Here is a 57,671-nt window from a genome sequence, read left to right on the forward strand (position 1 = left end):
CAGGCACGAAGAACGGCTACGGGAATGTAGTCATTATTGATCATAAGAATGGATATGAAACGCTGTACGGGCATCTTGACTCGATTAGCGTCAGCGTAGGCGATATATTAGAAAAAGGCGATACACTAGGTATTATGGGCAACACGGGACGTTCTTACGGTGTCCACCTTCATTTTGAAATTCATAAAGACGGAGAGCTTCAAAACCCGTTGAAATATTTATAATCGGACTTATACCATCAGAGGGAGTGCAGCCGAAGCGAAAGCTTGCGGCGGCGCTCCCTTTATTATTTTAAAAATATAAGCATGTATAAGCTTCACATCTATAAATAGGCTTATATTTCCGGAATGAAACGCGCTGCGCCGCCAAAGGACGGCGATAGCCGTGTCACCTTGAATTCTAAGAAAGTAAAAGTTTCATTCTGATATCCGCTTAGAATTCTAGGGCAAAGCTCTTCGCTCGTGCCAGAAAGATGACGAAGTCGTTTTTGCTTGGCCCAGGAGCATGAAGGAACTTTAATTGGGAACTGGGTATGGCAGTATGGTAAGATAGTATTGCTATGCGTATAAAGTTATACCCTAAAGTATGGGAAGATTAAACAGATAAGAATTAGGAAGCGACAGGCGGTGTGACGATGCACGGTAAAATTTTAGTGGTCGACGACGAACAGCCGATTGCAGATATATTGAAGTTCAACTTGGAGAAAGAAGGCTACGAGGTCATTTGTGCTTTTGACGGCGGACAGGCAGTGGAGCTTGCCTTCGCAGAGAAGCCGGATTTAATGCTGCTCGACTTGATGCTTCCGGTGAAGGATGGCATGGATGTGTGCCGCGAGGTTCGCGCAAAGCTGCATATGCCGATCATTATGCTGACGGCAAAGGATACGGAAATCGATAAGGTGCTGGGCCTGGAGCTTGGCGCCGATGATTATGTGACGAAGCCGTTCAGCACTCGCGAGCTGCTGGCCCGAGTGAAGGCCCATCTAAGACGGCAGCAGAAGTCGGCGGAGGCTACGGTAAGTGCGGCAGGCGTGCACGGTTCGGATGGCGGACAGGAAGCTGAACAGGAGAAGCAGGGCCTGCGTCTGTTTAATTTGTTCATTGATACCGACATGTATGTCGTCTACAAGGACAATCAGCCGCTTGATTTGACGCACCGGGAATACGAGCTTGTGTATTATATGGCGCGCAACAGCGGCAAGGTCATGACGCGCGAGCATTTGCTGCAGGCAGTATGGGGCTTTGAGTATTTTGGCGATGTGCGAACGGTGGATGTGACGATCCGCAGGCTGCGCGAGAAGATCGAGGATGATCCGAGCAGGCCGGAATTCATTATGACACGGCGCGGGCTTGGCTATATGATGCGAAGCACGAAGCCAGGAGGTTACGGTTACGTATGATGGGGCGGCGATTTTTTCGCACGATCCAAGTGAAGCTGGTCATTATTTATTTGCTGCTGATTTTGGTAGCGATGCAGTTGATTGGGGTTTATTTCATCAGCACGGTTAAGACGTCGCTGACGGACAGCTTCACGAATAACCTCAAGGAGCAGGCCGATATATTGTCCAAGCTGGCGGCGCGCCACTTGTCGATCAAGCCCGGCGGGGATTTGGATACGAACGTGGAAAGCGCGGAAGGGCTTAGCCTCGTCGTTCGCAACTTGTTCAGCATTAGCGGCACAGAGGTGCAGGTGCTCGACGCAAACGGCAAAATCGTTGCGACGTCCGTTCAGGTGTCGGAATCGTATGTAGGCAAGAAAAACCCGTCGCTCGCCGTGAGCCGGGCGTTGGTGGGCATTCCAGAGAACGAGGAAGAGATCATTGACGAAAATAATGTCCGGAAAAAGATCATTGCGCTGCCGGTAACGGACAACGACAATGACAATGTGCTCGGCGCGGTCTACATGGTCGCGTCGATGGACAGCCTGTATGACACGGTGAACCGGGTCAATCAGATTTTTTTCTCGGGAACGCTTATCGCCTTGGGGCTGACGGGGGTGCTGGGCATTTTGCTTGCTCACACGATCACGAGCCCGATTCAAGGACTGACCCGGCAGGCGGCAGCGGTCGCTGAAGGCAAGTTCGATCTCAAGGTTCCCGTGCTTGGCGATGATGAAATTGGGCGGCTCAGCATGGCGTTTAATGATATGACGATCCGGCTCAAGGAGGCGCTGTCGGTCAATGAGGAGGAGAATGAGAAGCTGAATTCCATTCTATCCAATATGAGCGATGGCGTTATTGCAGCGGATGAGCATGGGAAGGTCATCGTCTGGAATCGGCGGTCTCTGGAAATGCTTGATCGCAAAAGCTGCGAAAATTGCAGCCTGACCGAGCTGCTTGCGCTGCCTCAGCAGCGGCTGGACGAGCTGCGGCAGGGCAAGGAGCAGACGCTCATTCTGGACCGGGGCGAGGAAGCGGAAATGGATGAGGCGGAAGGGATTATGCGCGTCACCTTTACGCCCATTCACCGCCGGGATAAGGGGACGACCGGCACCATTGTCGTCCTGCAGGATGTCACCGAGCAGGAGAAGCTGGAGCAGTCGCGTAGGCAATTCGTTGCGAATGTCTCCCATGAGCTGCGCACGCCGCTGACGACGATCAAGAGTTATGCAGAGGCGCTGAACGACGGAGCGCTAGCAGAGCGGGAGCTGTCGGAGCGATTCGTTGGCGTCATCAGCAATGAGACGGAGCGGATGATTCGTCTCGTAACCGATCTGCTGCATTTATCGCGGCTGGATTCCAATCAGGCGCCCATGCGGCGCAGGCAGACGAACATCCACGATATGCTCGATGAGGTGGCAGACCGGTTCTCGTTCCAGCTGCGCCAGAAGTCGATTCGGGCTTCTATCCAGGTCGATAGCGAGCTGACGGAGGCTTGGCTGGACCGGGATCAAATTGATCAGGTGCTGGACAATCTTTTTTCCAATGCGATTAAATATACGCTGGACGGCGGCAAAATTCAGCTGAGCGCCCGCAAGCAGGAGCAATCGCTAATTGCAATCAGCGTCAAGGATACGGGGATTGGCATTCCGAAGCGGGATTTGCAAAAAATCTTTGACCGCTTCTACCGCGTAGACAAAGCGCGTTCGCGCAACATGGGCGGAACGGGGCTCGGCTTGTCCATTGCCCGGGAAATCGTCAAAGCACATGGCGGCACGATTTCGCTTGATTCGGAGCTGAATGTCGGGACGACGGTTACATTCACGCTGCCGATGCTGGAAGAGGACGGTGAGCGGAGCTAATGGAACGGGCGAAAACGATGATTTTAATTTTTTTGGTCGCCTTTAGCCTCATGCAGAGCTATTTTCTCGCTTATAGTATGCCAGGACTTGGCGCTACGGTACGCACAGAGCAGGACTACATCAATGCGGAGCCGCTTGGCGAGGAGACGACGGTGGAAAACGTTATTTTTCCCGATGAGCTGATTATCCACTTTGGCGGGGACAAGCACACGGTGCTGTATCCAGGCATGACCTTCTACAACATGATTCTCAAGGATCGCATACAGGGCCGCGAGTTTAAAGGATTTCAGCGGAGCCCGATCGATGTAATGGATTGGGAGCAGGTGCGGAAAAAGGATGCTGGCGTTGAGCTGCGCTTCCAGAACGGCGTGCCTGTTGATCTGCTGCGCAAGCTGCTTAAGGTACAGGGCGACATTATGTTTCTAAATGAGACGATTGACCGCATCTGGATTTTCAAAACGAGCAATACGGAAGAGGTGCGGACCTTCTTCTTTAGCGCTGATGGCGATATCGTCTATGAATCGGTTCAGGCCGACTTGACGGTTCGTGACGTGCAGGATTACGTCGGGTTCGGGGAATATCAGACGAATTACCAGTATGCGGACAGCGATCTGTATATCCCGGATAAGCCGCTGCAGTCGGTGGAAATGGTGTATCCGTATACGGTTTATTCCGCGGATGTGGTGCAGCGCAATCTGTTCTTCGATCCAGGAACGACGAAGGCGCTCAAGGATCGCAGCGGCGCACAAATCTATACCGATGGCAAACGCGGGCTCCAAGTGGAGCAAAGCGGCAACTGGATGATTTATACCGATCCGGCAGCGTCGAAGAGCGCAGACAATATTTTGAGCGATAATATGTACGCCGCAGTAGAGTTTGTGAATCAGCATGGCGGCTGGGATGGCACGCATCGCTTCGTTAATCCTGTACTGGATGCGGACAGCAAGCTGGGCAGAACGGTGCTGTTCCAGCAGTATTTGGAGCAATATCCGGTTTTGGAGACGGCAAGCTTTCAGTACGGCTGGATTCGGCTGATTTTGCAGCAGGGCGTGGTAACCGAGTATAACCGTTCGCTGATTACGCTTGGCGATCAGGCAGAGTCGAGGGAGCCGCGTTATTTGCCGGGTGGCGATGATTTGCGCAATGCTTTGGAGCATTATGCAAGGCTATCGGAGGTCGTTAGTCTGTTTCCAGCACTGCAGGCGGTGCCGAAGGAAGGCAGCAAGCTGGATTTTGTCCCCGTATGGGGCGTGAAGCTTGCGGATGGGACGCAGGAAGTGCTGATGGAGGCTTATCCGACGGGCTACATTCCGCTGGAAGCAACGAACGGTGCTGAAGGAACGGCTGGAGCGGCGAAGTAGGAGGTGAGAGGCGTTTGGATTGGAGCAGAGCGAAAAGTGTGCTGATCGGCAGCTTCCTGCTGCTTAATATTTTGCTTGGCTATCAGGTATGGCTAGAGGTACGGGAGCAGCTGGACATCAACAATCACTCCGCGGAGCTTCCGCCGGATACCGTTGCGGTCATGAAGCAGAAGCGCATCGAGCTGAACGCCAACTTGCCGCTTGAAACGCCAAGCATGCGTGATTTAACGTACCAGCTCCAATCGCAAAGTCTGGAGGAGCAGAAAGTTGTGAAGCTGGAGACGCCAGTGGATAGACGAATTGTATTCTCGCAAGCGGATTTGCAGACCGCATTAGGCGATCAAATTCCGGACATTGAACAGTACGCTTTCGATCCATTGGGCAGCAAGGCAGGTGTATTCGTCTTGTACCGGATGGTCGATAACCGGCCGTTGTTCGAGGTCAAGCTGGAGCTGTATTACAGCAATCAGAAAATTACAGGTTTTAAGCAGTCGCGCATTGAAGTGCTGGAGAGCAATGATGCGAAGCAGCAGACGGTGCTGCCTGCAGCGAAAGCGGTAGCGCCGTTCATTGAGCGGAATTTGCCGGATGGCTCGGTCATAACCGATATCCAGCTTGGCTATCATGGACAAACGTTCGATACGGAGATGCAGGTATCCGCGCCCTATTGGCGTGTGCTGGTGGAGGATGCGGACCGCCCTTATTATATCCATGCGGTAAGCGGTGAGGTTGCCCAGGATAAGGAGCAGTAGGTACTTGCCATGCTCAAGTGGGAGAAAGGATAGGACGAGGCGGAAATGGGACTATGGTTTACAGTACTGGCAAGCGGTTCAACGGGGAACGGCACAATTATTAATAATGGCGACAAGATGGTACTCGTCGATGCGGGGCTTAGCGCCAAAAAAATGGAGGAGCTCATGAAGGAGCGCGGAGTGTTCGGCCATCAGCTGGACGCGCTGTTCGTCACGCATGAGCACTCCGATCATATTAAAGGGCTCGGTGCGTTTGCGCGCAAGCACGAGCTGCCTATTTATGCGAATGAAGCGACTTGGGGCGCGATGGAGCGGCATGTCGGCAAAATCGATGCCGATAAGCGCATTGTAATCGAGACGGGAGATACGCTTAACTTCGGTTCGCTGCAAATACAGTCCTTTCCGATTTCGCATGATGCTGCGGAGCCAGTGGGCTATACCTTCGTCGATCAGGGCGTTAAGCTGAGTTTGGCGACCGACCTTGGTTATATGAGCGATAAGGTGAAGCAGGCGATCATTGATTCGGATGTGCTGGTGCTGGAATCCAATCATGATACGGAGATGCTTCGGATGGGGCGTTATCCATGGAATACGAAACGGCGCATCTTAAGCGACGTCGGACATTTATCCAATGTAGCGGCTGGGGAAGCGCTCTGCGAGCTGCTGACTGACCGGACAAAACGGGTGTATTTGGCCCATCTTAGCCTTGATCATAATTTAATGGACTTAGCGATGCTAACCGTTAATAATATATTAGAAGACAACGGGATTTTCTTCAAAAAAGAGGACTTCCCCCTGCGGCACACGTATCACGACAAGCCTACTGAATGGGACGAAGTGAAGAAGAAATAAGCTTGTGCAGCTGTTCATCCATTTGCCCGTCAAGCTGGCTAGTCTTGGCTTGTAATTCCTCTACTGTAACAATGCCTTTCTCTAGCAGAAGCTCTAGCAATGCGCTTAAGGTCAGAACGGTGCGATAGTGCTCCTCTTTCAGATCTGCGAGCATCGCGCCGAGCTGCACATGCTCCCAAGCGGAGGGGATGGAAGTAGGTTTTTTCATTAAAAATCAAGCTCCTTTGGCCATGAAGTGGAAAGCAAATCATCTTTGAATAAAAAATTATTCTAGCTGCGGATTGTAATCTATTATTATTGTAGTCCAATCTTCCGAAATTATTCCTAGCAGCATTGATTTCGATCGAGAGATATACCAAATAGTCTTGATGTCGGCCGGACATCGAGAGGAGAGATAGATATGGGATTATTCGATGACGATTTCTATTCGACGAAAGTATCCAGACGCACACGCGCCTTCAGCAAGGAGCGGCGCATCTTGTCAAGCAAGCAGACGAGGCGGAATTGGTCCAGTGTGCGCATTGCCTTTATCTCTTCATCTACAAGTGCAATAGCAGCTGTGCTGCTGTTCGGGCTGTTCTTTAATGGCGGAGTTGGCGGCAGCGCCAAAGTGCAGGCGGTTTCTACGGCGAAGATGTCGGATGACAGCGAATCGCTGGAAATGAAGACGATTCAAGCTTCGGCGAAGGTCAGGCCGGCTGTTGTTAGCGTTATTAATGAGCAACGGCAGGTTTTCAGCATGGGCGTTCCGAATGATGAAGGCGATGGCAGCAAGAGTGAAAGCAAAGACAGTAAAGAGAACAACAGCTTGCAGCAGGCCGGCGTTGGTTCAGGATTTATTTTCAAAAAAGAAAATGGCAAAGCCTATATAATGACAAACTACCATGTTACCGTCGATGCGGATGCGCTTAAAGTGACGCTCATTAGCGGCGAAGAGCGCGCGGCGAAAATGATTGGCGAAGATCAAATTTCTGATCTGGCTGTATTGGAAATCGACGACAAGGGCATTGATACCGTTGCGGAAATTGGCGATTCCTCTGCCCTGCAGCCGGCTGAATTCGTCATTGCCATCGGCAATCCGCTCGGATTGGGCGATTCCTTATCGATGGGGATTGTTAGCAAAACGCGGCAAATCGTGCCTGTATCGTTGAACCAGGATGGCAACTATGATTGGGAGCAAGAGGTCATTCAAGTGGATGCGTCCATTAACCAAGGCAACAGCGGCGGACCGCTCATTAATCTGAACGGCCAGGTAGTCGGCATCAACAGTATGAAAATCGCAGATATCGGCGTGGAAGGCCTCGGCTTCGCCATTCCGACGAACAATGCGATGCCAATCGTAAACGATTTGCTGGAAAAAGGTTATGTGCCGCGTCCGTATTTGGGCGTGTACACGATGGATCTGGCGCAATATTTTGCGCAGCAGGGCGGCAGCGCTGGCGGGAAGGCCGGCAGTTCGAAAGATGGCAGCGACGATGAGGCTGAAGGCGCGGCGCAGCTTATTTTGCCGGAGGATGTCCGTGCGGGCGTCATTGTGTTAGAGGCGGTTGGTCCAGCGAAGGAGGCTGGTCTCCTCTTCAACGATGTGATCGTCAAGCTGGATAAGCAAGCGGTTGGCAGCACGATGGAGCTGCGGAAGTATCTGTACACCAAGAAGCAGATCGGCGACAAGGTGGAAGTGACCTTCTACCGGGACGGAAAGCTGACGACGGCGCAACTTTCGTTAACCGATAAGGTGGAAGAATAAAAATCGTCATCCTATTAGGGAGAGCGGTCGTGGACAGGAGGAAGTCTGTTGCGGCGGCTCTTTTTTTCTTTAAAATATAGGAGCGTATATGATGTTTCCATCCTTTCTCTCTATTTCTCGGACTGAAATGCGCCGCGCCACCAGAGGACGGCGAAAGCTGTTTCACCTTCGAACAAAAAGGTGCGGGCTTCACAATATGCAGGTTGTTTGTTATGCTAACGGAAGGCAAAGGGACAACACCCTGATTAAATCAAGCAGAAGAGGAAGCGAACCAACTATGTATTGTGTATGCAAAAAACACGTGGAGCTAGCGATCGATAAGTTCGTTGATGAGTATGAGGACGCGCCGGATATCGTGGATTTGAAGGAAACGGAATTTGCAGACTGGGACCCGCCGCGCAAATGCGATTTATGCGATGATGGGGCACTGTTTTTGGTCGTATAAGGGAAGAACCGATAAGAAGAATAGTGTTCATATATCGCTGGGCGTATCTATATGCCCAGCGATTTTTTGCTGATTTTAAAATGTGCTCCACTGCGTGCCAAGATGTCGGTCAATATTAACATTGACATGAACCTGACAGCCCGATATATTGAAGTTAACTTGTTGCAGGGGCGAAAAAAACTTGAAGTCCGCTTATGCGGATTCGTTAGCAGCGCACTCTTTTTCAAAAGGGAGTGTGCTTTTATTTGTCCGAATATGACACTTAGGAGAATGAACGTGGACAATGGAAGTAAGCAGCAGTTTAGGCGGAAAATGCAGACGCGGCATATCGTTATGCTCTCGCTGGGCGGTGTTATTGGGACGGGCTTGTTCTTAAGCTCCGGTTATACGATTCAGCAGGCAGGACCGTTTGGCGCGATTTTGTCCTATCTGGTTGGCGCTATTGCTGTGTATCTCGTGATGCTGTGCTTGGGCGAGCTGTCGGTACATATGCCGGAGACGGGAGCTTTCCACAGCTATGCGGCAAAATATCTCGGTCCTGCTACGGGCTACACCGTCGCTTGGCTGTACTGGCTCACCTGGACGGTAGCATTAGGCTCGGAATTTACGGCGGCGGGGCTGCTCATGCAGCGCTGGTTCCCTTCGATTAATGTATGGATATGGAGCGCGTTATTCGCTGCGTTAATCTTTGTCTTAAATGCACGATCGGTGCGGTTTTTCGCGGAATCGGAATTTTGGTTCTCATCTGTCAAGGTTTTGACGATTGTGCTGTTTATCGTTATCGGAGCGGGAGCAATCTTCGGCATTGTGCCAATGGCGGATGCGGCCCCAGCGCCCTTATTAACCAATATAACGAGCGCAGGCTGGTTTCCGAACGGGGCCTTTGCTATTTTACTGACGATGCTGGCGGTGAATTTCGCCTTCTCCGGCACGGAATTGATTGGGATTGCAGCGGGAGAATCGGTGAATCCGGAGCGGACAATTCCGAAAGCGATTCGCACGACGCTGTTTCGTCTCGTTATTTTTTTCATTGGAACGATTGTTGTGCTGTCGGCACTGCTGCCCATGTCGGAGGCGGGGGTAACGGAAAGTCCCTTCGTCACGGTAATGGAGCGGGTCGGCGTGCCGTATGCGGCGGATGTGATGAACTTTGTTATTTTGACAGCGATTTTGTCGGCGGCTAACTCCGGATTGTATGCGTCGTCACGAATGCTGTGGTCGCTGGCCGACAAGAAAACCATTTCGCCTTTGTTCGCCAAGCTGACGAAGCATGGTGTGCCGCTGAACGCTGTCATTCTTAGTATGATGGGCGGAGGGCTTGCGCTGCTCTCCAGCATTGTCGCGCCGGATACGGTGTACATTGCTCTAGTATCGATATCTGGGCTTGCAGTAGTGATTGTGTGGATGAGCATTAGCGCTTCGCAGTTTATGTTCCGCAGGCAGTATGTTCGCGAGGGGAACTCGGTGGACAAGCTGGCTTATCGGACGCCTTGGTATCCTTTCGTGCCGATTGCTTCGTTCGTGCTGTGCCTTGCGTCCTGCATCGGCATTGCGTTCGATCCGACACAGCGAATCGCGCTGTATTGCGGAGTTCCGTTTATTGCGCTGTGCTACATTAGCTATTATTCGTTTTATCGTGTGAAGAAGTAGCAAGCGAGGCAGGACGTGAAGTGACGGAAAATATAGAACTGAAAGAGAACGAAATAAAGAAAGAGAACGGAAAGGGAGGAGAAGTGTTATGGAAAAGATTAATGGTGCGACGCACAATGTAATAGAAGATATTTTGCAGAAGCATGAGATTATGGTGTTGGATGGCGCAATGGCGACGGAGTTGGAGCGGCATGGCTGCGATCTGAATGATTCGCTTTGGTCCGCACGCGTGCTGCTGTCACAGCCTGAGCTGATTTATCAGGTGCATCTGGATTATTACCGCGCAGGAGCGGACTGCGCAACGACGTCGAGCTATCAGGCGACGGTGGATGGTTTTCTTAAACGCGGGCTTAGTGAAGAGGAAGCTTTGAAGCTGATCAAAAGCACGGTAGAGCTGGCAAGGAAAGCGCGTGATGATTATTGGGAGCAAGAGGCTGCGGGTGCTGTTGGTGGTAACCGAGAGGGGGATGGTGCTAGTGAGCAGACGGCATCTTCGCGGGCCGCTAATTCCGCTAACAGGCCTAAACCGCTTGTTGCTGCATCCATCGGGCCATATGGCGCTTATTTGGCGGATGGCTCGGAGTATGTCGGCAACTATGGCGTGTCAGATGAGGTGCTGACGGAGTTCCATCGCCCAAGAATGGCGGCGGTTATTGAAGCTGGCGCAGACTTGCTGGCGTTTGAGACGGTTCCTTCCCTTCAGGAAGCCAGAGTGCTGGATGCCCTGCTGAAGGAATTTCCGGGCGTGTATGCGTGGCTGTCGTTTTCATTGAAAAATGAAACTTCGATCAGCGAAGGCACTCCGCTGGCGGAATGCGCGGCTGCCTTCGCGCAAAGCGAGCAGATTGCCGCGATCGGCATGAACTGCGCCCCCGGCGCTGTCGTGACGGAGGCGATTAAGGTGCTTCGCGCTCACTCGCAGAAGCCGGTTATTGTTTATCCGAATTCCGGGGAGAGCTATAACCCGGAGACGAAGACGTGGCATGGCGAGGGCAGCTGCCCGAGCTTCCTGGAGGAGGCGGAAGGCTGGTACGAAGCTGGCGCCCGTATCATTGGAGGCTGCTGCCGGACTTCGCCACAGCAGATTGAAGCGATCGCGAGGAAATGGCGAGCTTGAGAAGGGGATTTGAGAAGGACATTAGTTGGTGATGAAGCCTGATGGACATGCGAGGCTGGTGTCTGGGCTTTTGATTCACAAGGCCAGCCAGAGAGCTCTCTGGTTGGCCTTTTTTTCTAGGCCTAATAATGTGTTGTTGCTGCGGACGAATGGTATGATTGGTACTAATAGCACAGGCCGATATTTAGGCTGCGAATAAAGGAGACGTTGTCAGTGCAAATACAGATTATTTCAGTGGGCAAGCTGAAGGAGAAATATTTAACGCAAGGGATCGCGGAATACGCTAAGCGCTTGGCTCCGTATGCGAAGCTAACGCTGGTCGAGGTAGCGGATGAGAAAGCACCGGAGCAGCTTAGCGGGAGTGAGGAGCAGCAGGTAAAGGCGAAGGAGGGCGAGCGGATACTGAGCCATATCAAGCAGGATACGTACGTTGTCGCAATGGCAATTGAAGGCGAGATGTGGACGTCGGAGCAATTGGCGAAGCATGTCGAGGAGCTCGGTACGTATGGGAAGAGCCAAATCGCTTTTGTCATTGGCGGGAGCTTGGGGCTCGCTGATGAAGTAATGCGCCGCGCTAATATGAAGCTTTCTTTTGGGCGGATTACCTATCCGCATCAGCTGCTCCGTCTTGTGCTGACGGAGCAGGTTTATCGGGTGTTTAAAATTATGCGGGGGGAACCGTACCATAAGTAGGGGCAAGTTTTTTTGGAAAATCGCGCTGAGGGCTTGGAACGGAGCCTTGAAGGACATGGGTTGAAGAGCGGTCACGCGCAGCAGCGAAGATGGAGCAAACGGACTTTTGCGAGTTTTTTGGAATTACAAATTACAAAATAATGGAGGGTTATAAATGAAGTACTTTTACGGAGTATTATCTATTTTGGGACTCGTCTTGCCCTATTCGCAATTCATCCCTTGGGTTGTGAGCAACGGCCTCGATTTGCCTCTCCTATTTGAAGCCATAACCAGTACGCGTATCGGAGCTTTTGCATGGATGGATGTTTTAGTTACCGCGATCGTGCTTGTGGGATTCATTCTGGTAGAAGGCACTAGAAAGAGAATGAAATATTTATGGCTGCCGATTGCAGGCACGCTACTGGTAGGTCCTTCACTGGGTCTTCCCTTGTTTTTGTTTCTTCGACAATTACACTTGGAGAAAAACATTCTAAAATAGCATCAAAGGTGGGAACGGGAACATGGTTAAACGAGTCCGTTTAAAATGTTCGGCATTTCTTGAACGTCATGATGCCATCCACACAGCAAAGAATGTAAGCTCGGATGCAGAGGCATGGATCGTAAAATTCAAAACGTTCGCCAAACACATGGGCCAAAGGCTTCCTGCAAATGATTGGAAGGGCTGTCCACTACAATCTGTTTTAGAATGAAAACTTGCCGTTACAGACAGCGCGGAGAACCGTTCCATAAGTGACGGCGAAAAGTTGAGTTGAGGGTTGAAGCTTCGATGCTAAATCTATGAAGAAGCCTTAAAGACCCCATTCATGTGGAATCGGCCATATAGGCCGAGACGAGACCATGATCAGGAATAGTTCTCCATCATTTGATATAAATAATTTCGAAATTCTTCAACATAGGTTTTGGGCTCTACAACTTTTAGATGAGTGCCGAAGCTTGCTAATAATTGAAATCCCATAGGATTTTGAGGGACATAAAGGGTTGCTAATAAAAATCCAGAACGATGGCCTTCAATACTTCTTCGACCATACCTTTCGATGATTTGATCTTTTATGCTGGGCGATATCCGTGCCTTAATCGTGACGAATTGCGGTACATAACTTGCTTCGTTTCTTTGCTCGGACCAATCGTCTCTAGGATGAAACGCGCGTTCATCCATAGTAATAGGATCGATTCGAGATAACTTGAATGTTCGATATCCCTGTCGATGTAAACAGAATCCTTTCAAGTACCAACTCGATTCGCTAAAATGCAGTTCATAGGGCTCGACCACTCTGTTCGTGGCAGCCCCATCTTTATCTGTATAATCAAATGAAACCAGCCTTTTCTTTAAAATGGATTCTTGACATGTCTTTAAGGTTTCAAGAATCTCGGACCGGCCTTCCCAATCATAAAACGACAGTTGAATGGTACGATTCAGAGACAATGGACTAACCATTGCCTCTATTTTTTTAATCGTTCTTTCCACTTCTTCAGTAAGGAAAATTTGTTCCAATCCGCCGAGTGCAATTAATATATTCTGTAAATCGGAGCTGCTTAAAAGGCGTTTATCAACCTTGTATTCATCCATTATGCCGTAGCCGCCCTTGACCCCAATGACGGAGTAGATCGGGATGTTCGATAAGCTCAATGTTTCCATATCGCGAAGGATCGTTCTTTTGGAAACATTGAATAGTTGTGAGAATTCCTTTGTAGAAACAACCTCTTTTTTCAGCAATATCATGATAATCGAAATGAGTCTCTCTACTTTATCCATAATTGCCCTCTTTTTTTCTGCATGATTTCAGAACGGTGCCACCTAGATGTCACCTTTTGTCCATTATACTACATGTATCACAAGAAGGAGGTTTTGATTTATGTTTAATCCAACCGATTTTCCCAAGCCCACCCTTATTTCAGTCAACGGTGTGGAACTCGAAGTCTTTGAAGCAGGCCGACAAAATGCCGGAAAACCCATTGTCCTCTGTCACGGCTGGCCAGAGCATGCCTTTTCTTGGCGCCATCAGGTGGCCGCCCTTGCCGCAGCGGGCTACCATGTCATCGTCCCAAACCAGCGGGGTTACGGCAACTCATCCCGTCCGACCGAAGTAACAGACTATGACATTGAACACTTGTCAGGTGATCTCATCGCACTACTCGATCACTACGGTTACGAAGACGCCACCTTTGTCGGTCATGATTGGGGTGCAATGGTCGTTTGGGGACTGACCTTATTGCATCCAAACCGTGTAAACAAAGTGGTAAATCTGAGCTTGCCTTACCAAGAGCGCGGAGAAAAACCCTGGATCGAGTTCATGGAGGAAATACTTGGCGGCGACTTCTATTTCGTCCACTTCAATCGACAGCCAGGCGTCGCGGACGCCGTATTCGAAGACAATACGTTCCGGTTCCTTCGCAACCTGTACAGGAAAAATGAGCCCCGCACAGAGCCTCAGCCAGGTATGGCGTTGATCAATCTAGCCAGAGCAGAAACACCACTGGGTGAGCCCTTGATGAGCGACAGCGAGTTGGCCGTTCTCGTCTCTGCTTTTGAAACATCAGGGTTCACGGGCAGCATCAATTGGTACAGGAACCTTGACCGCAACTGGCGCTTATTGGCGGAGGTGAACCCAATCATTCAACAGCCGACTCTCATGATCTACGGCGACCGGGATGCGGTTCAAAAGTCTGAAAACCTGACAAAGTTCGTGCCCAATGCGGAAGTGGTCAATCTGGATTGCGGTCATTGGATCCAGCAAGAAAAGCCGGAAGAAACAAACCAAGCGATTTTGAGATGGCTGGAACAGCAGGATGCAAGGTAAATAAGTGCATTTCGTCATAATTCACTTCAATTTAATTAAAATCCCTTGGTAAGGAATTCAGTGAGTTATTGAGTTCAAGTGTTTAATGTTCATTAGATGTACTAGAAGGGCCATCCCTACAAGGGATGGCCTAAAAAACTTGCCGTTAAAGACAGCGCGGATAACCGCACCATAAGTAACGGCGATTTGAACTATTTTACGATACAAACAAGGCGTTTGCCGCTACTAGGTCAAGTATCCCTACATAAGCTGATGAGAAAGGCTAATGCCATGAACAGGGATGGTGTAAAGTGGATGACACAAAACCGGAAAAAGAGAGGTACACGATTAACAGGGAGGCTCGTATTTCCGGGCAACCCGTCATATAATGCCGCCAGAATGGAGTTCAATAGGCGATTTTCCAAATTTCCAAAGGTCATTGTTTTTTGCAGACGAACTCAGGATGTGATCAACGCAGTCAAATGGGCTCGTGAGCATGGTGTACGGCTGCGAGTGCGCAGCGGGCGGCACAGCTATGAAGGGTTTTCGGCTGTAAATGGCGGTATTATTATCGATGTAAGCGAAATGAATAAGGTTAAGGTTGATCGAAAAAATAGGGTGGCCATTGTACAGACGGGAAATCCACTTGCCCGAGTGTACAAAAAGCTGTGGAATAAGCGTGTGGCACTTCCGGCTGGGACAGCGCCCGACGTAGGCGTAGCCGGGCTTGCCTTGGGTGGCGGCATTGGACTTCTGTCCCGCAAATATGGACTTACGTGCGATAACTTGAAACAAGTGAAGATGGTCGTAGCTTCGGGGCGGTATGGAGCCAAGACGATTGTGGCAAACAAGAGGAAGCATTCCGATCTATTGTGGGCCTCACGAGGCGGCGGGGGAGGAAACTTTGGCGTTGCTACAGCCTATACTTTTCGGGTTAGGCCCATTTCAACGGTTTCTATATACAGCGTCACTTGGAAATGGTGCGATTTGGAGAAGGTGTTGCCGGTTTGGCAGCGCTGGGCCCCATCTGTCACGAATCGCTTAACCTCAACCATTGAGGTCGCTGCCAAGAAGGTGGGAACGATTGAATCTACCGGGCAATTACTTGGCGGTGCAGAGGAGCTGCGTCGATTGATTAGACCGCTCTTGCGAGCAGGCACTCCGGTGAAGGTGCTGGTGAAGACAGTGCCTTTTATTGAAGCAACCAAATTTTTTGCCGAATCGGACCTGAATTTGGAGCCGAAATTTAAAATAAGCGGGGCCTATGGGCTTCAACCTTTGCCTCGTGAAGGAGTACGAATTATACGTGATTTTTTATCCAAAGCACCCAACAAGCATTCTACCGTATGGAGTCAAAGCTTAGGTGGTTCAGGAAGCGCGGTGAGTCGAGTATCGCCTACTGCAACGGCCTATCCTCATCGGAAAGCTGAGACCATCTACGAGCTGTCGGCACGCTGGAGGAACAACGGGGAGCAGAAGCGGAATATTCAGTGGGTGAAAAGGTTCCGCAGAGCGTTACGTCCCTTTGTTAAGGGGGATTATGTGAACTTTCCCGATTTACAGATTAAGAACTGGCCCAAGGCATATTATGGCGTGAACTTTGGCAGATTGAAGCAGGTGAAACGAAAGTACGATCCACATAATGTGTTTCGTTTTGCCCAGAGTATTCCAGTGGGTAAACGGGTCAGAAAATAATACTCGCACCAGAACTAATTGAAGCAAAGGAGCTGACGGCGGCAGCTCCTTTCGCATTTTTCGCCGAAAATCATATTAATGCCGTTGATTTACGCTTGTCGTTCAGGGGGATAAAGAGTCGCCTTGCTCTGCGCAAATCCTTGATTACACCATTAATTCCTTCTCTGCCGCTTTAACTCCCCTCACAATGGCTTCTTCCAGTACGACCGCAGCGGTAGTGCCAACTGCGGTTACGGCTGCATCCCCCGTTAATCCGCTCGTATCGGTGCCAGTGGCAATGCAGAATACCGTATCGCCGTCAGCTTGAATGTGTACGGGGGAGATGGCACGAGCCATTCCATCATGAGCAAGAGTTGCGACACGTCCTGCCTCAGCCTTGCTTAGTTTAGCTGTGGTAGCAATCACGACGATCGTCGTATTCCTATCTCGAATAGGCCCAGGTGGGATACCTTCCAAGATGGCGCGAGTTTGGTTAACGAATTTGCCATCCGGCTGCAGCGCCCCTGCAATGATATGATCTTGATTCCAAATATCTCCGACTGCGTTGACTACCGCTAGTGCCGCTACAATAGGTCCGCCAGGGATTTGCCATGCGGCGGTTCCCACTCCGCCTTTCATTGGCCTGCCGTAAATTTTACCTACAGTTGCCCCTGCCCCAGCACCTACGCTTCCTTCCGCTACCGGTCCGGAATTCGCCTGTTGGCTGGCGGCATAACCCATCGCAGCATCGGGTCTGCGGGAACCTTTCGCGTAGATCAGATCGAAGATGACCGCCCCTGGGACTGTAGGAAGCGGTCCTGCCTCGGTTTGAGCACCGTACCCATGTTCGGCAAGCCAGTTCATTACGCCTGCTGCCGCAGCAAGACCGAAATTACTGCCGCCTGTGAGGAGAATTCCTTGTACAACCTCTGTAGCTGTACCTGGGCGGATCGCATCGGTTTGTATCGTTCCTGGAAACCCTCCTCGTACATCAACACCGGGAACAGCCCCTTCGGGGTACAAAACTACGGTGCACCCCGTACGACGGCTTTTATCCTCAGAATGGCCTACAAGAATGCCGGGAACGTTTGTCAGCCCTCCTTCAAGTTGGATCGGCGAATGTTTTCCAATCAGGCGGTCTGTACTGGGACCAATCGGCTGACAGAGGATTTTTGGGCTGTATTTTCTAATGGTTTTTATACGATGAAAAGCATTTGCTTCATATAAAATACGGTATGTTTTGCGTGTGTTAACGAGAGCTAATCGAATATTTTTCACAGCAAGTCTAGTTCTCCGATGTCGTACAGCCACCTTGGCTCTTCGCAGGTCTTGTATGGCAGCGTTCAAATTTCTGACGCATTTTATTTGCCTTGAATGACGCAAGCCGACCCCTCCTCTTACCTGACTAGGTTTATTAAAGGGTATGTCAGCCCTCTTTGTATTGAATAGGCAAAACGAAACGGTCATTCGCACATTTTGAAAAAGACTACAATGAATTGATAGAGTATACGTAGTGCAATAAAATATTTATGGAAACAAGATATTATGATGGTTTTCAACGGTTTCCTAAAACAGCTACCCTCACCTGCAAAATCTCCAGAACCTCTTTCGGCACCTTTCTAACCTTGATGTCATCACCTAGAAAAAGCAGCCAATTTGTCATTTCAGCCAATTCCTCCGCATGATGAACATTGATAAATGTTTTTAGAACAGCTGTAGTTTGATAAGGATTTGTGTATGAAATGGAAATAGGTAAGGGATAATATTTTTTGTACTGGGCAATCGCCTTTGGACCGAGTTCGAGGACCAGGTTGATGGCTTCTTCCTGCTTGCTTAGTTGTTCGACAATCGTCTTCTTGCTTATTCTTTTTTTCTCAGGGTATGGCTTGACATCGGTAAGATTGTCGACAGGAATGATCCGCCTTTTTTCCTCAGCTAAGTCAAAGCCTTCAATTTGCCATGAGCTTTTTTCACGATATAGATGCATGAGGTAAATGGGATAAGACTTTATTTCTCTTCCTTCTTCGACGGAAACCACTAAATAGCTGTCGATAAGAAGAATTTGGATGAGTTGTTCTAATGTAGGATGGGGCAGATCTGTCAGATCAAGCAGGTCGGGATTGTGGGGGTTGGTTCCTTCGAACAGCAAAATTTGATTTAACAGAACAAGATCATCCTGCTGGTTTTTCGGGATGAGGCCGAGTATTTTTTCCGCTAAAGATTGGCGACTCTTAAGATAGGGGAGTTGTTGGTTTCTTGTGGCCATAAAGGCAATAAAAAGAGCTTTAATTTCATTATCGGTAAAGCGGACGGTGGGTAGGACAGAGTTACTCATGACAAAATAACCCCCGTCCCTCCCGACTTCGGCGACAAGCGGCATTCCCATTGCCTCAATTTCTCTGACATCTCTAATCGCCGTCGAACGAGAGATGTTGAATTCTCGCATGATTTCAGAAATGGTAAAGTGGGCGCGGTTGTTGATGTACCGCATGATGATGTTAATTCGTTCAACTTTTTTCATGTGGCCCTCTAAACAGTATCATATTTTGACATGATTTAAAGCTATTATAAACGTATCAAGTAAAAAAACAAATTATTTAACTCATTCAAAAAAAGGAGTGTTGATCATGGCAGTGTATACCCTTGAGGAAAAAGAAAGCTTTATCGTTCTAGGTATTGGCACGGAGTTGAAGAGCGATTACACAGATTATGCCGGCATGAATAAGGAAAAGGAAAACTTTTGGCGGGCAGTGGAGCAGGATGGAAGGCTTAACGCTTTAAAGGCCATTGCCACGAATGACTACATTTTTGCCGTGAACGAAGCTGTAAATCACAAAATGATGTATTATGCTGGTGTCATGACAGAAGCATCGGTACCGGAAGAGCACAGAGTGATTCAATTCCCGAAGGGGCAATACCTCGTCGTTAAAGGCGAAGGAAATACGGCCGAAGAGATGAGCAATAAGCTTACAGGTATTGCCTTTGGTCAAGTCTTGCCAGAAGCCCAAATGTTTGCCTATGTTGGCGGACCCAATGCAACGGTTGAAATGGGGCAGCGAGACGGCCTCGTCTATGGTGAAATATGGATTCCCGTCGTTAGAAAATAAACGAATTCATTGGAGAGATGAGAATGTCCTATATCGTTGATTTCAAAAATGTATCTACGGCGGGATTAGAGTCTTCACCTGTAGCAGAAGCGCTAGCTGGTTTACGTGCTAATGAAGCCCGCTACTTTATGAATAAATACAAACATGAATTTACGATTGTACCCGCAAGCGAAAGTCAGGAAAACCTTGAGTATGTGAACCGCATTTTGAAAGAGCGTGATATTGCGTTTACGGCCAAACCTTTAGAAACGTCGCGTTTTCAAGTGGAAAATATCCAATTTACCTACGTCTTTTATGAAGATGGTCTTGGCATTAATGTCATGTATACGGTTGATGACCCTAAGAAGCGGGCCGTTGGTTTTAAGCTTTCTGAGGGAATGGAGGTACCAAAGGAGTTGGAAGGGAAGTTTAAGTTTGCTAGGCAGAAGTCTAAACTAGCCGGAACCATTCGGGGCTCGTTTTTTGTAATTAAAGGACAATATTAAAGTATGTAATAAATGATCCCCTCAAGGCCAACAACCTATTCGTTGTGGGCCTTGAGGGGATTTTTCATGGGCAGAATGGAGGTCTATGATCCAGGCAATTAAGTCTTGCAACCATAAGGCTTAACTAGTTTTTGGAAAGTGCTAAAGTTGAGGAATTAATAATACGCAATGTGAAAATCTGAATTAAGATGAGAAGGTGTATGACACAAAATGAAACGAAACGATAATACATTTCGACTATTATATATCTTATAGAAGTAGGACATAATACAATTTTGGAGGTGCAAGTATATGCCAAAAGTAAATAATGCTCCATATCAAAATCCTGAATTAACGATCGATAAAAGAGTTGAGGACTTAATGTCCAGAATGACACTCGAACAGAAAATTGCCCAACTCGGCTGTGTGATGTCCGTGGGTGGAACATTAGATCATTTGGATGCTCAGCTAGCCAATGGTATCGGTGAAGTGGCTGTAATGATAGGCGGCAAGACGGCGGCAGAAAATGCGGGTTTGGCAGAAAAAATTCAAAAGTATCTCTTAGAAGAAACGGATCTCGGTATTCCTGCTATCCTGCATGCTGAGGCGTTATCAGGTGGTGTGTTTGCTGAAGCAACAAATTATCCAATTGCAATTGGACTAGGCGCAACCTGGGATCCGGAAAAAGTGCAGCTCATGGGTGATGTTATCCGTAAACAGATGAAATCGATCGGATTTAGGCAAGCGCTTTCACCTGTTATGGATGTTGCGCGTGATCTGCGTTGGGGTCGAATTGGTGAAACCTACGGAGAAGACCCGACATTAATAGCTAGCTTGAGCGTCGCTTTTGTTAAAGGCATACAAGGGGATGATTTAAAAGAAGGCGTTGCCGCCACCGCCAAGCATTTCCTTGGTTATAGCATGTCCGAAGGCGCATTGAATATGGCGAGCCAGCATATAACCCGCAGGGAAATACGAGAAGTACATGCAAAGCCGTTTGAAGCTGCAATCCGAATGGCTGATCTTGCTTCGGTTATGAACTCATACGGTTCACTTGATGGTGAACCCATTGTTTCTTCCAGAGACCTGATTACAGATCTGCTAAGAGGCGAAATGGGCTTTAATGGCATCACGGTTACGGATTATATGGCGATTGAAAGACTGACGGAATCCTTCCATACCGCTGAAGATATAACAGATGCAGGGATACAATCATTGCAGGCGGGTATGGATATAGAACTACCTATGACAAAGTTCTATGGGGCTCCTTTGCGTGAAGCTGTTAAACAGGATCGCTTGTCAATTTCTGTAGTTGACCAATCGGTACGCAGAATGCTGGAGATAAAGTTTCGCCTAGGATTATTTGAAAATCCTTATCCGGATTATAAGGCAATTGAAGCTAACTACCACCAGCCGGAAGATGATGAGTTATCTTATAAGCTAGCTAAAGAATCAATTGTCCTATTAAAAAATGATAATAACCTATTACCGCTTTCCAAAGAAATTAAAAAAGTGGCAGTCATTGGACCTAATGGTGATTTGCATCGAAGCAAGTATGGGGCTTATACCTTCCCTGCAATGGTAGAAATGGGTATGAGAATGCTGGAAAATAATGATTCAAGCGGCATGGCTGGTGTAGATATCACCGAGATGAATATACAGGGCGGTTTAAAGGAATTGCCAATGCTTGAACCGATGTTGCAAGGCATGTACCCAATGTCTTCTACTGTGAAGAAAGCTATTGAGACCAAGCTTCCCGCTGCTCATGTCACTTATACCAAAGGTTGCGATATCATGGATGAAGATCGTTCAGGCTTTGAGGAAGCAATTCATCATGCTGCGGAAGCTGAGCTCGTTATTATGGTGATGGGTGCTAAAAGTGGTTGGGGACAAGGCTGCTCCATTGGTGAAGGAATTGATAGTTCAGATATTGGCCTTCCTGGTGTACAAGAGGAACTAATTAAAGCTATTCATGCAACCAATACGCCTATAATTGTCGTGCACATGAGCCCGCGGCCGCTGTGCAGTGCATGGGTAATTGAGAACATACCTGCAATTATCGAAGCCTGGCATCCAGGACAGTGATGCTCACAGGCAATATCCGACGTTCTGTTTGGCGATTATAATCCAGGAGGGAAACTTCCATTCACTAGTATTCGAAGCGCTGGTCAAGGACCATCTTACTACAGTTATCAAAAAGGCAGTGGTTACGCAACACGAGGCTTTGAGATGATGAACAATAAAAGTGGATATGTGAATGAAACAGCCAAGCCATTGTTCTGTTTCGGGCATGGCTTGTCCTATACAGATTTTAGTTATTCCGATTTCGTCATTTCTCAAGATCAGGTACCCGCTAATGGAGTGGTTGAAATCACTTGCAAGGTTACAAATGCAGGAAAATATGAAGGTGATGAGGTTGTACAGGTATATATCACCGATAAACTTGCTTCCATGGTACGTCCAAACAAGGAGCTTGTGGGATTCAAGAGAATATCGCTGCAGCCGGGGGAAAGCAAAAACGTTATTTTCACTCTGCAAATGAGCCAATTAGCATTTCTTGATAAGAAGATGAATTGGATCGTTGAAGCTGGCAAGATAGATATAATGATCGGTTCAGCTTTAGATGATATTCGTTTACAAGGTCAATTCACCATTGTGGACGGAATTACATTAGCAAATAGCAATCGGGCATTTTTCGCCGAGGGCGCCGTGGTGTAAAATTTTAAAGGCAGGATGAAGGAAGAAGGGAGGGGTGGTCTTACCCATGGAAAGCAAATACTCGTTCGAAATGATTGAGCATATTAAAGAAGCACCAATGAAGTGCTTTATCGCAGGGATCGAGCATTCCAGTCCGCATTGGCATAATGAATTTGAAGTGCTATTTCTATTAAAAGGTTCATTGGAGGTAACTTCCGAAAATAAAAAACACACGATGAAAACGGGAGATATTATTCTGTTTAATAGTAATTCAATTCATTCTATTAATTGCTTGGAACAGGATAATTATGCGTTAGTTCTGCAAATTAATCCAGCTATTTACCAGTCTGACTATGGGAAAACCACTTACTTCCGTTTCCATTTAAATTCATCTGAAATTGAACAAGCTCAAGTGAAGGACTACACACAACTCCAATCCATACTTGCCCAAATCGGCATGGAAGTGTTCATGAAAAATGACGGATTTCAATACTATATCAAATCATTGTTGTATCAGCTTGTTGGATACTTGTTCCGGCATACGCGCTATGAGCCTGCCCATAAAGCAGAATCAGAGAAGAGCAATCACGATCTTAATCAATTGAGCATGATTATTGATTATATCAATGCTAATCATCAGTTGAAAATGACATTGGATCATGCTGCTCATAGTCTAAATATGAGTATTTCGTCGCTTTGTCGGTTTTTTCGAGATAAAATGGGGATTTCTTTCGCGGAGTATTTGCATAGCGTCCGTATTAGCCATGCAAAGGAACTACTGACGGAGACCAAGCAAACGGTGCTGCATATTTCGGAAGAATGCGGATTTATGAGCTTAGCATCTTTCTATCGTTCCTTCCGTAAAGCGACAGGTACGACGCCAACAGATTATAGGGAAATGGGAGAAGCAGCATCCAAGCGTAGCCAGATTCAGATACAAGGCTATTCCATTGTAAATCCAATTATGGGTTATGAACTTCTGTCCAGCTATATGGCCAAAAGCCAGTCAAAAGGGAATTGACATGGGAATACGGTGTCTGCAACTTTAGCGGACAACCTTATTTTCACAAATGTGAAAACGCTTTCAAAAATTGTGTATTGGGGGTAATGATATGGGGACGAATAATGGGAATATCAAGATTGGCGAAAAATTCGCTTATGGGCTTGGGGATGGTGCAAACAGCGTAGTATGGGCTTCTGTTGGCGCATTCATGTTGTACTTCTTTACAGATATTGCTCATTTATCAGCAGCTGTTGCGGGTACAATTCTTCTTTGGGCGAGGGTGATTGATGGCTTTGTTGACATTCTTGTGGGTACTTTAGTGGATCGCACACAAACACGTTTTGGTAAAGCGCGCCCATGGATTTTGTGGATGGCTTTGCCGTTCGGTCTTTTTACAATTATGCTATTTAGTGTGCCAGACTTCAGCATGACAGGGAAAATCGTTTATTATTCTATTGCTTATTTTGCAGTAAATATTATTTATTCTTGTATTAATATTCCGTATGGAACCCTAAATTCGCTAATTACGCAAGACCAGCAAGAAAGACAAGTTCTTAATATTTTCAGAATGTTAACGGCTCTAATAGTGTCCCTAGTTGTTATAGTTGGAACAACAGGTTTTGTTAAAGCTTTAGGCAATGATGGCGGAGCCTGGCAACAAACATTTATTATTTATTCAGTAATTGCTGTTTTTATGTATTTTATTACTTTTTTTGGGACAAAGGAAAGAGTAAAAATCGTAACCAATACTGATACAGACACACAGGTTACTACGAAAATGAGAATTATATCTATGCTTAAAAACGAAAATATGTGGATTGTTTTTGCATTGTCTATCACAATGTTCCTTACGAACGGTATGAGCGGAATAAACATCTACTACTGCAAATATATTTTTGGCGACGAAACCAAAATGAGCCTGTTGATGCTCGCATCTTACGCACCTATTTTATTGGTTTTACCGGTAAGCGCACTATTTGTAAAAAAACTTGGTAAGCGTAACTATACATTAGTTGGCTGCTTTATCTCAATTGTTGGTTTTGTAATTATGCTGATGGCACCAGAAAACCTTAATATCATTCTCATTGGCAGTTTGATTAAAGGGATAGGTATGGGGGCACTTATGGCAACTATATTCCCAATGGTATTTGACACGATTGAATACGGCGAGTGGAAAACGGGTATTCGTGCAGAAGCCTTAACCTACAGCATGTCTAGCGTTGCTTCAAAGCTTGGCACAGCAGGCGGTGCGGCTATAATTGCTGCATTACTATCAGTTGGGGGCTATGTTGCTGGTGCAGATACGCAATCAGATTCAGCAATGCTCGCTTTTAAAGCAAGTTTTATTTATATTCAATTTGCGTTATTAATTCTTACTACCGTTCTTTTGTTTTTTTATAAACTTGACAAAATGTATCCTACTATTATGAAAGAGTTAGAAGCAAGAAAAAACGCATAGTTTAATAAATATATTTAGGGGCAAGAAGGATGCAGCGGCTTGGTGGTGTGATGGAGTTAGGCACTATAGAGATATGCTTTACCCCCTAGAGGTTAGTTCTAGGGGATTTTGTGTATTTAAAAATACAATGTTTTTCGGTCGGCTGCTCCGTTCATTTGAACAAGCCGGCTAAGAGTCTCGCAAGGATAAAGAATCACGAAGACGTTTGATATCACTTAATGGGGGCAGACCGAACATTCGAGCATATTCGCGGCTGAACTGGGAAGGGCTGTCATAGCCCACTTGGAACCCGGCATTCGCAGCTTCCGGAATATCTGAGAGCAATAATCGGCGAGCCTCCTGCAATCTTACTTGTTTTTGATATTGCATGGGGCTCATTGCAGTAACTTCTTTAAAATGAGTGTGCAAGGAAGATGCACTCATGCTTGCAGCTGTTGCCAGCTCATCAATACGCAGAGGCTTGGCGTAATCTCGGTTAATGAGAGTAATCACTTTAGCAATCCGTTGGGCACTACTGCCGCTCACGGCGAACTGCAGGATGGAAGCCCGCTGTTCATCCTTTAAAATCCGATAAAGAATTTCACGGATAATTAGAGGCGCAAGAACAGGAATATCCTGAGGCGTATCTAAAAGACGGACTAACCTCAATACAGCATCGAGAAGAGACGGGCTAGTTTTACTTACCATCAGGCCGCGGCTCGAACCTTCCTTATGATTCCATTCAAAATGGAATTCCTTGAGCATATCAACAATTTGCTCCGTATTAAAATCCAGTTGAAGACTAAGGTAAGGATGCTGTGGACTGGCTTGGATGATTTGTCCGGTAATCGGCAAATGTACGGAGGCAACCAGGTAGGACGCTGGATTATATTGATAGCTCTCTTGTCCTAGCATGATCAATTTCGATCCTTGTGCAACAATACACAAGGATGGATTATAGATCGAATAGACCGGTTGAGATTCTCCATTAGAGCGAATGAACTTCAATGAAGTAATAGCTGTAGAATGCGTTCCTTCACTATAATGATCAATAACGTACGCCAATTCTTTCTGTTGTCTAATGATCTCGCCATCCAATGTCATTTTTTATCGTCACAGGTCCCTTCCTTTGCTTTGCTTTGTTTTCAATCTTATTACGATTTGGAGTATTATGCAAGAATTCAACAGGATTCAGCTACCGGATCACCTCTCATTTGTTACATACTTGGATTACAGAAAAGCTTACTTGCGCTACAGGATATTGAAGGAATACGTTCGCAAGCAATCGCAATAAATCAAAGGAGGAATTCAAAATGGAGAAAAAAAACATTGTGGAACAACAATTCTATGTGGGTATGTGGGTTACCCAGAACGGTTACATTCGTCATGAGCTTCTGCCTGACGGACGTTACGACGAGGCCCGCGGTAATAGGAAAAGCGCCTATCAAGGCAGTTACACCATAAAAGGAGATCATATCGACTATGTAGATGATACCGGATTCACTGCTGACGGAGATTTTCGGGACGGTATTCTCTACCATGGAGGGATGATTTTTTATCGGGAAAAATAAAGGTCATATCGAGAGAGGAACTAAACAAACATGTCAAGTACGTTAAAAATTTACACCTTAGCGATTCTTAGCTTTTTAGTCGGAACATCGGAATATATCATAGCGGGTATACTGGATAAAATCGCAGAGTCAATGGGTGTCTCGGTGGTGACGGCGGGTCAGCTGATTACCGTTTTTTCGCTCGCTTACGCTTTTGGCGCACCGTTCGTGATGGCTATGACTGTCCGTATGGAACGACGAAAACTTATGCTTTACGCGCTATTCTTTTTTGTAATAGGAAATGGGCTTGCCTATGTATTGCAGGGCTATGAACTTCTTATTATATCGCGGGTCATCATGGGTGTAAGCGCAGGTGTCACAGTTGTTTCCGCACTAACGATAGCGGCCAAGGTTGCCCTGCCAGGCAAGCAAGGAAGTGCTCTTGCAGCCGTGCTTATGGGCTTTACAGCTTCCTTGATTTTCGGTGTTCCGATTGGAAGAGTTATAGCCTCTGCTTATGATTGGAAAGCCGTTTTCGGGGGAATCGCATTGGTTGGGTTACTTTCTATCATCATTATTTCGCTGACGATTCCTCGAATAGAAGGGGAAGAACCTGTACCCTTGCGTAAACAACTCGCACTGCTGAAGCAACCGAAGATGGTTATTGCTTTATCCGTTACTTTCTTCTGGATTGTGGGCTATTCCATTTTCTATTCCTACATTTCACCATTACTTATTACGGTAACTGGGATGAGCGATAGTACCTTAAGTACAGTGTTATTCGTTATTGGCATCGCCAGCTTGATCGGATCTAGGTTTGGGGGATTCGCCACGGACAAATGGGGAATTCATCGCGCACTATTCGGAGGATTATCGATTAATGGCATAGCTCTAATTATGATTGCATTAACGATTTATTCTCCGGCTATTCTGATCCCGATGTTAATCGTTTGGTCATTCGCGGTTTGGGCTCTTGGTCCTCCGCAACAATTACACTTAATTGCACTCGCTCCTGATTCTGCGGGAATTATGCTTAGTTTAAACAATTCGGTACTTCAGCTCGCCATGGCTGTCGGTGCTGGAATTGGGGGCATTGCCGTAGAGCAAGTATCACTGACGTTCGTCACCTGGGTTGCGGCTGCAGGAATTGCTTTTGCGATTTGGGCAGTCATCTTATCTCGCAGAAATGCCAGATCTGAAAAATCCATTCAGATGACCGGGCAGCAATCGACTTGACACAGGAGGTCTTTATAAATGAAGTATCCAAAAGTTTGGTTCATTACAGGATCATCTAAAGGTTTAGGGCTCACCCTCACACAAAAACTTTTGGCAGAGGGATATCGGGTTGCTGCAACGTCAAGAAGCCTCGATGCGCTAAAAACAGCCGTAGGTACCGAAGAAACAGATTATTTCCTGCCGTTGCAGGTTGACCTTGCCCAAGAGCAAGATGTTCAAACGGCCATCAGATCTGTCATTAGCAAATTTGGCCATTTGGACGTTGTCGTTAATAACGCAGGCTATGGGCAGCAAGGAACGTTTGAATCGTTGACTGATCAAGAGATACGCACTCATTTCGACATTAACGTATTTAGCATTTTTAACGTATTGCGTCATGCTATTCCACATCTTCGAAAGGCCGGCTCAGGCCACATCTTTAATATTTCCTCCATTGGCGGCTTTAAAGGCGGCTATTCCGGTTGGGGCAGCTACTCGGCTACCAAATTTGCAGTATCCGGTCTTACAGAGGCTTTGGCTGCGGAGGTGAATCCGTTTGGGATATCGGCCACCGTTGTTTATCCCGGTGCTTTCCGTACCAACTTCCTAACCAAAGAATCATTGGCAATCTCTCCAAATCCAATCAGCGCGTATACGAAAGCTCAGGCTTCCATTGATCGCTATCTTGAATTGTCAGGTAAACAGCAGGGCGATCCCGAAAAAGCGGCTGACGTTTTGATACAAGCGGCCGCAACTTCCAATCCTCCGCTGCATCTTTTTTTAGGGCCCGATGCTTATGCAGCGGCAAATGAAAAAATAAAGAGTGTGATTCATGACTTGGAAAAGCACAAGGATGTAACGCTTTCTACCTCGTTTAAAGAATAATGCATGGAGCAGTGATTTTAGACTCATTGCAGCCAACATGGCAGCGCCTTGTTGTATCTCTTTAGCATCGAGCTTGAGATATCCGGCATCACGATCCCCTATCTGCATGAGAACAGCCTGCCCGCCATGATTCGGACCAGTGACGATTGACCGACGTATCTCCTCGCAGCATAGCCACAGACGAGTCCTGCGCCATTACCGGCAGGCTCGTCTTGCTTTTTACAGGACCATTGCTTAATTACAAAAACAGGCTCAAAGCTGGCTTCTTACGCATAAGGAGCAATGAAATGCATCGTAAGGACTACCAACGACCAGATAAAATAATTCCCCTCCGATAGCTCTTTAAGAGTATTATTCCCACTATTCTTTCTTCGGATAAAGCTCAACTGCAACTTTTTGACTACTATCAAGATTCACCCGAGACAGACCGTTCTCGCCAGAGTATACGAACCAGTTATCGACAAGTTTATATATAAAGTATTTGTCTAACCGGCCAACTTTCAGCATTTCTTCAGCGGAGTTTAAGTCTAGGTTCATATGTAAAAATTTGAAATGGAATATAATCGTGGTAACCAATTTTTAGATGAAGGAGATATCTAAATGAAGCCCGTTATAAAGCCATTTCATTCTAAGTTTAGGTTTAAGCTCGGCTCAGTCCGAAACAAATTAGTTATTTCGTTCATGCTTATTCTGTTGCTGCCTAGCTTAGCAATTGGAGGTTTTTCTTACATAACCGCAAAGAATAAAGTGGATGATCAGCTCCAAAGCATGGCCACAACCGACATTTCTCTTGTTAGCAAATTGGTCGATCAATACATACAAGTAAAGATTGCTGATGTAAATACATTGTCACAGCAGCTGTCGAATGACTCGGCTGGCGAGCAGCTGAATGTGTATGCGCAGAACCACCCCGAGGTTGAAGCCGTCACACTTGTTGAAAGTAGCGGGGATTATCTCTATGCACCCAGCAGTCTGAAGCTTGCCCCGGATTATAATCCGAAGGAAAGTACATTGTACACACAAGCTATTCAGAGTGAGGATCAGGTCGTAATTACGGAGCCGTATACTTCGACGGAAACGGGAAATACGGTTGTTGCTATAACGAAGGCCGCGAGTAACGGGCAGTCGGTAGTCGCTGTCGTGCTCAATTTGGAAGGGCTAAAGCAAAGCGTCAGTGATATAAAGATTGGAGAGAATGGCTTTATTATTATACTTAGCTCCGATGGATTCGGCGTTGTTCCTCCTCCTTGGGGAGTTGGAGAAGCACCAGAAGGAACGAATAGTGCCGCTGCTACAGCTAATACACTCGAGGAAACAGCAGCTGAAACGACAGATCAACCACCGGCAATGTTCAGCGACCAGTCAGGCCAAATTGAACAGGTATCTCCAGATGGGGATACTCGGCGTTTGATCTACATTACGAATTCATTAACAGGTTGGAAAATTGCAGGCGATCGCTCTCCAAGTGAAGTTACACGTACAGCGGCTCCTATTCTAAACAATACGCTGCTCGTAATTGTGTTGTTTACGCTAATCGGATCATGCCTAATGTTCTTCATCGTACGTTCAATTACCAAGCCTTTGAGAGCTCTAACCGATACATCACGAATCATTAGTCGGGGAGACCTGAGCCAGCGAGTGGACGTTAAGTCGAAGGGTGAGTTTGGTGAGCTTAGCGCTACCTTTAATCTAATGGTCGATTCGCTTAAAACGGTTTTATCTGAAGTAGGTCATTCCGCCACTCAGTTGGCAGCTTCGTCAGAACAGTTATCAGCAAGCGCGGGACAAACCGCAGCAGCCACGGAGCATATCGCAGGTGCAATTGAGCAGATGGCGGATGGTGCCAATGAGCAGGTAAGCTTGGTTGACGAAAGTGCACACACCATTGATGGCGTTTCGGGTAAAATACAGCAAATTGTCGAACGCGCGCATACGGCTGCAGCAATGACTGAGCAGGTTTCATTGAAATCAACGGAAGGCGGACAAGCTATTCAAAGCGCTGTGAAACAAATGAGCTCGATAAACGGCTCAGTCGACGGATTGTCTAATGTTATTAGCCATTTGGTACATACTTCGACGGAGATTGGCCAAATTATTGAAGCTATTTCGTCTATATCCCAGCAAACGAACCTGCTAGCATTAAATGCAGCAATCGAGGCAGCGAGGGCGGGGGAACAAGGTCGCGGATTTGCAGTAGTTGCGGGAGAAGTGAGGAAGCTAGCTGAGCAATCCACGCAGTCGACGGAGAAAGTCGCTGCTCTAATCGTCGCGATTCGTGAAGAGATTAGCGAAGTAGAAAATTCAATGCGAGTTACGACGAACGAAGTGAGCGTAGGCATGAAGGTCGTTCAGCTGGCGGGCAGGCTATTCGCCGATATTGAGAGTTCTGTTGGCGAGGTGGATAGTCAGGTTCGCGAGGTAACGGGGACAGCTGAACAAATTTCTACAGGGGCTTCGCAAGTAGTGAAGGCAATTAGGGACATCTCCCATGTTTCTCAATCGACTGCTGCGGGCGCACAGACGGTATCGGCAGCAACGCAGCAGCAGCTGGCTTCAATGGAAGATATATCTTCCTCCTCGTCTCGTCTGACCCGAATGGCAGTAGATCTGCAAGCGATCGTGGATAAGTTTAAGCTTTAATGGATTTAGTATTAGAAGGTGCCTGTAGGGGCACCTTTTTATTTTCCGCAAGTAACGGCAAAAAAGGAATATTACGATCGCCTCGCACAAAAGCGTCTTGCTGATAAATATTGGATCTGACTACGCTAAGGATTAGATTATTATTGTTCAGATAGAAGCCGACCGCCATCACCGCCCCTAGAAACAAACCTATTACTTTTAGAACAAGCCCTCTTTCCGAAAACGGAGATCGCTTCATGAATACCCCACACCCCTAACCAATCATATAAAGGAAAAAATGCGATGTTAGAAAGCCATTATTGCAATTTATATCTAACGCTTTGAAGTCTGTCAGTGGTTGTTTTTTATTGAAATTTACAAGGAGAAGGAAATTATATACATTGTAGAGATTTTGTAGAGGCTAGGTTTTTAAACTAGGAAAGAAAGTGTTCAAATTCGGTTCAAAGTGTAGCAGTAGTTTTGGGAATGGAGGAGAAATGTGTCTTGAAACGTAAACGCAGCATAGGTAAAGCAATATTCTCTTTCTGCCTGGCCATTATGCTTGTCTTGCAGACAGTGGCATTCTCTGCCCCTGCATATGCGGATAGCACGCCAAGCGCGGACGAACCGCAATCAGTAACTGAGGCAGTGTACGATATGCCGAACAATTCCATAATGATGGCGGCAGCCGTGACGGACAAAACGGTGGTGTTCATGGATGCTAATTCGACCTTTCCGCTGAAGGTGACGCAGGGAGCTGAAATTGCTTCAGGCGGTACAATTCAGGGCCGACAGGGATTTACCCTCAAATCAGAGGGCCTCAAGGTGCCGGTGAAGGGGGATTATGCAAATACGCCGGATGAAAATGACACGGCCAAGTACATTCAGAAGGGAGACTCGATCGAGCTAAACAGGGATCCCTACTTTAGGGAAGTGGTGCTGCCAACAGCTACCAAATCCTTAATGGCTACAACTGATTTTGGTGTGAAACAGCTTGGTACCGTGTATTTTACCCCAAATAGCATTAGGATTGTTTTTAATGGCGACGATTGGTTTTTCAATGGTGTGGGAAAAGCGGTTTCCTTCGGCTTTGAAACCACTGCCAATTCGGATGTAACGGGGATAAATTACGGCGATACAAAGCCTATCTCGATTTTCGGGGGAGCGTTTGAGCTAAAGAACCCGGATGTTACGCCGGCGTACAGCATCAGCTTGACAGGAAACAACTGGCCAAAGAATGGAAGCTGGACTTGGTGGTATGTGACCGTGCCAGCCTATCAGGATGGTTATTTGACCATCCAGTCTACTCCATCCTCTTTTGATGTGCTTGATGCAACGATCAAGCTGCCACTAGATGGGATGTCATTCTATACGAAGCCTGCCGATTACCGTATGACCTATGTACCAGGCTCCTTTAAGGTAAACGGCACTACGGTAGAGCCAACCATAGATGCAGATGGCGGGCTGAGCTACATCTTCCCGGCAGATACTGGAGTGGACCCAAAAGTTGAGTATCAAGCGTGGTTTAACAAGGATTTTTATTATAAAGAATATCGGGGCGTGACACTCGATCCCGGTCGATCTAACGGACAGCGTTTTGATCCAAAGGTTGAACTGAGGGATACGGGTACTAGTGTAAAAGCCACTGCAGTGCGGGAAACGTGGGTAGCTCCCGACTGGATTCAAGCATCCGCCTCATATGACCATCCAAATGAAACGATTACTTGGAAAGTAACGGTTAACCAATATAACAAAAAAGGGTTAAGGGACTTTTCTATAACGAATGTATTACCTGCTGGGCTGGAATTTGAATCGGCTGCATGGAAGACTACGGTAGATGGTACTGTATCTGAAGAAACACAAATTTCACCAGATTCAAACGGAGTTTATTCCTTTGGGGATATTAACGGAAAAGTAGAATTAGTAATTAAGAGCAAGGTAAAAAGCGGTTCCAGCTTTAGAATCGACCCTCGTGCCAACTGGAATTTGGATACACCAAATGGCATACAGAACAACGATGTCATGACGGGCACAAGACCTAACGCAGTAACTGACGAGGCGATTGTCACCATCGGGGCGCATACTTTTACAAAAACAGCCGCTATTACGATGGAGGATTATAACCTGGGCGGCATTACATGGACCGTTAACTTAACGCCACAGTATGCTCTGCCAAATGCAGCAGTATACGATGTACTGGTACATGGCGGAGATTTGAACGTCTTGGACAACGCCGTGGATGAAACGGGCGAGGTTAGCGCGGAAACGATTGCGAAAATCAAAGCAAACGTTAATACTGCGCAGATTTGGAAGCAATATCAGGCGGGAACTTTGAAGAGCAATGCAACTAGCCTGACCATGAAAAATATCCCTTTAACCGTTAACGGTAAAGTGGTGGCTGATTTAATCAAGGTGACCGGATACACAGAAGAAGCTGCATCCTTCAGCTTCCGTTCACTTGAGACCAACACAGATGTCCTCTTCAGACAGGATATTAACGCAGGGAAAACGATCTGGAATCGGGCTTTGCTCATTGACGGCGAAACCGTAAAACAAGCGCAAAACAACGCCAACCTTCACCTGCGTATGCTGAACAAGGATATGCTTACGGCATCCTACCCTATTAAGGGGGATGGGACGGCTGACACCTGGTATACTCCGAACAACGTTCAACGCTATATCGGTTATGACAACTCATCAAGCGGTGACGCATACACCTTGGCTGGTTATGACCGGATAACTAAGACGGTCACCTTCCGCCTAGGCGTCAATATGCCGGGCTACAACACAGTCGAAATGGCGAAAGACGGCGGGAGTCGGGTCATTACCAATGTGAAGCTGGTGGATACCTTGCCCGAGGGCTGGGAATTCGTTCCTTTTGGAGAAGGAAAGGACTATGAACTCTATAAGGGCTACTCGGATAATGTCAGCGGCACTGGCTATGGGGTCCGGAATAACGCCGTGTCAATCATCGAGCCAAACAGTTCTGCTCATGTGGCGAGCTTCTCCCATAGCGGCAATAAAGGCACCTTTACCTTTTCCAAGTTGGAAAGCCCTTATGTCATTTTGGTTAAGGCGAGACCTTCCAATGCGGCTCTGGAGAAATATTTAGAGGAATACACCACCAACGGCACAGACAAGCAGGTGCTGTATAACAAAGCCGACCTCCATATGACATGGGGCGGAGAAGAGAAGATTCTCACCGAACAGCGCAAAGTTATTGTACCTATTCAAACTCTGGGCAAGTCGGTAACTAAGCCAGTTCCAGGGGTGCTGGAGTGGACGGTAAACTATACCCCGCCATTCAACATGGAGCAGGGTGTTTATTTACAGGATACCCTAGGTGCAGGTATGAATCTGCGCTATGAAGTAAACGGAAAGCTTGTGCTCACAGCGCCTAGTATGGCAGTCTATCCTGCTAAACTGACTGCCGGCGGTGCTCTTGAACGAGACGGTGCTGCACTGAATCTCAGCGATCCGAATGCTGAGGTTCAGGTGGAAGCCGGGCCGGGCGAGGACGGCACCACGGTTCTATTATTCAAAATGGACAATCCTAATAAGTTTTACCAGTTTGTGTACCAAACCGAGGTTGACCCAACTAAAGCGAGAGCTGGCGACAAAATGGGCAACGAGGTAAAGCTGATGGGCGATGATAAGCTGAAATCTGTCAGTGCCAAAAGCGAAAGCACGCTGGACAGTTCAGACGTAGCTGGCAGTTCAAGCTCCAATGCCCTGCTGCCCCTGAAAAAGGTAGATCCCGACAACAATCCGCTAAAAGACGTAGAGTTCACACTCTATAAGAAAGGCGACGGAACTCAAGTCGCTAAAGGAACAACCGATAGCGGAGGGAAGCTTAATCTGCTATTCCCAGATCCAGGGTATTATGAGTTGAAAGAAACTTATATTGATACCACGACATGGTTGCCAACTACGAGAATTTATCAGGTTTACGTCGGGAATACGCCTGGAAAGCCCATCTGGGTAGACGGCGTGAAGGTAACCTCTGATAATCCGTTGGTCGTGCCTACGCCAGCGCAAGGAAAGCTGACCATCAGCAATAAGGTGGAAGGGAACGGCAGCGACTCTTCCAAGACTTTTGAATACACCGTGACCTTCACTGGCGAAGGCAAGGACGGAGAGTACGCCTATCAAAAGTCGGATAATACGTCTGGCATGATTAAGAATGGAGACAAGATTACCCTCAAGGACGGAGAATTTCTGACGCTCCCTACATTGCCTGCGGATCTGGTCTATACCGTAACGGAGGCCGATTATACGAGCGTTGACGGTTATACCACCACGCCGGAGACGAGAGAGCTGTCCGGAACAATCGTGAATAAAGGCGATCACAAGGCGGACTTCATCAATGAGCGAACCGTTAACAAGCTGACCGTCAGCAATACGGTCATGGGCAACGGCGGCGACAAGACGAAGGAGTTCGAGTACACGGTCATTTTTGAGGATGCAGGCAAGGATGGAAGCTACGCTTACTTGAAATCGAACGGCAGCACCGGAACGATCAAGTCCCTTGATACCTTCAGGCTCAAGGATGGAGAGACACTGGATATTTTGGATCTGCCTAAGGGTCTGAAATACACCATTACCCAGAAGGAATACACAGCCGAAGAATACGTGACCATTCCTGAGGAACGGTATTATACCGGAATCATGGAGGGTAAAGATGAAGCTGCCCCGTACACGAACCTGCGAGTCTTGAAGGGCGGACTGCTAATTAGCAATACAATTAAAGGCAAAGACGAGGACAAACAGAAGCCGTTCAAGTATACGGTCACCTTCACAGGCGAGGGAGCAAGTGAATCCTACTCCTATGAGAAGTCGGACGGCAGCAAGGGCGCTATTAAGAGCGGAGAGACCTTCGAGCTTGCAGATGGCCAGACGCTCGTTGTGCAAGGTCTTCCGACAGGTCTCCAGTATAAGGTGACCCAAGATGATTATACGAATGACGGCTATGTGACGGATCCCGAAAGTCTCGTTCGCACAGGCACCATTCCGGAGAAAAAAGTGGCCGAAGCACACTTTGTCAATACCCGCCCGTATCTGGAAGGCGTACTGCGTGACAACAACACAGGAGAAGCTATTCCGAATGCGCCCGTTACAGTGACCGATCTGAAGACAGGCAAGGAGCTTCAGGTGGTGACGAATGAGAAGGGCGAATATTCGGTCCCAGTCACAGCGGATACCGACTATACGATCACATATACGAAGAGGTATCAGGTAGGCGGGAAGGATGTCCCTGTAGAATTCACGCAAAAAGCAAATGTGGACGGCAGCGTGACAGGCGAGACCGTTCCAGCGGACATTACGGCAGTAGGGATCGTTCTGTTCAAGCAGCCGGATGGAGCGAAAGAGCTATTCAACGATTCGTTTACCAGCCAGATGCATATCTATTTGAAGGACCAGCACGGCAATTATTTGATGGAGAACGGTCGTCCCAAGGCGTTTCCGATGGCTTCAAACGGAACTTTCTCCGTGGAAGGGCTAAGCGAGCAGAAGTACACAATGGAAGTTCGCTATACAGCTGTGACAGGCGAGGAACTGCTCCTCAAAGTGACGCAACTGGACGTGAAAGCTAACGGAGAGTTGAATATTTCCGAGGAATTGGTTGACCCTTACGGTACGGTTTATGATGAAACGACAGGAAATGCCACCACTGGCAAGAAAATTGACGGAGCCAAAGTGACATTGTATTATGCGGATACGCAGCGGAATAGAGATAAAGGCCGCATCCCGGATACGAAAGTAACGCTTCCTGCGGTTCCGAATTTCCCGCCGCACGACAATGAGAGCCCGGAGCAGGATAGCGATGCAAATGGCTTCTATGCGTACATGGTGTTTCCTGAAGCGGATTACTATCTGATCGTAACGAAGGACGGATACGAGACGCACAGGAGTGATACGATTTCTGTCGATTTTGACATTGTAAAATATGATGTGCCAATGAAGCCGATCAGTTCCGGTGGCGGAACAGGCGGCAACGGCAACGGCGAAACAGGCGGCAACGGCAACGGCGGCAACGGCGGCAACGGCGGAACCGGCAACGGCAACGGCGGAACCGACAACGGCAACGGCGGAACCGACAACGGCAACGGCGGAACCGACAACGGCAACGGCGGAACCGGCAACGGTAACGGCGGAACCGGCAACGGCAACGGCGGAACCGACAACGGCAACGGCGGAACCGACAACGGCAACGGCGGAACCGACAACGGCAACGGCGGAACCGACAACGCAACGGCGGAACCGACAACGGCAACCGGAACGGCAACGGCGGAACCGACAACAGCAACGGCGGAACCGGCAACGGCAACGGCGGAACCGGCAACGGCAACGGCGGAACCGACAACGGCAACGGCAACGGCGGAACCGGCAACGGCAACGGCGGAACCGACGACGGCAACGGCGGAACCGGCAACGGCAACAGCGGAACCGGCAACGGCAACAACGAGCTGGACGATGCCCCAATGACCGGAGACAACAGCGTACCGCCAATCTTCTATATGGCTTTGGCGCTGATGTCCTTAATGACGATCGGGTTCTGTCTACTCGGTAACAAGAAGAGAAAGCACATCCAGTGACCGGAAAGGCGGTAAGAAAATGAGCAAAACTAAAAAAATTCTTATCGCCGTTTCCTTCCTTGTGTTGGTATTTTCTTTCGTTAGTGCCGGGAGAACTCTCCTGCGTGATTATGCTGAGCAGCAGAAACTCAAAGAGCTGACAAAAGTTTGGGAAGAAGGGTCGGACAAAGTCGGAGGGGATGCATTCCCCTCCCTTTTGTTCAATAAGGCAAATGTGCCGGTCATGCTTCCCGAATTTCGAGGGCTTTACGAGAGGAACCCGGACATCGTCGGCTGGCTGAACATGGACGGCACCCGAATTGAGTACCCAGTCATGCAGAATCAACAGGATGCGGAGTTCTATCTCAATCATGATTTCGATAAAAAGGAAAACAAAGGCGGCCTCCCATTTTTGGACGCGCATAGTCGGACCAACGGCTCGGACATTTTGCTGATTCATGGACATCACATGAAAAGCGGCTGGATGTTTAAAGATTTAATGAAGTACAAGAACGAAAGCTTTTATAAAGAGCATGCTACGTTCCAGTTCAGCACGCTTTACGAACAGGAAGAGTATGAGATCGTTGCTGTTATTCTTTCAAAAGTTTATCGCAAATCGGACACCGTTTTTAAATACTACCAGATTGAGAATGTAAGTACGCCCGCCGAGTTCGATTCGTATGTTCAGAACATCAAAGAACTCGCTCTTTTTGATACTGGAGTAACAGCCCGATATGGCGACAAGCTTATTGTGCTGTCCACGTGCGAGTACTCGACCGAAAACGGCCGGTTAGCGGTGGTTGCCCGAAAGCGTTAATGACGATGTTGAAACACGAAATCAAACTGCTTCATATTGCGTTCTCCACTTGGAGGACGCGATTTTTTTTGCCTCCGAAACTCTGTGGTATTATATCCTTGTCCTGACAATGCCCCTGCATCTCTAATAAGTATATTATCTGTCTGAAGCTTTTTTATTGTCCATATAGGTTGACAGTGATAATTGTTATCAATAATGTAAAAATAGACGAGAGTCTTGTTCAAGAATTGCAACTGCACATGATGTACAACGGTCGAACTTAGGATTCATGGCCAATTACTGTTGAGATGAGGTATGCAATGTGAAAATCGATGTTAATCAGCTAGCAGAGCATCTGGCACGCACACCTTTTCAAGTAAAAGGAGTATATCGCTACGCTAAAAATCCAGGCGTGCCTCACGCTGACTATACAGATTCTTTTCCCGGATTTGTATTTCCTCTTACAGGAAAAACACAATTTCAATTCAATGGCACTCCCTATATTTTTTCGCCAGGAAAAGTTGTACATGGGGGTGCAAAAATGAAACTAGCCCAAAAAGTGTTTGAAAAAACGGACTGGGAATACATTCTGGTTTTATACCGGATATGCAGCTCAGAGCTAGAAGAGTCAAGCTTTTCGCATCAGCATTTTGAATTATTAACAGGGCAATCTCCTCGTCTTATTGAATTAATTATGCGTCTTTGGCATGTTTATAATCAGCGTGGAGGCATTTCGATGTTTCAGACCGAGATGCTGTTTCGCGATGTGCTGAATGAAGCCTTATTATGTGTGGAAAATAGGCAAAATAGTTGTGAATCGCATACCTTATTCGAACGGGTTTCTAATTATATTCAAGAATACTATTATCAGAGTCTTACAGTAGCATCGCTTGCAGAACAAAATAACGTTAATCGAAATCGACTTTCTTACGTGTTTAGAAGACATGCAGGTATGGGGCCAGCAGAATATTTATTAAAATATCGGATAAACATGGCGCAAGAAATGTTATTTACAAGTGATGCGCCGATACAACAAATTGCGCAAACGGTTGGAATGGCTGACCCCTTTTATTTTAGTAGAGTGTTCAAGAAACAATTTGGTGTTTCTCCCACTGAATATCGAGAGAACTTCATCAATAATCCATGCTAATTTCAGCAGGAATCCATTCTAATCAGAAAATGACTTTACTATAATAGTGTCAAATCAACGAAAGTATGATGTTGGAGCATTTTTTATAAGCAAAAGATTAAGGGCCTGCTCACTATAACGGTTTATTGAAAAATAAGAATATAAGGAGGGGTTAATATCCATTACCAAGCTATTAATCTAAATGAGAAGCTATCTAAATTTGACGACTTTTGGTCTCTGAAAGTCATTGGTGAAATGAACGACTATCAATTTAAGCTTATTAAAATTGCTGGGGAATATGAATGGCATGTTCATCAAGATACCGATAAAGTATTTATGGCACTCGAAGGGGAGATGATCCTTGATTTTCGTGATGGCCAAGTGAAAATTTCCAAGGGCGAGATGTTTATTGTCCCGAAGGGAGTAGAGATGAAGCCTTCCGCCGAAAAGGAATGCCATCTCATGTTGGTCGAGCCTAAAAGAGTTGTAAACACTGGCGATGCGGAGTCCGAATTAACAGCAGCCAATGATACTTGGATCTAGTGCTTGTTACTAGTATGTAGTTTCCTGTACGAAGACGGGCGATTTGCTCAGTAGAAATGTCATGTTTAACCCTTGTCTCTACAATGAAGGACACCCAATCAGGGTGTCCTTCATTGTGCTTTATTAATGCTAAGATGAACTGTATCATAAATAACAGCAGGTTTTTTTGGAAATAATAAAATAAAAGGAGAGATGGAAATGTCCTATATCGTTGATTTTAAAAATGTGTCTACAGTTGGTTTAGAGTCTTCGCCTGTAGTAGAAGCGCTTGCTGGATTACGTGCTAATGAAGCCCGTTATTTCATGAACAAATACAAGCATGAATTTACGGTTGTGCAAGCTAGTGAAAGCCAGGAGACTCTTGATTATGTGAACCGGATTTTGAAAGAAGAACGTGATATTGAATTTGCGGCCAAACCGTTAGAAACATCGCAGTTCCAAGTGGAAAATATTAAATTTGCCTATGTCTTTTATGAGGATGGTCTTGCGATCAACGTCATGTATACGGTTGATGACCCTAAGAAGCGGGCCGTTGGTTTTAAGCTTTCTGAGGGGATGGAGATACCAAAGGAGCTAGAAGAGAAGTTCAAGTTTGCCAGACAGAAGTCTAAACTAGCTGGTACCATTCGGGGTTCGTTTTTTGTAATAAAAAAAGAATATTAAAATAAGTAAAAGCGCAATTTGAAGGGGGCCATCCATTTATTCTGTTTGCAAAAAATACGAGATCAAAGAAAGGGCCATCCCGCAAAGGATGGCCCTAAATCTTGCCCTTACAGACAGCACGGTGAATCGTATCATAAGTGACGGCGAAAATAGGATACCCTTAAAAATCATTTTCAAAATTCAGGTGAAAAGGAGGTGGACTCAGGAAACACGATCATTATAATAAAAATAACAAATGTGCACAGGACCTCGTCATATAAACGGGTTTGGCAGTAATATGAAACGTCAGACAGGAGGAATTGTATTGCAGCAGCTCTTTAACGATCTGATTAAGCAGGAGGTAAAGCCGTTCCTTGCAAAGCATGGCTTTGCCAAGAAGAGTTTGAATTTTAGTAAAACGACAGAAGGCCTCTTCTACATGTTCAATTTCCAAAAATCCTCGGGCAACTCGGCAGAAAATGTTATGTTTTATGTGAATTGCGGCATTTATGCAGCGGAGTTGGCACAGATTCAATCGAAAGAGATTTTGACGGCGCCTCAGGAAGCGGAGTGTCACTTTAGAGCAAGAATCGGGGAAATTGCCCAGGCTGCTCCAGATCGATTCGCAATCACTCCTGATACGGATAGGGATGAGTTGAGAAAAACGCTGTTAGGCGGATTGGAAGAAGTTATTCGTTTCTATGATAAGATGACCCGTGCTAGATCCATTGTGGACTATTACATTTCGGGTCCATTTTTGCATCTGGGCGAAGAGAGCTTTCATTTGCTGTTGCAATCCAATGATACAGCAGCGGCTAACCAATATTTGAAGGCTTTGCAGGAAAAGTACGGAGCGGAAAATCGGTGGGCCATATTCGAAAATAAGTACGAGGCCATCTTCAATAAATACGGAGTGGAATTTAATAAGCTATAAATGCAACAAATACAGCGAACGCGAAAAAGACGATGTTCACGCTAATTTCTCGATATTCCTTACGCTTAATGTGAAAGAGGGCACCGAAAAGAACGACTACGGCAAGTGCTGTTGCGGCAATTGGCGTCAGCACCGGCAAGATGTTTGTCGCTTGAGGCAGAATGATTCCAATTGCCCCCAGCAATTCTGTTAATCCAATAAAAGCTACGAACCCTTTCGAAACGTCCTTTACCCATCCCCAAGACGCTTTGGCTTTTTTATATTGAAATGCCTTCAACCATCCGGAATAAAGGAAACCCAGTGCTACCAGACCTTGAACAATCCATAACGTGATATTCATGAATAATGCTGCCTCCTAACTACTTATTCGCTGCGCGCTAAAGGTATAATAGACCTTAATCAATGATTTAAGGAAGTAGGCACTTTATCTAAACATAGTTAACAAAAGGTTACCTTAGCCAAGCATAAGGAAATGGGAGGGTTCAATGAAATCGTATTGCAAGTTTGAATCAGCACTGGATATTTTAGTGGGTAAATGGAAGTCGGTCATTTTGCTTCAGCTTATTTCGAACGGTATTATGAGATTCAGCGAGCTGCAAAGAGCAATACCGGATATTAACAAAAAGATGCTCACGCAGCAATTAAGAGAGCTTGAATATAACGACATCGTTTATCGCAAGGTGTATAACCAAATTCCGCCGAAAGTGGAATACTCCATTTCAGACTACGGCAAAGGCTTAAGTACGGTGTTACAGGCACTTAACGATTGGGGAGAGACCCATAGCAAGCATATGATTGAGCTGCACGGTGAAGATCGTTCAGGGAATTAAGTTTGGTGAAAAAGGATGGCTAGCAGCGGTTATATAAGCTTGTTAGGCGTTAAATGCATATTCGCTGATAGCCCCGTTAAGCTAAACCTTACCCTAAGTGGGAGCAAGTTTTTTTAAGAGCGTGCCCACAAAGGGGCTGCCCCTTTCTTTTTTGCAGTTGAAGGATGATAAATGCTGCTAACAAGAATGTTTCTCGGTAGTTCCCCAATAGGGGAATGGGGAAAATAGGCCCTTTTATTTACTCTACACTTGAGCGGTGGGACGGATCACAATCTCGTTCACATCGATATTATCTGGTTGTTCGATTGCGTATGCAATTGCACGGGCCACCGCATCCGGTGTCATTGCCAGTTTATCCCGGATGGCGGCGAGTTGATCTCTTAATGCCAGGTCTGTCATGCCCTCCGTGAAATTCGTCTGCACAATACCGGGCGAAATGATGGTTACGCGCAGCTTATCGCCAGCCTCTTGGCGTAACCCCTCCGAGATCGCGCGCACAGCAAATTTCGTTCCGGAGTAGACTGACTGGTTCGGCACGGTCTTATGTCCTGCTGTAGAAGCAGTGTTCACGAAATGCCCGAAACCTTGTTTGCGAAAGACAGGCAACCCTGCAGCTATGCCATACAAAACCCCTTTAATATTGACGTCAATCATGTCCTCCCAATCTTCGACACACAGATCATCGAGAGGGGAAATGGGCATAACACCGGCATTGCTGACGAGAACATCAAGCTTCCCGTACCGTTCGCATGCCAGTGTAACGAGTCTGCACATATCCTCACGCCGTCTCACGTCAGTGCTTGCATAAACAGCTTCGCCACCCCTATTTGTAATGCGTGCCGCCAGCGCTTCAAGGCGATCCACTCCGCGCGCCCCAAGGACGACCTTTGCCCCGCGTTCGGCTAGCAACAGCGCTGTTGCTTCTCCAATTCCGCTACTTGCACCCGTAATGACGACGACTTTATTCTCCATTCTTCCTTCCAAGCTCATAGCCCAATCCTTCTTTCTGTGATCTCTTGGCCTTGCAAGTACATTTTAAGAAAAATTCGATTGAATCGGGTAGATCAATCATGTCCTATTCTTGCCTAATCCTATTCGGTGTGGATATAATTAGCCATCAGAGTTTGCGGAAAGGAAAGATGAAGCATGCACAATTTCGTCCACCCCCCTAAGATTTCTGCCCATCTGCAAGAACTGATTCTTCTTATTCAACGTCACGCGCCTTCGGACGGAAAACACGCCACAGCAGTGCCGGATCTTTGTTTCAGGCGCGCAAGCCATATGTCGGAGCCGACGCATACGGTCAATATGCCCTCACTGTACGTGGTCGCACAAGGTTCAAAGACTGCAATGCTGGGCGGGGAAAATTACGTGTACAATCCGGCTACCTACATGGTCACCTCAGTGCATCTGCCTGTAATCGGGAAAATCACTTTAGCCTCGCCGCATGTTCCTTATCTAAGCCTTCATTTATCCATTAACCCAGATGAAATTCTGGACATTATCCATAAGAGCAGCTCCCAATGGAACGGAAAGACGGAGCGAGGCATATTGGTGAGCCAATCCGATCATCTGCTGCTTGATGGGCTGCTTCGGCTTGTCAGACTTTTGGATACCCCTGAGGATATTCAGTTTCTTGCGCCGCTTATCACCCGCGAGATCCTTTATCGTTTGCTGCAAGGTGAGCAGGGAGCTTTAATCAGGCAATTTGCCATAGTCGGCAGTTATGCGCATAGCATTTCCAAAACAATCAATCTGATTAACCGCGATTACTCCAAGCCTCTTGTGATCGAAGAATTGGCGAAGGCAGCAAACATGAGCCCTTCTTCTTTGCACAAGCATTTTAAAAGGATAACGGCGATAAGCCCACTACAGTATCAGAAGGCTATCCGACTGCAGACAGCACGCCGCTTGCTGCTCTCGGAGGGATTAGAAGCCGCTGATGCGGGCTTTCGCGTTGGCTACGAGAGTCCTTCGCAGTTCAGCCGGGAGTATGGCCGCATGTTTGGACGCCCCCCAATGAACGATGTTAAGCATCAGCGTAATGCCTTAAGTGCTCCGGTTGATTGATATGCAATAAACCTAAGAAAACCGTCAGGACGCATCTCCCTGACGGTTTTTCTTATTGTCCGTCCCACGCCTCTCCTCCGTTCTCTCCGAGACCAAAGTCTAGTAATGAACGGAACCTAAGGCAGACGCGAAGCAGGTAAATTTTAGTTAAAGTAAGTTGCAGAGGATAACATTAGATATTAGCTGAACGGCACGGGTGTAATCATCATACATATAAGCGGGGGCAATTATGGAATTATTGATTGAAAGTGTGAGCAAGAAATATAAAGGGAATTTTTATGGGCTTCGGGACTTATCGCTAGAGATACAAACAGGTGTCTTGGGATTGCTTGGCCCGAATGGTGCAGGAAAATCAACATTGATGAGAATTCTATCGACCATTACCCAGCCAACCGGTGGAAAGGTGAGCTGGAATGGCATCGATATTACGAAAGATCCCAATTCTGTACGACGTATTTTAGGCTATTTGCCACAGGATTTTGGCGTTTACCCTCATTTAAACGCAGTTGAGTTTTTGGAATATTTGGCGTCAATCAGAGGGCTGGATTATAAAATCGCAAGAAAAAGAATTGAAGAGCTGCTGCACCTGGTTAATCTGCATGAGGTGCGCAAAAAACCGTTGAATGGTTTTTCAGGCGGGATGAGGCAGCGGGTGGGCATAGCACAGGCGTTACTGAACGATCCCCAGCTATTAATCGTTGATGAGCCAACGGTGGGACTTGATCCTGAGGAGCGTATTCGGTTTCGTAATCTCCTATCCGAATTATCTGGGGAGCGTATTGTTATTTTATCCACCCATATCGTATCCGACATCGAAGCAACCGCCACCGATATCGCCATTGTCAATCAAGGACGAAGTATCGTACAGGCGGCTCCAAGTGAATTATTAGCAGCTACAGTGGGAAAAGTGTGGGAGTGGCTAATACCGAGTCATACATGGGTGAAGGTACGCAAACAATTACTGGTCAGCAGCACCATTCAAACCAGTGAAGGGGTACATGTAAAGGTTATTGCTGATACTCAGCCATCAGCGGAGAGCCGCTTGGTCACACCAACTTTAGAGGATGCATATTTGTATTACATTTCAGCAAGCAAGCAGTGGGCAATAGCATGACCTCGCTTCGTATTCTCTTTCACTTGATGAAAGCGGACTATTTGGAAAGGGTTCGACGCTATAGCTTTTTGATTACCGTGCTCCTGTCCATGTTCATCGTATATAAGTACATACCTTCAAGTGATGATAATTATTTAACCTTATCGCTGCAATCTATGCGCGGCCTATATAGCTCTGCATGGGTCGGTAGTGGAGTCGCGGTATTGACATCGATGCTATTAAGTCTTCCAGCGTTTTTTCTAGTGAAAAATGCGATAGAACGGGATGTGCAGACTGGGGTCGGGCAAATCATTGCGACAACTCCGACTACTAAGTGGATGTACACCATGGGCAAAATGTGGAGCAACTTCGTTTACTTGATGTCTATCGTTGCTGTTTTAATGGTTTCTGCGCTTGCCATGCAGCTAATTAGAGGGGAAGATTACGCGGTTGATTTGGTTGCTTTATGGCTTCCATTTATGTATTCTACATTGCCAACGATGGCTTTGGTGGCTTCAATTGCCATCTTTTTTGAAGCTGTACCTTGGTTGCGTAAGGGATTGAGCAATTTAATATATTTTGCAATGTGGATCTTATCGCTGATTTTTTCGACCAAGGCAACTCATTCCAGCCAGGATATGTTCGGAATCTCGCCGATTATTACGAACATGTCGAGCGAGGCGAATGAAAGGATTCCCAATAGCCTTGGGGGCCATGTCTCAGGGATAAGCCCCTTGAAGGGAGAGCTGCTAACCTACGACTGGAACGGTGTACATTGGACGATCCAGATGTTTTTAGAACGCTATGCGTGGCTTGCTGCGGCAGTCATTGTTGTAACCGTGGCTTCCTTCTTTTTTCACCGGTTTGATCTGACACGATACGTTAAAATGAATAAATTAAGCAAGCCCAATGGAACTGAAAAGGTAGAGCCGCACAGTAAGCCAGCATCTAGGAAGGATACAGATATAAAGCTGACTCCTTATGGGGCTGCAAAGTGGCAAACAAACTATTTTACAACATTAGCTCTGGAAGTGCGTCTTATGCTCAAAGGGCAGCGTTTGTGGTGGTACTTAGCAGCATTGGCTATGATCGTGTTAGGTTTAGTATTACCGATGGAAACTGTAACAGCGTATGTTGTACCTTTTACTTGGCTATTGCCTATCCTCCTTTGGTCGACAATGGGAACAAATGAATCGTATTATCGTACCCATTCATTGGTTTTTACAGCGGTGTATCCCGTTCGCAATACATTTGTCGGAGTATGGCTGGCTGGAATTATCGTTGCATATTTGACGGGCAGTGGGGCGCTCATTCATTTTCTTATTGCAGGAGAATGGGACAGTTTAATGGCCATGGGCGTTGGTGGATTGTTTATACCTACTTTAGCTGTGGCATTAGGGATATGGTCGGGGAATAGCAAGCTGTTTCAAGTAGTATTTATGCTGCTATGGTATCTGGGCCCCTTTAACAAGTGGGATGCTTTGGATTTTATAGGGTCGACACCGGAAGGTCTGGAGCGAGGGATATATGTGTATTACCTGCTAGCTACTATTATTTTGCTGATATTGGCCGTCATGGGTAGAGCGCGTCAAGCGAAAATGTATAGTTAATAGGAGTTAAAGCGTCAAAGCACAGGGATGTGCTTCTGACGCTTTTTTGGTCTGATTTTTCATGTAAGGGGCGCAGCGTATGAGGATGAAGGAGCTGGCGTTATTGAACAGCCAATTCCATAAAATTGTTTGCTGCCAGCCGAACGGCTAGCACACTTCCCGTATTGAGGGAGTTATCGAAATAAAGGACATGATTGTTTTTGACCGCCGCAAGCGATTGCCATACTGCCAGCTTCTCGTTTTGCTTAACAGCCGCTTTTGCCACCTCTATATCATGCTGAAAAATAATATAGTCAGGGTTCATATCGGATAGAGCCTCTACGGATAGCACATCGTTGTCAGCGGGATATCCTTTCGGCACTAGCAAGCCAAAACCAGTCGTTTCATTGTAATACATCGTATTGTTTGTGCCTTGTGCAATAAAAGTGCCATCATCGCCAACCCGCAGCAGAGCGAACGTTTTATCTTTCAAAGCGCCAAGCTGCTGCTTGGATTGTTCAATGGCCGCCTTCGTTTCCTTAATATATTGCTCAGCCAATTCCTCTTTGCCTACAATTTGGGCACTAAGCAAGGTAGCTTCTTCCCAGGTGTCTGCGTAATTGATTTGAACAACTGGCGCGATTTTGCTCAATTCGTCATATAGGGCGTCTATATGTCCTTTAAAGGTCACAATGACATCCGGATTCGCCTCGATAATCTTCTCTAGATTAAGCTCGCGTCCGCTACCCAAATCAATAACATCGGCTGTATCGGCATAAGGCTTCAGCGTAGCGTATTCTGCGAGCGCACTTGCCGCACTGCCGGACGCGATAGGAGGTGTATCCAAGGCAAAAAAGTAGTCCAAATACAAAGGATGAAGCACCGCTATCCGCTTCGGCTGCTCCTCAAGCACAATGTCATGGCCCGCACCATCGGTAATGGTTCTTGGCCAAGTGGCAGAGGCTTCGGCAGGGCTTTCTTTCGCTGCGCCTGCATCTGAGGCCAGTGCACTTTCAGAAGGAGAGGGACTACTTGCATTTGAAGAAAGGTCGTTGTCTGTGGGCTGATTATTTCCGCTTGCACCGGAACAACCGGCGAAGAGAGCGGTCAATATAAAAAGAGAAACAAGGAGCCCGAGCAGTTTATTCATGAGGAATCCTCCGGATTAAGTGTGTGATTTTGTATAAAGATGCTTCATTAAATCGCGATTTTTTTGAGTGAACAGGTCGTTGTGCGAGGAGATCATCCCGTTAGCACTAGCATCTGGCGTTACAAACTGCTTGGCTTTATTGACGGCATTGGCGGCATCCTGGAATGCTCCCGCAATGAGGTGCAGCTTGCCTTCATGATGCAAAATATCGCCAGCAGCATAGAGACCCGGCACAGAGGTTTCGCTCAATGGTGTTCCCGCAACCTGATAATTGAGCAGCTCGATATTGATGCTGCTGTTGCCAAGCAATTCCTTGTCGCGCTCGTAGCCATGGTTGATGATAACCTCATCGATTGCCAGCTTGAATAAGGTTTCCCCTTCATTCTGGTTCAGAAGCACGGTTTCGATCCGGCTATGGTCCTCCGTTGCGATCAGCTTATCGATGGTGCTGTTAAGCAAGCATTCCACGCCATTTTTTTGCAGACGGGTCACATCCGCTTCATGGCCCTTTAAAGCATCTTTCCGGTAGGTCAAATAAACCTTCTTGGCAATATGCGCGAGCTCATTGGCCCAGTCCACCGCAGAATGGCCGCCGCCTGAGATCAATACGGTTTTATCCTTAAAGCGGGCCAATGATTTGACGGTGTAGTGCAGGTTGGTGACCTCGAAGCGTTCTGCCCCTTCAATCTCCAGCTTAATGGGCTTCAAAATGCCCCCGCCAACCGCGAGCAGCACCGCTTTGGACAGATGCGTCTGACGGCTAGCTGTATGAAGAACAAAGTGCCCTGCTTCGTTTTGGTCAATCGAGGTGACCTTCTCGCCAAGCACGACCTCTGGATGGAAGGTCATCCCTTGTGTGACCATCTGGTCAATCAGCTGTGCTCCCAGTAGAGGAGTCACACCTCCTACGTCCCAGATCATTTTTTCGGGATATACATGAACTTTGCCGCCAAGCTGGGGCTGAAATTCAATAATCTTGGTTTTCATTTCCCGCAGCCCGCTGTAAAAGGCTCCGAACAATCCGGCGGGACCGCCTCCAATAATCGTTAAGTCATATAATTCTTGTTCATTCATAACGCATATTCACCTCGTTTTTGTTGTTGATCCTTCATTTTGGGAAAAAGCTTGCTCTATTCCTAAATGATCGCCTAAGACCTGTGCTAACTATCAATAATGATTATTATTATCAATATGTAGTATATCAAGAACCAGAACGATTGCGAATGCACAAATCACTAATGGGATATGCATCATTATTAAAGGGGGAAAAAGAGGGAGCGGGAGCATGGGGGCTTTGTTTCCTCCCACTTATAAGTTTTCATGCTCCTGTTTTTGAGAATAAGCGGAAGGGGACAAACCAAACTTCTTTTTAAAAATTCGGCTAAAATATAGGGGATTGGAATAGCCGACACTTCCGGCTATGTCGCCGATGGGGAATTCTCCTATCTTCAATAGCTCGCTTGCTCTTTCCATTCGATAATGAATGACATAGTCGATGGGGCGGAATCCGGTATACTTATGAAAAAAATAAGAAAAACGTTTCGGACTCATCGCGTGCAGCTCGGAAAGCTCGTCCAGAGTCAGCGGATCCATATAGTGGCCGTTGATATAGGAGACGGCTTCTTCAATCGCTTTTTTGTCAGGAGGATAGTCGCTTCCACCGCTCTCTCTGTGCTTGCAGCCTACGAATACCTGATGCATAATGCCGAGAAACAATTCCTTGACCCGAAGCTTTCCAATTCCGCCTGTGGAATGCATATGATGGAGCAGCATGGCCAAATGTTCATGTATGCGCGAGTGAACGCCCGGCTCCAGCCTGAAATGGGTGTCGAATGTAGAAGGGCTGTCCGTGTCGTAGAGGTTATTAAACCGGTATAAAACGGTATAATATTCATACTCCGACTGGCTTGTCACATGCGCGTGAAGCAGCTTGTTCGGAGGCGAATGAAAAATCGAGCCGGCTTGCAAATCGTAGGTAGCGTTATCTACCCTTATGCGCGCTTCTCCGCGAACAGGAAACAACAGCCCATGCTTCATTGTTTTATAACCGCGCAGGACGTTGCCGGGCTGGATGACGAATCGGTGGACTTCAGCTATATCATAGGAACCGCCCGCAAACATTTCAGCTAATTCATCAACATCAATCATGTTCCCTCACTTCTTCCGTTAGTATCTATTTATATAAATTATACGTTAGAACTCGGCAAAACTGTAGCGGGATGGAGGCAAGTGGGTTCATTCCCGCGACTGTCGTAAGGGGAAAGATGAAGCTGGCTTTTGCTAGAAGGTATATCGCTCTTTGCGTTTTGCGCAGGGAGCAGACCTATGAAACGAAGAGCAAATGTCCTAGTACCGTTCAACGCTGGCTCATTAACTTTTTAGCTTCAAAATATAGGACTTGAATAAATTTCTTGGTATTTTGCCTAATCAAGCTGGCGGCATCAGCTTCTTCATTCTCCAAATCCTTCATCCGTTTGCGGATGTCGCTTAGATCAAAAAACTTATTCGCGTATTGCTCGAATTTCGGATTGGAGTAATCAAGCAACCCCAGGGAGGCCAAGTGGGTTAGCGCTTGGTTCACCGTCCGCCGTACACGCTGTTCGGCGGCTTTTCCCTCCTTTTTCAAGTCGGTCTCGGAAGCGGCGGGCCCGAGTTTTTTCAAGGCGAGCTGCTTGTAAGTGTCTTGTAGCGGAGGGAAGCCCTGCTCCAATGGATGCTCGTTATCGTAACGGAACAAATAATCGAGCATCTCCAGCAAGTCTTTGCAGCCAGCCTCGCCGATTAACCCTAGGTCCGATAGCACGTAGTTTCCGCAAGTGATAATGCTTTTATCAGGAGAGGCTGCCTCTTTCTCCGTTATTGCGCCGCCTAAGCCTAGAGAACTGAGCGACTTTTGAATATCTCGAAGCGATTGATGCAAACGCAGCAGCTCGGAAACTTTGCGTATGACCGAAATAAATTCCAAGCGATTTATCGGCTTGGTGATATAATGTTCAATTCCGAAGGAATAGGCTTTGCCGATCATGTCCTTCGACTCCACTTGAGACAGCATGACGATTTTCCCTTTGAAGCTGCTCGATATTTCACGAACCGTTTCTATGCCGTCACGAATGGGCATCAGCAAATCAATCAGAACGATATCCGCCTGCTTGAGGTCGAGCAGCGTATTATCGACATGCGCCCCGTCTTCGGCTTCCCCTACAACACTTCCTAAATCCTCATCCTCAATCATTTGCTCCAGCATGGAGCGTACGGCCGGATCGTCATCGATTATAAAGAAACGCATGATGCTACTCCTCCTTTCCTATTTGGCCCACAGGCAGTGTGATCGTGAAAATAGTGCCTTGCTCATCGCTCCCAGCTTGAACTTGGACAGTTCCAAGCAGACGCTCCGTCTCTTGCTTGACATAAGCCAGGCCGATTCCCGTAGAGGGGTTGCCGGATTTATCGTATTTCGTCGTATATCCGGGTATGAAGATTTTCTCCCGATATTTGGGTGCAATACCCGGACCATTATCGGCTACGAGGAAAACGACAGCTTCCTGCTCCCGTTTAACCTCCATTCGGATAGCCCCGGCTTCATTTAATGCCTCGACGGCATTCACGACCAAGTTATTGAGCAAGGACAATGAAACGTATACGTGGCACAAAGGAAAGACGCCTTCCATATGCAGCGAAAAATCGATCTGCTTGCCGAGCGAGCGGGCATATTTCTGATTCGAACGTAGAACAATATCAACTAATGCTTCCAATGGCATATAGTCGCTTTCGTGCGATATTAAGCCGGACAGCCCGGCATAAATGCGTTGATTGTCCTTTTTGATATCGTGAACCTGTCCAGCAATTTGTAGAGCCTTTTGAGCTAGCTCGTCAAGCGGCTCTGGTTGTTCAGCTTTTAAAGATTGATATAACCCGTAGCTGTCCCGGGCGATATTCTCCGCATTGTGCAGCGTTTTCTTCAATTGAATGGATTCCTCGTACAGCTCCGAGATAAGGAGAAGCATCTTCTCGTTTTCCTTGCGCGTCAGCTCCTCGGTCGCCCTCGACTGGCGTAATATGACGAGATTAAACAAGGAAAGCACAAAGAAGCTTCTGAAAATCCCGATGATCAAAATTTGATTCCAAGTAGAGAAGCTTACGACCTGCTCTGTAACCGAATAACGCATCAGCAGCTCTGCGAGCGACGCAGCAATTTCAATTGTCACGCCTAATAAGCCTAGAACAATGGGGCGGTTATGATAACGATTCAGTCGTACAGCTCTAAATGCCACCGCATAGGTCAAATAATAGAAGAATACAGGATAGTGGTGCAGAAAAGCAGCGTCCCAGCTTCTGGCCGGCTCGATGGCCACCTCAAGCCCCGTGCGAAAAAAGGTAACCGCAGCGCCGACAAGCAGGCCGGAGACAAAAGGGGAGGGAAACCTCAGCCAGAGTAAAAATAGAAAGAAGGTGGGCGTTCCCAGACTGACCCGAAAATCATTATGAAACGGATAAAAATTCAATTCCCCCGCAAGCGGCACCGAAACAACCATCAGCAGAAACAAAAGCCATTTGTCTCTCAATGCTACCTCCCAGCCTCCTTTCTTGCACGACGTAACAGTCATTCGACATCTTTTTCCATATTCCTCCGTAAAAAGCTTTCTTTCTTCCTCCTCATTATGCCGAAATTAATAAATTCTTATAACGAATATGTAGATTCAAATAGATTTGTGTAGCTTGCCTGTACAATGAAACCATTCGAAGGAATAGCGAAATTATACAATATGAAAGCGCTTAATAACCTACAGAAAAGGGGAAGCATGATGAAAAAATTTGGTTTGGCTTTTCAAATTTTAGTCGGCCTCGTATTAGGGGTAGCTGTAGGGGCTATCTTTTATGGCAACCCAACCATCGAAAGCTACTTGAAGCCGGCGGGGGACATTTTCATACGATTGATCAAGATGATAGTCGTTCCCATTGTCGTCTCCTCGCTAGTTGTCGGAATAGCTGGTGTTGGAGATATTAAAAAACTCGGCAAGCTGGGCGGGAAGACGATTCTTTATTTTGAAATCGTGACGACAGCAGCCATTGTTTTCGGCCTGCTTATCGCGGATATTTTTCAGCCCGGGGCTGGCGTTAATATGACGGGGTTAGCCAAGTCGGACATCTCGAGTTATGTCGAAGCAACGGAAAAAGTGACCAATAATAGCTTTATGGATACCTTTGTAAATATTGTTCCAAAAAACATTTTCGAATCATTAGTAGCCGGCGATATGCTCGCCATCATCTTTTTCTCGGTATTTCTGGGTCTGGGCATTGCCGCTATCGGCGAGAAAGGGAAGCCGGTTCTTTCTTTCTTCCAAGGTCTTGCCGAATCGATGTTTTGGGTAACGAATCAAATTATGAAATTTGCTCCGATCGGCGTTTTTGGATTAATCGGCATGACCGTATCTAAATTCGGCATTGCCTCGCTGCTTCCTTTGGGGAAGCTAGTATTGGCCGTGTATGTGGGCATGATTCTGTTTGTAGTGCTTATTCTTGGCCTGATTACGAAGCTATGCGGAACTAGTCTCATATCGATCATTCGCATATTGAAAGATGAACTCATACTCGCGTATTCGACAGCAAGCTCCGAAACAGCGCTTCCCAAGATGATGGAGAAAATGGAGAAGTTCGGAGTTCCGAAATCCATTACCTCTTTCGTCATCCCGGTCGGATATTCATTCAATTTGGATGGGTCGACCTTGTATCAAGCGATAACGGCATTGTTTATCGCGCAAATGTACGGCATTCACATGCCGATCAGCTCTCAAATTATGCTGGTGCTTGTCCTGATGCTGACCTCAAAAGGAATTGCCGGGGTGCCGGGCGCTTCGTACGTCGTTCTGCTGGCCACTCTGGGGTCAGTCGGCATTCCGCTCGAAGGGCTTGCCTTTATCGCGGGGATTGACCGCATTTTGGATATGGCCCGTTCAGTAGTCAATGTCCTTGGAAATTCCATCGCTACGGTTGTAATGGCGAAATGGGAGAAACAATATGATCAGAATAAGGGACAACAATATTTGGAGACGCTCAAAAAAAGTTCGTAAGACCATAACAAGGGGGAATTGTCCAATGTCAGCTCAATTTAGAATCGAAAAAGATTTCCTTGGCTCTAAAGAAGTGCCGGAAGACGCCTATTATGGCATTCAAACGATGCGAGCAGTAGAAAACTTTCCAATTACCGGTTACCGCATTCATGAAGAGTTGATTCGTGCGATGGCTATCGTTAAACATGCGGCAGTTGAAGCGAACATGGAGATTAGACAGCTGAACCCGGAAACCGGAAAAGCCATTATGCAAGCGGCACAGGAAATTATAGATGGGAAATGGCATGAGCAATTTATCGTTGACCCGATACAGGGCGGAGCAGGCACATCCATTAATATGAATGCCAATGAGGTCATTGCCAACAGGGCGATCGAAATTCTTGGAGGAACGAAAGGCGATTATTTTAATGTTAGTCCCAACACGCATGTGAATATGTCCCAGTCGACCAACGACGCTTTTCCGACAGCGATTCATATCGCCGTGCTCGTTTTAATTGATAAGCTGCTGGCGACGATGGAGGAAATGCTGGCGGCGTTTCGGAAAAAGGCTGTGCAGTTCGACGGCATTATTAAAATGGGGCGGACGCATCTTCAAGATGGCGTACCGATCCGTCTCGGGCAGGAGTTTGAGGCCTACAGCCGGGTTCTGGAGCGTGATATTAAGAGAATCAAGCAAACCCGCGGCCACTTGTACGAGGTCAATATGGGGGCAACGGCTGTCGGAACGAGCCTCAATGCCGATCCCCGCTATATTAAGCGGGTTGTTGAATCGCTTGCCGAGCTTAGCGGCTTGCCGCTTATCAATGCAGAACACTTGGTCGACGCTACGCAAAATACGGATGCTTATACGGAAGTGTCTGCGGCGCTCAAAGTATGCATGATCAACATGTCCAAGATCGCCAATGACTTGCGCCTGATGGCTTCCGGGCCGCGTGCCGGATTCGGGGAATTGAATTTGCCTGCCCGCCAGCCGGGCTCGTCCATCATGCCGGGCAAGGTCAATCCAGTTATGGCGGAGGTCGTCAATCAGGTGGCGTTCCAGGTCATAGGCAATGACCATACGATTTGTCTGGCTTCTGAAGCCGGGCAGCTTGAGCTTAACGTCATGGAGCCAGTACTCGTATTTAATTTGCTTCAATCCCTCAGCATGATGAATCAAGTATTTAAAGTTTTTCGCGCTCATTGCTTGGAAGAAATCGAAGCGAATGTCGAGCGCTGCAAAGAGTATGTGGAGAAAAGCGTCGGGGTTATCACTGCGCTCAACCCGCATCTTGGCTATGAGGTCGTAGCCCGAATTGCGCGCGAAGCGATTTTGACAGGCCGTTCGGTTCGGGAGCTATGCCTGCTTTACAACGTGCTGACGGAAGAGGAGCTCCAAATCATTCTTGATCCGTATGAGATGACGAACCCGGGCATTGCGGGAGTGGAGCTTTTGGACCAAAGATAAAAAGCAATTTCTATAAATAGAGTGACCCAAAAAGGAGAGAGCGAGATGTCCGTAACAAGTGGTGCCAGTACCTATATGATATTTCGGCTGCAAATAGATAAACAACTAACTTCTCTCGGCGATATTGCTGCTGCAATTGAAAGGACAAGCGGGGATATCGTGGGGATTGACGTTATCTCGTCGAGCCGTACGAGCACCGTCCGCGATATTACCGTTAACGTATCCGATCAGGCACACAGCAAGCAGATTGTCGAATCGCTTGAGAAGCTGCAAGGCGTTAAAGTCATTCATGTGTCGGACCGGACCTTCCTTGTGCATTTGGGCGGTAAAATTGAGATCACCTCCAAAATACCGGTGAAAAACCGTGATGATTTATCGCGGGTATATACACCCGGTGTCGCACAAGTTTGTACAGCGATTGCGGAGAAGCCGAATAAGGCCTACTCGCTGACGATCAAACGAAATACGATTGCCGTTGTTTCTGACGGAACAGCTGTACTCGGACTTGGCGACATCGGGCCGATGGCGGCCATGCCGGTAATGGAAGGCAAGGCCATGCTGTTCAAAGAATTTGCTGGCGTGGACGCCTTTCCGATATGCCTGGATACGAAGGATACCGAAGAAATTATCCGCATCGTAAAGGCTATTGCTCCGGCATTCGGAGGCATCAATTTGGAAGACATTTCGTCACCGCGCTGCTTTGAAATCGAGGAGCGTTTGAAGCAGGAGCTGGATATCCCTGTGTTTCACGATGACCAACACGGAACGGCTGTGGTCATCCTGGCCGGGCTGCTCAATGCGCTCAAAATTACCGGCAAGCAAATGTCGGATATTAAAGTCATTGTGAATGGCATTGGCGCAGCGGGCATTGCTTGCTCGAAGATGCTTCTGGCTGCGGGCGTGCGCAATTTAATCGGTGTAGACCGCGAAGGCGCCATTAATCGGAACATCCCGTATGGCAATCCTCATTGGAAGGCGTTTGCCGAGCTAACGAATCCGCATTTGGAAACAGGCGGCTTGTCTGAAGTGATCAAGGGAGCGGATGTATTTATCGGCGTATCGGCTCCGAATATTCTCAAGGTCGAAGACGTCCAGTCCATGGCGAAAGACCCGATCGTCTTTGCAATGGCGAACCCGGTACCGGAGATCGATCCAGAGCTGGCCGAGCCTTACGTTCGAGTGATGGCGACAGGGCGGTCCGACAAGCCGAACCAGATCAATAACGTGCTTTGCTTTCCGGGCATTTTCCGCGGCGCCTTGGATTGCCGGGCGAGCGAGATCAATGAAGCGATGAAGCTTGCAGCCGCTCAGGCGATCGCATCCGTGGTGACGGATGAAGAATTGAGCGAAACGTATATTATTCCGAGCGTGTTCAACCAGAAAGTAGTGGAAAAGGTAAGAGAGGCCGTTATAGAAGCAGCCTACAATACCGGAGTTGCCCGGAAAAAATGGAGAGATTCCAATAAAGAGTAATTTCGGCTGCTATTCCGGTGCGTTGCGAAGCTTACTCATAGGAGCA

49 protein-coding genes and 1 pseudogene (1 of these 50 running past the window's edge) are annotated in these 57,671 nt (G+C 47.1%); 37 read left to right on the forward strand and 13 right to left on the reverse strand.

What is annotated here, in order from left to right; all coding sequences use genetic code 11:
* The 6 genes from BBD42_RS09255 to BBD42_RS09280 all read left to right on the forward strand — a co-directional run.
* A protein-coding gene (locus tag BBD42_RS09255) for a M23 family metallopeptidase (RefSeq protein WP_099517893.1) crosses the window boundary here: on the forward strand, positions 1-224 show its end. 1,348 nt of this gene lie to the left of the window's left edge; 224 of the gene's 1,572 nt are visible here — the last part of the coding sequence; the start codon falls outside the window, past its left edge; the stop codon is at positions 222-224.
* Positions 225-634: 410 nt separating this feature from the next.
* Complete coding sequence (gene yycF / locus BBD42_RS09260; RefSeq protein WP_099517894.1) at positions 635-1,399, forward strand: response regulator YycF; 765 nt, start codon at positions 635-637, stop codon at positions 1,397-1,399.
* Positions 1,396-3,240 carry a cell wall metabolism sensor histidine kinase WalK gene (gene walK / locus BBD42_RS09265; RefSeq protein ID WP_099517895.1) on the forward strand — a complete coding sequence of 615 codons (1,845 nt, stop codon included), beginning with the start codon at positions 1,396-1,398 and terminating at the stop codon, positions 3,238-3,240. Before yycF ends, walK begins: the two co-directional genes overlap by 4 nt.
* The gene (locus BBD42_RS09270; RefSeq protein ID WP_099517896.1) at positions 3,240-4,601 is read left to right on the forward strand and encodes a YycH family regulatory protein; all 1,362 of its coding nucleotides are present in this window, start codon (positions 3,240-3,242) and stop codon (positions 4,599-4,601) included. The genes walK and BBD42_RS09270 overlap by 1 nt, the downstream gene beginning before the upstream one ends.
* A gap of 14 nt (positions 4,602-4,615) precedes the next feature.
* A complete protein-coding gene (yycI, locus tag BBD42_RS09275; RefSeq protein WP_099517897.1) occupies positions 4,616-5,353 on the forward strand; it encodes a two-component system regulatory protein YycI in 738 nt (245 codons plus the stop codon).
* Positions 5,354-5,398: 45 nt separating this feature from the next.
* Positions 5,399-6,205, forward strand: coding sequence for an MBL fold metallo-hydrolase (locus BBD42_RS09280; RefSeq protein ID WP_056036170.1), 807 nt, complete (start codon positions 5,399-5,401; stop codon positions 6,203-6,205).
* On the opposite strand, the gene BBD42_RS09285 is transcribed toward BBD42_RS09280, so the two are convergent.
* Positions 6,174-6,413 carry a hypothetical protein gene (locus BBD42_RS09285; protein ID WP_056036173.1) on the reverse strand — a complete coding sequence of 80 codons (240 nt, stop codon included), beginning with the start codon at positions 6,411-6,413 and terminating at the stop codon, positions 6,174-6,176. The two genes, BBD42_RS09280 and BBD42_RS09285, sit on opposite strands and share 32 nt — an antisense overlap.
* A 192-nt stretch (positions 6,414-6,605) precedes the next feature.
* Between BBD42_RS09285 and BBD42_RS09290 the strand changes: the two genes are divergently transcribed.
* The 6 genes from BBD42_RS09290 (at position 6,606) to BBD42_RS09315 (ending at position 12,335) form a co-directional block, all read left to right on the forward strand.
* On the forward strand, positions 6,606-7,952 hold the full coding sequence (locus tag BBD42_RS09290) for a S1C family serine protease (RefSeq protein WP_099517898.1): 1,347 nt from the start codon (positions 6,606-6,608) through the stop codon (positions 7,950-7,952).
* Between the two features lie 277 nt (positions 7,953-8,229).
* Positions 8,230-8,397: a CxxH/CxxC protein gene (locus tag BBD42_RS09295; protein WP_063838033.1), complete on the forward strand. Its 168-nt coding sequence runs from the start codon at positions 8,230-8,232 to the stop codon at positions 8,395-8,397.
* Between the two features lie 312 nt (positions 8,398-8,709).
* Positions 8,710-10,047 carry an S-methylmethionine permease gene (gene mmuP / locus BBD42_RS09300; RefSeq protein ID WP_481855969.1) on the forward strand — a complete coding sequence of 446 codons (1,338 nt, stop codon included), beginning with the start codon at positions 8,710-8,712 and terminating at the stop codon, positions 10,045-10,047.
* A gap of 88 nt (positions 10,048-10,135) precedes the next feature.
* A complete protein-coding gene (mmuM, locus tag BBD42_RS09305; protein WP_099517900.1) occupies positions 10,136-11,164 on the forward strand; it encodes a homocysteine S-methyltransferase in 1,029 nt (342 codons plus the stop codon).
* A gap of 213 nt (positions 11,165-11,377) precedes the next feature.
* Positions 11,378-11,857 (forward strand): 23S rRNA (pseudouridine(1915)-N(3))-methyltransferase RlmH, encoded by a 480-nt coding sequence (rlmH, locus tag BBD42_RS09310; RefSeq protein ID WP_099517901.1) that lies wholly within the window; start codon positions 11,378-11,380, stop codon positions 11,855-11,857.
* Between the two features lie 154 nt (positions 11,858-12,011).
* Positions 12,012-12,335: a DUF2834 domain-containing protein gene (locus tag BBD42_RS09315; RefSeq protein ID WP_099517902.1), complete on the forward strand. Its 324-nt coding sequence runs from the start codon at positions 12,012-12,014 to the stop codon at positions 12,333-12,335.
* A 363-nt stretch (positions 12,336-12,698) separates the two neighbouring features.
* Here BBD42_RS09315 and BBD42_RS09325 read toward each other — a convergent pair whose 3' ends face one another.
* Positions 12,699-13,610 carry a helix-turn-helix transcriptional regulator gene (locus tag BBD42_RS09325; RefSeq protein ID WP_099517904.1) on the reverse strand — a complete coding sequence of 304 codons (912 nt, stop codon included), beginning with the start codon at positions 13,608-13,610 and terminating at the stop codon, positions 12,699-12,701.
* Positions 13,611-13,710: 100 nt separating this feature from the next.
* Here BBD42_RS09325 and BBD42_RS09330 point away from each other — a divergent pair, with 100 nt between their 5' ends.
* Both BBD42_RS09330 and BBD42_RS09335 read left to right on the forward strand, forming a co-directional pair.
* Positions 13,711-14,655, forward strand: a complete 945-nt coding sequence (locus BBD42_RS09330; protein ID WP_099517905.1) for an alpha/beta fold hydrolase — start codon at positions 13,711-13,713, stop codon at positions 14,653-14,655.
* A 294-nt stretch (positions 14,656-14,949) separates the two neighbouring features.
* Positions 14,950-16,329: an FAD-binding oxidoreductase gene (locus BBD42_RS09335; RefSeq protein WP_099521536.1), complete on the forward strand. Its 1,380-nt coding sequence runs from the start codon at positions 14,950-14,952 to the stop codon at positions 16,327-16,329.
* Between the two features lie 144 nt (positions 16,330-16,473).
* Here BBD42_RS09335 and BBD42_RS09340 read toward each other — a convergent pair whose 3' ends face one another.
* Together BBD42_RS09340 and BBD42_RS09345 are read right to left on the reverse strand one after the other, a co-directional pair.
* A complete protein-coding gene (locus tag BBD42_RS09340) occupies positions 16,474-17,586 on the reverse strand; it encodes a P1 family peptidase (protein ID WP_237163427.1) in 1,113 nt (370 codons plus the stop codon).
* 277 nt (positions 17,587-17,863) lie between these two features.
* Entirely contained in the window at positions 17,864-18,829 is a 966-nt protein-coding gene (locus BBD42_RS09345) for a helix-turn-helix transcriptional regulator (RefSeq protein WP_099517907.1), read from the reverse strand.
* A gap of 106 nt (positions 18,830-18,935) precedes the next feature.
* Between BBD42_RS09345 and BBD42_RS09350 the strand changes: the two genes are divergently transcribed.
* From BBD42_RS09350 to BBD42_RS09375, 6 genes and pseudogenes are all read left to right on the forward strand, one after another.
* Complete coding sequence (locus BBD42_RS09350; protein WP_150131532.1) at positions 18,936-19,415, forward strand: GyrI-like domain-containing protein; 480 nt, start codon at positions 18,936-18,938, stop codon at positions 19,413-19,415.
* A gap of 23 nt (positions 19,416-19,438) precedes the next feature.
* Positions 19,439-19,900 (forward strand): DUF8821 family protein, encoded by a 462-nt coding sequence (locus tag BBD42_RS09355; RefSeq protein WP_099517909.1) that lies wholly within the window; start codon positions 19,439-19,441, stop codon positions 19,898-19,900.
* A gap of 408 nt (positions 19,901-20,308) precedes the next feature.
* Positions 20,309-22,123, forward strand: a pseudogene (locus tag BBD42_RS09360) (glycoside hydrolase family 3 protein); the annotation flags it as partial.
* Between the two features lie 207 nt (positions 22,124-22,330).
* Entirely contained in the window at positions 22,331-22,597 is a 267-nt protein-coding gene (locus tag BBD42_RS32205) for a fibronectin type III-like domain-contianing protein (protein WP_237163512.1), read from the forward strand.
* A gap of 46 nt (positions 22,598-22,643) precedes the next feature.
* The gene (locus BBD42_RS09370) at positions 22,644-23,597 is read left to right on the forward strand and encodes a helix-turn-helix domain-containing protein (protein WP_099517911.1); all 954 of its coding nucleotides are present in this window, start codon (positions 22,644-22,646) and stop codon (positions 23,595-23,597) included.
* A gap of 91 nt (positions 23,598-23,688) precedes the next feature.
* Complete coding sequence (locus BBD42_RS09375) at positions 23,689-25,038, forward strand: MFS transporter (protein ID WP_099517912.1); 1,350 nt, start codon at positions 23,689-23,691, stop codon at positions 25,036-25,038.
* A 168-nt stretch (positions 25,039-25,206) separates the two neighbouring features.
* Here the strand turns inward: BBD42_RS09375 and BBD42_RS09380 are convergent, their stop codons facing one another.
* Positions 25,207-26,121 (reverse strand): AraC family transcriptional regulator, encoded by a 915-nt coding sequence (locus BBD42_RS09380; protein WP_099517913.1) that lies wholly within the window; start codon positions 26,119-26,121, stop codon positions 25,207-25,209.
* Positions 26,122-26,330: 209 nt separating this feature from the next.
* On the opposite strand from BBD42_RS09380, the gene BBD42_RS09385 reads away from it, so the two are divergent.
* The 4 genes from BBD42_RS09385 to BBD42_RS09400 all read left to right on the forward strand — a co-directional run bounded on the left by BBD42_RS09385 (position 26,331) and on the right by BBD42_RS09400 (position 31,307).
* Entirely contained in the window at positions 26,331-26,588 is a 258-nt protein-coding gene (locus tag BBD42_RS09385) for an Atu4866 domain-containing protein (protein ID WP_099517914.1), read from the forward strand.
* A gap of 30 nt (positions 26,589-26,618) precedes the next feature.
* Positions 26,619-27,803, forward strand: a complete 1,185-nt coding sequence (locus tag BBD42_RS09390) for an MFS transporter (RefSeq protein WP_099517915.1) — start codon at positions 26,619-26,621, stop codon at positions 27,801-27,803.
* 18 nt (positions 27,804-27,821) lie between these two features.
* Positions 27,822-28,667 (forward strand): SDR family NAD(P)-dependent oxidoreductase, encoded by an 846-nt coding sequence (locus BBD42_RS09395; RefSeq protein ID WP_099517916.1) that lies wholly within the window; start codon positions 27,822-27,824, stop codon positions 28,665-28,667.
* A gap of 768 nt (positions 28,668-29,435) precedes the next feature.
* Positions 29,436-31,307: a methyl-accepting chemotaxis protein gene (locus BBD42_RS09400; protein WP_237163428.1), complete on the forward strand. Its 1,872-nt coding sequence runs from the start codon at positions 29,436-29,438 to the stop codon at positions 31,305-31,307.
* Here BBD42_RS09400 and BBD42_RS09405 read toward each other — a convergent pair.
* Positions 31,297-31,545 (reverse strand): hypothetical protein, encoded by a 249-nt coding sequence (locus tag BBD42_RS09405; protein ID WP_099517918.1) that lies wholly within the window; start codon positions 31,543-31,545, stop codon positions 31,297-31,299. The two genes, BBD42_RS09400 and BBD42_RS09405, sit on opposite strands and share 11 nt — an antisense overlap.
* Before the next feature lie 245 nt (positions 31,546-31,790).
* On the opposite strand from BBD42_RS09405, the gene BBD42_RS09410 reads away from it, so the two are divergent.
* The 6 genes from BBD42_RS09410 (at position 31,791) to BBD42_RS09435 (ending at position 41,905) form a co-directional block, all read left to right on the forward strand.
* Entirely contained in the window at positions 31,791-37,772 is a 5,982-nt protein-coding gene (locus BBD42_RS09410) for a DUF7601 domain-containing protein (RefSeq protein WP_216364925.1), read from the forward strand.
* Between the two features lie 129 nt (positions 37,773-37,901).
* Complete coding sequence (locus tag BBD42_RS09415; RefSeq protein WP_099517919.1) at positions 37,902-38,678, forward strand: class B sortase; 777 nt, start codon at positions 37,902-37,904, stop codon at positions 38,676-38,678.
* Positions 38,679-38,979: 301 nt separating this feature from the next.
* Positions 38,980-39,807 carry a helix-turn-helix transcriptional regulator gene (locus tag BBD42_RS09420; protein ID WP_099517920.1) on the forward strand — a complete coding sequence of 276 codons (828 nt, stop codon included), beginning with the start codon at positions 38,980-38,982 and terminating at the stop codon, positions 39,805-39,807.
* A gap of 156 nt (positions 39,808-39,963) precedes the next feature.
* Positions 39,964-40,329: a cupin domain-containing protein gene (locus BBD42_RS09425; protein ID WP_099517921.1), complete on the forward strand. Its 366-nt coding sequence runs from the start codon at positions 39,964-39,966 to the stop codon at positions 40,327-40,329.
* A 198-nt stretch (positions 40,330-40,527) separates the two neighbouring features.
* Positions 40,528-40,992 (forward strand): DUF8821 family protein, encoded by a 465-nt coding sequence (locus tag BBD42_RS09430; protein ID WP_099517922.1) that lies wholly within the window; start codon positions 40,528-40,530, stop codon positions 40,990-40,992.
* A gap of 304 nt (positions 40,993-41,296) precedes the next feature.
* Positions 41,297-41,905, forward strand: a complete 609-nt coding sequence (locus BBD42_RS09435) for a DUF4304 domain-containing protein (RefSeq protein WP_237163429.1) — start codon at positions 41,297-41,299, stop codon at positions 41,903-41,905.
* Here BBD42_RS09435 and BBD42_RS09440 read toward each other — a convergent pair.
* Positions 41,892-42,245 carry a DoxX family protein gene (locus BBD42_RS09440; RefSeq protein WP_099517924.1) on the reverse strand — a complete coding sequence of 118 codons (354 nt, stop codon included), beginning with the start codon at positions 42,243-42,245 and terminating at the stop codon, positions 41,892-41,894. The genes BBD42_RS09435 and BBD42_RS09440 overlap by 14 nt on opposite strands.
* A 145-nt stretch (positions 42,246-42,390) precedes the next feature.
* On the opposite strand from BBD42_RS09440, the gene BBD42_RS09445 reads away from it, so the two are divergent.
* On the forward strand, positions 42,391-42,735 hold the full coding sequence (locus BBD42_RS09445; protein ID WP_099517925.1) for a winged helix-turn-helix transcriptional regulator: 345 nt from the start codon (positions 42,391-42,393) through the stop codon (positions 42,733-42,735).
* Between the two features lie 243 nt (positions 42,736-42,978).
* Here the strand turns inward: BBD42_RS09445 and BBD42_RS09450 are convergent, their stop codons facing one another.
* Positions 42,979-43,725: an SDR family oxidoreductase gene (locus BBD42_RS09450; protein ID WP_099517926.1), complete on the reverse strand. Its 747-nt coding sequence runs from the start codon at positions 43,723-43,725 to the stop codon at positions 42,979-42,981.
* 156 nt (positions 43,726-43,881) lie between these two features.
* Here BBD42_RS09450 and BBD42_RS09455 point away from each other — a divergent pair, with 156 nt between their 5' ends.
* The 3 genes from BBD42_RS09455 (at position 43,882) to BBD42_RS09465 (ending at position 47,508) form a co-directional block, all read left to right on the forward strand.
* Positions 43,882-44,805 carry an AraC family transcriptional regulator gene (locus BBD42_RS09455; protein ID WP_099517927.1) on the forward strand — a complete coding sequence of 308 codons (924 nt, stop codon included), beginning with the start codon at positions 43,882-43,884 and terminating at the stop codon, positions 44,803-44,805.
* Between the two features lie 229 nt (positions 44,806-45,034).
* The gene (locus BBD42_RS09460; RefSeq protein WP_099517928.1) at positions 45,035-45,919 is read left to right on the forward strand and encodes an ABC transporter ATP-binding protein; all 885 of its coding nucleotides are present in this window, start codon (positions 45,035-45,037) and stop codon (positions 45,917-45,919) included.
* The gene (locus BBD42_RS09465) at positions 45,916-47,508 is read left to right on the forward strand and encodes a hypothetical protein (protein ID WP_099517929.1); all 1,593 of its coding nucleotides are present in this window, start codon (positions 45,916-45,918) and stop codon (positions 47,506-47,508) included. Before BBD42_RS09460 ends, BBD42_RS09465 begins: the two co-directional genes overlap by 4 nt.
* A gap of 100 nt (positions 47,509-47,608) precedes the next feature.
* On the opposite strand, the gene BBD42_RS09470 is transcribed toward BBD42_RS09465, so the two are convergent.
* From BBD42_RS09470 to BBD42_RS09490, 5 genes are all read right to left on the reverse strand, one after another.
* A complete protein-coding gene (locus BBD42_RS09470; protein WP_099517930.1) occupies positions 47,609-48,637 on the reverse strand; it encodes an iron-siderophore ABC transporter substrate-binding protein in 1,029 nt (342 codons plus the stop codon).
* 15 nt (positions 48,638-48,652) lie between these two features.
* A complete protein-coding gene (locus BBD42_RS09475; protein WP_099517931.1) occupies positions 48,653-49,711 on the reverse strand; it encodes an NAD(P)/FAD-dependent oxidoreductase in 1,059 nt (352 codons plus the stop codon).
* A gap of 234 nt (positions 49,712-49,945) precedes the next feature.
* Entirely contained in the window at positions 49,946-50,785 is an 840-nt protein-coding gene (locus BBD42_RS09480) for an AraC family transcriptional regulator (RefSeq protein WP_099517932.1), read from the reverse strand.
* A gap of 208 nt (positions 50,786-50,993) precedes the next feature.
* The gene (locus tag BBD42_RS09485) at positions 50,994-51,923 is read right to left on the reverse strand and encodes a DNA-binding domain-containing protein (protein ID WP_099517933.1); all 930 of its coding nucleotides are present in this window, start codon (positions 51,921-51,923) and stop codon (positions 50,994-50,996) included.
* 4 nt (positions 51,924-51,927) lie between these two features.
* The gene (locus BBD42_RS09490; RefSeq protein WP_237163430.1) at positions 51,928-53,199 is read right to left on the reverse strand and encodes a sensor histidine kinase; all 1,272 of its coding nucleotides are present in this window, start codon (positions 53,197-53,199) and stop codon (positions 51,928-51,930) included.
* A 240-nt stretch (positions 53,200-53,439) separates the two neighbouring features.
* On the opposite strand from BBD42_RS09490, the gene BBD42_RS09495 reads away from it, so the two are divergent.
* Genes BBD42_RS09495 through BBD42_RS09505 form a run of 3 tightly spaced genes read left to right on the forward strand, consistent with a single transcriptional unit; the run spans position 53,440 to position 57,625 of the window.
* Positions 53,440-54,705, forward strand: coding sequence for a cation:dicarboxylate symporter family transporter (locus BBD42_RS09495; protein WP_099517935.1), 1,266 nt, complete (start codon positions 53,440-53,442; stop codon positions 54,703-54,705).
* Positions 54,706-54,730: 25 nt separating this feature from the next.
* Entirely contained in the window at positions 54,731-56,152 is a 1,422-nt protein-coding gene (gene aspA / locus BBD42_RS09500; RefSeq protein ID WP_099517936.1) for an aspartate ammonia-lyase, read from the forward strand.
* A 45-nt stretch (positions 56,153-56,197) separates the two neighbouring features.
* Positions 56,198-57,625: an NAD-dependent malic enzyme gene (locus BBD42_RS09505; RefSeq protein ID WP_099517937.1), complete on the forward strand. Its 1,428-nt coding sequence runs from the start codon at positions 56,198-56,200 to the stop codon at positions 57,623-57,625.
* The last annotated feature ends 46 nt before the right edge of the window (positions 57,626-57,671 follow it).

It is taken from the genome of Paenibacillus sp. BIHB 4019, assembly GCF_002741035.1.
GTDB lineage: Bacteria > Bacillota > Bacilli > Paenibacillales > Paenibacillaceae > Pristimantibacillus.

What these genes read in the sequence shown, in the direction of transcription:
- yycF (WP_099517894.1), top strand. Translation starts at nt 635, where the DNA reads ATGCACGGTAAAATTTTAGTGGTCGACGACGAACAGCCGATTGCAGAT.
- walK (WP_099517895.1), top strand. Translation starts at nt 1,396, where the DNA reads ATGATGGGGCGGCGATTTTTTCGCACGATCCAAGTGAAGCTGGTCATT.
- BBD42_RS09270 (WP_099517896.1), top strand. Translation starts at nt 3,240, where the DNA reads ATGGAACGGGCGAAAACGATGATTTTAATTTTTTTGGTCGCCTTTAGC.
- BBD42_RS09280 (WP_056036170.1), top strand. Translation starts at nt 5,399, where the DNA reads ATGGGACTATGGTTTACAGTACTGGCAAGCGGTTCAACGGGGAACGGC.
- BBD42_RS09285 (WP_056036173.1), bottom strand. Translation starts at nt 6,413, where the DNA reads ATGAAAAAACCTACTTCCATCCCCTCCGCTTGGGAGCATGTGCAGCTC.
- BBD42_RS09290 (WP_099517898.1), top strand. Translation starts at nt 6,606, where the DNA reads ATGGGATTATTCGATGACGATTTCTATTCGACGAAAGTATCCAGACGC.
- BBD42_RS09295 (WP_063838033.1), top strand. Translation starts at nt 8,230, where the DNA reads ATGTATTGTGTATGCAAAAAACACGTGGAGCTAGCGATCGATAAGTTC.
- mmuP (WP_481855969.1), top strand. Translation starts at nt 8,710, where the DNA reads ATGCAGACGCGGCATATCGTTATGCTCTCGCTGGGCGGTGTTATTGGG.
- mmuM (WP_099517900.1), top strand. Translation starts at nt 10,136, where the DNA reads ATGGAAAAGATTAATGGTGCGACGCACAATGTAATAGAAGATATTTTG.
- BBD42_RS09315 (WP_099517902.1), top strand. Translation starts at nt 12,012, where the DNA reads ATGAAGTACTTTTACGGAGTATTATCTATTTTGGGACTCGTCTTGCCC.
- BBD42_RS09325 (WP_099517904.1), bottom strand. Translation starts at nt 13,610, where the DNA reads ATGGATAAAGTAGAGAGACTCATTTCGATTATCATGATATTGCTGAAA.
- BBD42_RS09330 (WP_099517905.1), top strand. Translation starts at nt 13,711, where the DNA reads ATGTTTAATCCAACCGATTTTCCCAAGCCCACCCTTATTTCAGTCAAC.
- BBD42_RS09335 (WP_099521536.1), top strand. Translation starts at nt 14,950, where the DNA reads ATGACACAAAACCGGAAAAAGAGAGGTACACGATTAACAGGGAGGCTC.
- BBD42_RS09345 (WP_099517907.1), bottom strand. Translation starts at nt 18,829, where the DNA reads ATGAAAAAAGTTGAACGAATTAACATCATCATGCGGTACATCAACAAC.
- BBD42_RS09350 (WP_150131532.1), top strand. Translation starts at nt 18,936, where the DNA reads ATGGCAGTGTATACCCTTGAGGAAAAAGAAAGCTTTATCGTTCTAGGT.
- BBD42_RS09355 (WP_099517909.1), top strand. Translation starts at nt 19,439, where the DNA reads ATGTCCTATATCGTTGATTTCAAAAATGTATCTACGGCGGGATTAGAG.
- BBD42_RS32205 (WP_237163512.1), top strand. Translation starts at nt 22,331, where the DNA reads ATGGTACGTCCAAACAAGGAGCTTGTGGGATTCAAGAGAATATCGCTG.
- BBD42_RS09370 (WP_099517911.1), top strand. Translation starts at nt 22,644, where the DNA reads ATGGAAAGCAAATACTCGTTCGAAATGATTGAGCATATTAAAGAAGCA.
- BBD42_RS09375 (WP_099517912.1), top strand. Translation starts at nt 23,689, where the DNA reads ATGGGGACGAATAATGGGAATATCAAGATTGGCGAAAAATTCGCTTAT.
- BBD42_RS09380 (WP_099517913.1), bottom strand. Translation starts at nt 26,121, where the DNA reads ATGACATTGGATGGCGAGATCATTAGACAACAGAAAGAATTGGCGTAC.
- BBD42_RS09385 (WP_099517914.1), top strand. Translation starts at nt 26,331, where the DNA reads ATGGAGAAAAAAAACATTGTGGAACAACAATTCTATGTGGGTATGTGG.
- BBD42_RS09390 (WP_099517915.1), top strand. Translation starts at nt 26,619, where the DNA reads ATGTCAAGTACGTTAAAAATTTACACCTTAGCGATTCTTAGCTTTTTA.
- BBD42_RS09395 (WP_099517916.1), top strand. Translation starts at nt 27,822, where the DNA reads ATGAAGTATCCAAAAGTTTGGTTCATTACAGGATCATCTAAAGGTTTA.
- BBD42_RS09400 (WP_237163428.1), top strand. Translation starts at nt 29,436, where the DNA reads ATGGCCACAACCGACATTTCTCTTGTTAGCAAATTGGTCGATCAATAC.
- BBD42_RS09405 (WP_099517918.1), bottom strand. Translation starts at nt 31,545, where the DNA reads ATGAAGCGATCTCCGTTTTCGGAAAGAGGGCTTGTTCTAAAAGTAATA.
- BBD42_RS09415 (WP_099517919.1), top strand. Translation starts at nt 37,902, where the DNA reads ATGAGCAAAACTAAAAAAATTCTTATCGCCGTTTCCTTCCTTGTGTTG.
- BBD42_RS09430 (WP_099517922.1), top strand. Translation starts at nt 40,528, where the DNA reads ATGTCCTATATCGTTGATTTTAAAAATGTGTCTACAGTTGGTTTAGAG.
- BBD42_RS09440 (WP_099517924.1), bottom strand. Translation starts at nt 42,245, where the DNA reads ATGAATATCACGTTATGGATTGTTCAAGGTCTGGTAGCACTGGGTTTC.
- BBD42_RS09445 (WP_099517925.1), top strand. Translation starts at nt 42,391, where the DNA reads ATGAAATCGTATTGCAAGTTTGAATCAGCACTGGATATTTTAGTGGGT.
- BBD42_RS09450 (WP_099517926.1), bottom strand. Translation starts at nt 43,725, where the DNA reads ATGAGCTTGGAAGGAAGAATGGAGAATAAAGTCGTCGTCATTACGGGT.
- BBD42_RS09455 (WP_099517927.1), top strand. Translation starts at nt 43,882, where the DNA reads ATGCACAATTTCGTCCACCCCCCTAAGATTTCTGCCCATCTGCAAGAA.
- BBD42_RS09460 (WP_099517928.1), top strand. Translation starts at nt 45,035, where the DNA reads ATGGAATTATTGATTGAAAGTGTGAGCAAGAAATATAAAGGGAATTTT.
- BBD42_RS09465 (WP_099517929.1), top strand. Translation starts at nt 45,916, where the DNA reads ATGACCTCGCTTCGTATTCTCTTTCACTTGATGAAAGCGGACTATTTG.
- BBD42_RS09470 (WP_099517930.1), bottom strand. Translation starts at nt 48,637, where the DNA reads ATGAATAAACTGCTCGGGCTCCTTGTTTCTCTTTTTATATTGACCGCT.
- BBD42_RS09475 (WP_099517931.1), bottom strand. Translation starts at nt 49,711, where the DNA reads ATGAATGAACAAGAATTATATGACTTAACGATTATTGGAGGCGGTCCC.
- BBD42_RS09480 (WP_099517932.1), bottom strand. Translation starts at nt 50,785, where the DNA reads ATGATTGATGTTGATGAATTAGCTGAAATGTTTGCGGGCGGTTCCTAT.
- BBD42_RS09485 (WP_099517933.1), bottom strand. Translation starts at nt 51,923, where the DNA reads ATGCGTTTCTTTATAATCGATGACGATCCGGCCGTACGCTCCATGCTG.
- BBD42_RS09495 (WP_099517935.1), top strand. Translation starts at nt 53,440, where the DNA reads ATGAAAAAATTTGGTTTGGCTTTTCAAATTTTAGTCGGCCTCGTATTA.
- aspA (WP_099517936.1), top strand. Translation starts at nt 54,731, where the DNA reads ATGTCAGCTCAATTTAGAATCGAAAAAGATTTCCTTGGCTCTAAAGAA.
- BBD42_RS09505 (WP_099517937.1), top strand. Translation starts at nt 56,198, where the DNA reads ATGTCCGTAACAAGTGGTGCCAGTACCTATATGATATTTCGGCTGCAA.